Source organism: Achromobacter sp. GD03932 (assembly GCF_029839485.1).
GTDB classification, from domain to species: Bacteria; Pseudomonadota; Gammaproteobacteria; order Burkholderiales; family Burkholderiaceae_B; genus Achromobacter; species Achromobacter bronchisepticus_A.
Window position 1 is genome coordinate 56,479 of sequence record NZ_JAOCAT010000023.1, and the last position, 54,983, is coordinate 111,461.

Below are 54,983 nucleotides of genomic sequence, written 5' to 3' on the forward strand. Positions count from 1 at the left end.
TCCACTTGGGATCGGCCAGGTCTTCGTAGCGGAAGGCTTCCAGCTTCAGGTCCTTTTCCACGTACAGCACGCGGTCGCGCAGCGACAGGGCGTACCACTTGCCGTCGGCGCCGCGCAGGTTGGCGGGGATGACGGATTCCAGGGTTTGCGACTTGACCGACTGGGTCACGCCGCCATCGACCAGGTCCAGCAGGTTGCCGATGTCCACGGTCATCAGCACGTCGGCGGGCGACTTGGCGCCTTCCGCCTTGACGCGCTCCAGCAGGCCGTCCTTGACGAAGACCGTGTTGACCTTGATGCCGCTTTCCTTGGTGAAGGCGTCCAGCAGCGGCTGGATCAGCTTGGGTTCCCGGGTGGTGTAGAGGCTGACTTCCTCGGCGGCGTTGGCCGACACGGCGAAGGCGGCGGCGCCGGCCAGCGCCAGGGCGCGCAGCAGCGAGTTCAATTGGGGACGTTTGGTCATGACGAGGTGGTCCGGCTAGGGCTGCAGAGGGATTCCCGAGGCTTCAGGCCTTCCCGCTGCGCAAAACTGTCTGCTAACGAAAATGATTATCAAATGAGAACGCGACGATAACAGGAAGCAAAGCGGCGTTCAACTGGTCGTAAGTCAGGCAGGCTGCAAGCTTGATCCCCATCAATACGGCATAAGGGTATTACGGAATAATGAGAGCAGTTATCATCGAGACCCTGTAGAATAGGGTCAACCCTAATGCCGGCCGCGTCTTTTGTGCGGTGCGGAATGACCCAGCGGCGCAAGCCGGGCGCGTAGCCCGGGGCGGTCGCCCTTATTTGATACGACATGGCTGCTTTCAACACTGAGCGCGTACTAAGCGTGCACCACTGGAACGACACCCTGTTTTCCTTTACCACGACGCGTGACTCGGCCTTGCGGTTCCACAATGGCCACTTCGTGATGATCGGACTGGAAGTTGAAGGCAAGCCCTTGCTGCGGGCCTACAGCATCGCCAGCGCCAACTATGAAGAGAACCTCGAGTTCCTCAGCATCAAGGTGCAGAACGGCCCGCTCACGTCGCGCCTGCAGCATCTGAAAGAAGGCGACACCATCCTGGTCAGCCGCAAGCCCGTGGGCACGCTGGTCGTGGACGACCTGAAGCCGGGCAAGCACCTGTTCCTGTTCGGCACGGGCACGGGCCTGGCGCCTTTCATGAGCATCATCAAGGATCCGGACGTCTACGAACGCTTCGACAAGGTCATCCTGGTGCATGGCGTGCGTTGGGTCAGCGAGCTGGCCTACGCCGACTTCATCGAAAAGGAATTGCCGAACAACGAATTCTTCGGCGACGTGGTGCGCGAGAAGCTCGTGTATTACCCGACGGTCACGCGCGAACCGTTCCGCAACCAAGGCCGCATCACCGAACTGATGGAAAACGGCAAGCTGTGCGCCGACATCGGCATTCCCCAGATCAATCCGGAAACCGACCGCGCCATGATCTGCGGCAGCCCCCATATGTTGGCCGACATCAGCGCCATGCTGGACAAGCGCGGCTTCACGGTATCGCCGGGCGTGGGCCAGCCGGGCGACTACGTGGTCGAGCGCGCATTCGTGGACAAATAAGTCCCGCCGCTGGCGCCAAACCCCAAACCCATCGCAGCGATGCGATGGGTTTTTTGTTTTCCGAGGCCGTAGGACGTCATTTTCAAGCGCAGCCCCGCAACGAGAAGCACGCGGCGCTGATGGGGCGCGACAATACAAGGTTCAAGGCGCGGATCGCGGAATCCGCCATGCGCCAATCGATTGCAAACAACGACAAGGAGCGAGAAATGGATCTGGGCATTACCGGCAGGACCGCGCTGGTGGGCGGCGCAAGCAAAGGCCTGGGCTACGGCTGCGCGCTGGCCTTGGTGCGCGAGGGCGTCAACGTGGTGATCGTTGCGCGCGGCGCCGACGCCCTTGAGGCCGCGCGGCAGCAACTGCTGCAGACGCGGCCGGACGGCAAGACCTTCGTCAAGGCCGTGGCTGCCGATATCACCACCGCGCAAGGCCGCGAGGCCGTGTTCGCCGCGCATCGCGACTACGACATCGTGGTCACGAACGCGGGCGGGCCGCCGCCCGGGGACTTCCGCGATTGGGGCAGGGAGCAGTGGCTGAACGCGGTCGACGCCAACATGCTCACGCCGATCGAGTTGATCAAGGCCACGGTGGACAGCATGGCCGAGCGCGGCTTCGGGCGCATCGTCAACATCACGTCAAGCGCGGTCAAGGCGCCAATCGACATCCTGGGCCTGTCCAATGGCGCGCGCAGCGGCTTGACCGGTTTCGTGGCGGGCGTGGCGCGCAGCGACATCGCGGCCCGCGGCGTCACGATCAACAATCTGCTGCCGGGCGCTTTCGCCACCGATCGCTTGAGCTCGGCCCTGGCGGCATCGGCAGCCAAAACGGGGCAGGACGCGCAAGCCGTGCGCGCCCAGCGCCAGGCAGCGATTCCGGCTGGCCGCTTTGGCAACGCGGAGGAGTTCGGCGCCATCTGCGCCTTCCTGTGCAGCGTCCATGCGGGCTACATCACCGGCCAGAATGTGCTGGCGGACGGCGGCGCCTATCCCGGCACGTTCTGAGCGGCCAGCGGTGACGTGTCGAGCAGATCTGTTCGCGGGCTAGACGGTGTGAATGACCGCCCCTCGGCAGCGGCGTGCCCAACTGGCGACGGGCGGCGGCGCGAGCGCGCACCGCCGCCCGCAGGCGCCCCGGCCTATTCAGGCTGAATGCCTGCCTTCTTGATGATCTCGCCCCACTTCTTCGACTCGGCCTGCTGGAACTGCGCCAGTTCTTCCGGCGTGGAGCTTGCCGCATCCGTGCCCGTCTGCGCATAGAACTGCTTGGCGGGAGCGCTTGCCGTGGCCTTGACCAGCAATTCATTCAGGCGCTTGACGACATCCGGCGGCGTGCCGGCAGGCGCATACGCGGCGAACCAGTAGCCCATTTCGTAGCCCGGGACACCGGCTTCGGCGATGGTGGGCACGTCCGGCGCCAGCGGCGAGCGCGCCTGGCCGGTCACGCCCAACGCGCGCAGCTTGCCCGACTTGACCTGCGGCAGGCCGGTGGCGGTGTCGGTGATCATCATATCGATCTGGCCGCCCAGGAGGTCGGTGACCGCCAGCGGGTTGCTCTTGTACGGCACGTGCAGTAGCTGCACGCCCGCCATCTGCTGCAGCAGTTCGCCGGCGATGCGGCTGCTGGAGCTGCCGCTGCCGAAGCTCAGCTTGCCGGGCGCTTGCTTGGCCTGGGCCAGGAAGTCGCCGACCGTCTTGGCCGGCGAACTGGGATTGACCACCATGATCTGGCCGCCTTTGCCCAGCAGGGTCAGCGGCGCGTAGTCCTTGACCGGATCGTAGGTCAGCGTCTTGTAGAGGTGTTCATTGGCGGCGTGCGTGGTGTTGGTGGTGATCAGCACGGTGTAGCCGTCAGGAGCGGCGCGGGCGCCGGCGGCGGCGCCTATCATCGCGCTGGCCCCGGGCTTGTTCTCGATCACCACGGCCTGGCCGGTCTGTTCGGTGACGCCCTGGCCGATGGCGCGGCCGATCTGGTCGGTGGCGCTGCCGGCCGCGAACGGCACGATGAAGGTGATGGGTTTGGCGGGGAACTGGGCCATGGCGCTCAAGGGCAGGGCGGCGGCCAGCAGCAAGGCCAGCCGGCCTTTGGAAGCAATGCGCATGTGTGTCTCCTGTGGATTTTTATAGGAATCGAAATCAGGCGGCCGCGGGGCGGTCACCGGGTATGTCAGGCAGCCGGGCGGCCAGCGCCGGGCTGACCTCGACCGTCATGTCCAGCAATCTGAATGACAGGCTCTTGCCGTGCGTATCCAGGTTGAGGGCATCGTTGACGCCGCCGTCCAGCACGCCTTCCAGCACGAAGTTCATGGCGTGCAGCGTGGGCAGCATGTAGCGGGTGACGCGGCTGGGGCGGCGGTAGGCGAACCAGGCGGCGACGCGGGCTTCGGTAGCCTGTGCCGCCAGCACGTCGTAGCATTCCGGGTCCCAGGCGATCAGGCTCAGGTTGGAGATGTCGCCCTTGTCGCCGGAACGGCTGTGCGCCAGGCGATATAGGGGGACTGAGATCAGCGGCGGATTCATTGCGGGGCTTCTTCCAGGAAGGTCCAGCCGCTGGGCACGGCGTCGCGCGGCAGGGTGCAGGACAGCATGTTCAGGCGCGGGCGCAGCGCGGTGCGCACGCCGCCGCCGCCGGCCGGGCCGCAGGTATAAAGCGCGGTCACTTCGCGCAGCACGCTTTCCGCCAGCTTGCGGTCCAGATGTTCGGCCGCGATGCGCAGGCGCACGTCGCGCGCATGGCCGGGGGGCAGGGCCGACAGCATGCTGCCGGCGTCGTCGCCCAGGATGCTGATGGCGCCGATGAGGTCGGCGCGCAGCCGCAGGGCCGGGTCCAGGCGCTTGCGCACGATATCGGCGGCCAAGCGGGCGCGCGCCTCGGCCTGCACCCCGGCGTAGGAGATCTCGGCCTCGGCCAGCCAGCCGCCGCGGTAGCAGACGTTGACCTTGAGTTCCGCCGGACGCGCGTGGCCGGTGATGCCACGCACCGACACCCGATCGCCGCCCAGGTCGACCACCTCGGCGCGGCTCAGGTCGGCGACGACGTCCGGCGTCAGGTAGCGCGCTGGATCGTGCACCTCGTACAGCAGTTGTTCCTTGACCGTGCGGGCGTCGACCATGCCGCCAGTACCGTCTGCCTTGCCGATCACGAATTCGCCGTCCGCATCGATCTCGGCGATGGGAAAGCCCGCGGCATGCACGTCCGGCACGTCCTTCAGGCCCGGCACGCAGAAGTAGCCGCCGGTAACCTGCAGGCCGCATTCCAGCATGTGGCCGGCCATGGTGGCGCGGCCCAGCCGCGGCCAATCGTCCATGGACCAGCCGAAATGGGCCAGCGCCGGACCCAACGTGAGCGATGGGTCCGACACGCGGCCCGCGACCACGATCTGCGCGCCGGCCCGCAGCGCCTCTGCGATCTCGGCGGCGCCGAGGTAGGCGGTGGCGCTGACCACGTCCATTCCGTCCAGCGCGCCACCAAGGCGTAGTCGCAGCAGTTCGCGTTGCGCATCGCCGGACAGCGCGTCGCCGTGCACCACCGCGATGCGCGGCGCGGGCAGGCCTTGCTGCCGGGCCAGCGCGGCAATGCGCCGGGCCGCGGCGCGCGGGTTCGCCGCGCCGAAGTTGCCGACGATGCGGATGCCGTGGCGCAGGCAATCGGCCAGCACCGGGCCGACCAGTTCGTCCAGCAAGGGTTCGTAGCCGCGCTCCGGATCTTCGTTGCGGGCCAACTGGGCCAGCGCCAGCGTGCGCTCGGCCAGCGTTTCATAAATCAGCACGCCGCCGCGGGCGATCAGCGTACGCACCACGGCGGCGGCGCCGTCGCTGCGGTCGCCGGAGAACCCGGAGGCGCAGCCTATGTGGAGGGGGGCTAGGGACATACGGAATCAGGGCAGGGGTCTAGGTGTCTGAGCCCACTATAGGCATGCGCGGCTCATCAGTAAAATAGAAAGATCGGATCAATTCATAGAGAAAACCCATGAATCTGTCTGCTCGCCAATTGCGCGCGTTCGTGGCCCTGGCCGAAGAAAAACACTTCACCCGGGCCGCCCAGCGCTGCCACCTGACGCAGCCGGCCTTCAGCGCCCTGATCCGCCAACTGGAGGACAGCGCGGGCTTGCGCCTGTTCGACCGCAACACGCGCCATGTGGAACTGACGGTCGAAGGGCAGGTGCTGGACGCGACCGCGCGCAGGCTGCTGGCCGACATGGACCTGGTCATGGAGGACCTGCGCGACCATGCCGCCAGGCGCCGTGGGCGGGTGGCGCTGGCGGCCTTGCCTTCGCTAGCCGCGGGTTGGCTGCCGGGGCTGTTGGCGCGCTTTCGCGAAGCCTATCCAGGTATCACGGTGGACCTGCGCGATGCGCTGCTGGATCCCTGCCTGGATCTGGTGCAGGCAGGGCAGGTCGACTTCGCCGTGGCTTCGCGGCGGCCAGACATGAACGATCTGGACAGCGAGTTCCTGCATGCCGACCGCTACTTCCTCGTATGCCGCGCCGACCATCCGCTGGCGGACGCGGGCCGCGCCCGGCTGCGCGACATCCTGCGCTATCCCATGATCCAGCTCGCGCGCGGCAGCAGCGTGCGCAAGCATCTGGACGCCGCCCTGGGCGCAGACGCGCCCGCGCCGGTGTTCGAGGTCGAACACCTGGCCACGGCAACGGGGCTGGTGCGCGCGGGGCTGGGCATCTCGGTGGTGCCGGCGATGACGCTGTTCCACTTCGGCGGCGCCGACCTGCGCATCGTGCCGCTGGCCGGCAAGGCCTTGACCCGGCCTCTCTACCTGGTGCGGCGCAAGGGCCGCACGCTATCGGTCGCAGCGCAGGCCTTGTATGACCTGCTGCGGGAGCATCGGGGGGATATCGATAGCCCGGGATGCCATGGAGTTGGCTAGTCATGGCGGCAATCTCGGAAAGATCTTGCTCAGCCTGCGCGAGCAACGAATCGTCCCGGATGTTCAGTCGGTTGCGCAGCGCGAAACCGCCGGGGTAGCAGTACGGATCCTATCCGGTGCCGTACTTGTCCAATGTCAGGCAGGCTTGCGATAGGCGCGCAACACGGCTTCGCGGGAAGGCAGTTCGCGCTGCGCGTGGGCGGGCGTGACTGGGTAACCTTCCAGGCGCAGGCTGGCTGCGTAGTTGGAGCGGCGCACCTTTGCCCAGTAGTCCAGCTTGGCTTGGAGGCTGGTGTTTTTCAAGGGAAACGCCTCATTTGAGAAACTGCGTGGGTATCCAGACGATTATGCCGAAGCGCGCATTGGACTTGGCTGGCCCAGCCTTGCGGGAAGCATCATATATGTTCCGTCTTGCAGCCACCCTACGGCATTCAGCCACTTTCGCAAAAGTCTATTGCTGGATAAACTTCGATAGTTGTAGTTTCTATCCGACTTTCGAAGGATTCCGCCCATGAGCAAGCAAATCATCCATACCGACACCGCGCCCGCCGCGGTAGGCCCTTACTCGCAAGCGGTTGCCGTAAGCGGCACCAAGACTGTCTATCTCTCGGGCCAGATCGGCCTGGAGCCGGGCACTGGCGATCTGGTCTCCGAGAACTTCGATGCGCAGGTGCGTCAGGCTTTCGCCAACATGCAGGAAGTCATCAAGGCTGCCGGCGGCACGCTGGACAATGTGGTCAAGCTGACGCTGTTCCTGACCGACCTGGGCAAGTTCACGGCCGCCAACGCCATCATGGCCGAGATCATTCCCCAGCCGTTCCCGGCGCGCTCGACCATCGGCGTGGCCAGCCTGCCCAAGGGCGCGCAGTTCGAGGTCGAAGCCATTCTGGTCCTGTAAGGCCCGTCCGGACTTTTCAATCCAGGGGTTCGTTTCTCCATGCCGGCCGCAGCCGCGGCTTCCAAGCGATCCGGCGCCGACAACAAAGGCGCCGGCAAAGCGATGACGGATACGGAGCGCAAGCTTCGTAACCTGGGTTTGGTGCTGCCCGAGGACTTCGTGCTGCACCTGCCGCTGCGCTACGAGGACGAAACCCGCATCATGCCGATCAGCGCCCTGCGGCCCGGTTTTGCCGGGCAGGTCGAGGGCGAGATCACCAAGTCCGAGGTTCTCTACCGGCCCCGGCGCCAGCTGACCGCAACCCTGGCGGACGACAGCGGCGAACTGCAATTGCGCTGGCTGAATTTCTACCCCAGCCAGCAGAAGCAAGTCACGGTGGGCAAGCGCCTGCGTGCGCGCGGCGAGGTCCGTGGCGGCCTGTTCGGGCGCGAGATGGTGCATCCGCGCATGACCAATGCCGACGCGCCGCTGCCCACGGCGCTGACGCCCGTCTATCCCAGCACCGAAGGGCTGCCGCAACTGACGTTGCGCCGTGCCATCGCGCAGGCGCTGGACCGCGCCGACCTGTCCGACACCTTGCCCGACGAGGCGCGGGCGCGTTACGACCTGCCGCCGTTCGAACCGGCCATCCGCGCGCTGCATACGCCAGCGCAGGGCGAGTCCGAGCAGGCCTTGCTGGATCGCGTCCATCCCGCCTGGCGGCGCATCAAGTTCGATGAACTGCTGGCGCAGCAGCTGTCGCTGGCGGCCGCGCGCGCTGCGCGCCGCGTCAAGGAAGCGGAATCGTTGCCCGTGCGCAATGAGGCTGGGGGCCTGGTCGCCAGATTGTACGAAGCCTTGCCGTTCAAACTGACCGGCGCGCAAGAGCGCGTGGTTCAGGAAATTTCCGCAGACCTGGCCAAGCCGTATCCGATGCACCGCTTGCTGCAAGGCGACGTGGGCAGCGGCAAGACGGTCGTGGCGGCCATCGCCGCCGCCCAGGCCATCGCCAGCGGCGCGCAGGTCGCGCTGATGGCGCCCACCGAAATCCTGGCGGAGCAGCACTTCCGCAAACTGGTGTCCTGGCTGCAGCCGCTGGGCGTGAACGTGGCCTGGCTGAGCGGCAGCCTCGCCGCCAAGGCGCGCCGCGAAGCCGTGGCGGCCGCGGCTGACGGCAGCGTGCAATTGATCGTGGGCACGCAGGCGCTGATCCAGGACAACGTCGAATTCCATCGCCTGGGCCTGTCCATCGTCGACGAGCAGCACCGCTTTGGCGTCGGGCAGCGCCTGGCGCTGACCCGCAAGGGTGAAACCGTGCGCGGGCGCAATGTGCCGCACCAGCTCAACATGAGCGCGACGCCGATTCCGCGCACGTTGGCCATGACCTTTTTCGCCGACCTGGACGTGTCCGTCATCGACGAGCTGCCGCCTGGGCGCAGCCCCGTGCTGACCAAGCTTGTGTCGGACGCAAGGCGCGAGGAAGTCATCGCCCACATTGCCCAGGCCGCGCGCGGCGGGCAGCAGGCCTACTGGGTTTGCCCGCTGGTCGAGGAAAGCGAGGCCCTGGAACTCCAGACCGCCGTGGACACCTACGAAGGCATGCGCGCCGATTTGCCGGACCTGCGCATCGGACTGGTGCATGGCCGGTTGCCGCAAGCCGAAAAGGCCGCCGTGATGCAAGCGTTCCGAGATGGCGAAGTCGACCTGCTGGTCGCCACCACCGTGATCGAGGTGGGCGTGGACGTGCCGAACGCCTCGCTCATGGTGATTGAGCACGCCGAGCGTTTCGGCCTGGCGCAGCTGCATCAGCTGCGCGGCCGGGTAGGGCGCGGCACCGCCGAATCGGTATGCGTGCTGCTCTATCAGACGCCGTTGTCGCAAGTGGCGCGCGAACGCCTGCGGGCCATGTTCGAGACCTCGGATGGCTTTGAAATCGCCCGCCGCGACCTGGAACAACGCGGCCCGGGAGAGTTCCTGGGCACGCGCCAGTCCGGCATGGCCTTGCTGCGCTTCGCCGACCTGGAAACGGACGCGGCCATCGCCGAAGACGCACGCGATGCGGCGGTCTGGCTGCGCGCCGAGCATCCGGCCGCGGTCGAGGCGCACCTGGCGCGCTGGATGCGCGGGCGCGAGGATTTCCTGCGCACTTGACCATGCAGCCAGCCGCCAATCTCAATCTAGCAAGCGCCAGCCACAAGGCTGGGGCATAACCCCCGGGGGCGTAGTCCACCATGACTCTCACCGAACTCAAGTACATCGTCGCCGTTGCGCGCGAACGGCATTTCGGCCGGGCGGCCGAGGCCTGTTTCGTCAGCCAGCCCACGCTCTCGGTAGCGATACGCAAGCTGGAAGACGAATTGGGCGTGACGCTGTTCGAGCGCGGCGGCGCCGAGGTCGGCGTCACCCCCATCGGCCAGCGCATCGTGGCGCAGGCGCAGAAGGTGCTGGAAGAAAGCGCCAGCATCAAGGAGATCGCGCGCCAGGGACACGACCCGTTGGCCGGCCCCTTGCGCGTCGGCGTCATTCACACCATCGGTCCGTACCTGTTGCCGCGGCTGGTGCCGGAGCAGATCCGCCGCACTCCGCAGATGCCGCTGTTGCTGCAAGAGAATTTCACGGTGCGGCTGGTTGAACTGCTGCGCCAGGGCGAGATCGATTGCGCCATCATGGCTTTGCCGCTGCCCGAGGCCGGCCTGGTCATGCAACCCTTGTACGACGAGCCCTTTGTGGTGGCCGTGCCCAATGACCACGAGCTGGCCCGGCGCCAGGCGATCGACGCCCAGGACCTGAAGCAGCAGACCATGCTGCTGCTGGGCAGCGGCCATTGCTTCCGCGACCAGGTGCTGGAAGTCTGTCCCGAGCTGTCGCGCTTTTCGGCGGCCAGCGATGGCATCCAGCGCACCTTCGAAGGCTCGTCGCTGGAGACCATCCGCCACATGGTCGCGGCCGGCATTGGCGTGACCGTGTTGCCCGTGACCGCGGTGCCGGAACAGCCCCCATCCAACAGCCTGCTGCGCTATCTGCCATTTGACGGCCATGTGCCAGAGCGCCGCGTGGTGCTGGCCTGGCGTCGCAGCTTCCCGCGGCTGGCCGCCATCGAGGCGCTGGCGCAGGCGGTCTATGCCTGCGAGCTGCCCGGCGTGAAGATGCTGACCGACGAGGTGGCGGCGGTGCAGGATTGATTTCCGGACCGCTGTCCGGCGGCTGCGCGCGCGGTTTGCGCCGCGTCAAAAGGTCGCAGGACTGATTGATGAAAGCGGCGGATATTGCGGCATTTCGCCGCATTTGCAGTGTTATCCTTGTTTCGCACATACATCCCTAGGAGCTAGCAATGGCCAAGTCCCCCAAGAAGACCTCCAGCGTTCCGCGCATCAACATCGGCATCTCGGACAAGGACCGCGCCGCCGTCGCCGGCGAACTGTCCAAGCTGCTGGCCGACTCGTACACGCTGTACCTGATGACGCACAACTTCCACTGGAACGTCACGGGGCCCATGTTCAACACGCTGCACCTGATGTTCATGACCCAGTACACGGAAGAGTGGAACGCACTGGACAGCATCGCCGAGCGCATCCGCGCGCTTGGTCACTATGCGCCGGGCACCTACCGCGAATTCAGCAAGCTGTCCTCGATCTCCGAGCCGGACTCGGTGCCCGAGGCCCTGGAAATGGTGCGCCTGCTGGTGACCGCCAACGAATCGGTCGCCAAGACCGCTCGCGCCGCCTTCGAGAAGGCCGATGCCGCCAACGACCAGCCCACGGCCGACCTGCTGACGCAGCGCCTGGACGTGCACGAAAAGAACGCCTGGATGCTGCGCAGCCTGCTGCAGTGATCGCGACGGCCGCCGCATGAAAAACGGAGCCTCGCGGCTCCGTTTTTTTTCAGTAGCAGGACTGAGTTCAGGGTTGGTGCGATAGCGGCCGCGCCGGGATGGGCGCGATCCGCTCGGGCGGCGGCGTCACCCGCCACACCGCGCGCCGGCGCAGCGCGCCCAGCAGCTTCAGGCCCTGCGGCCAGTCGTCCAGGCCGCTCTCGGCGTTGATGTGGCCAGCGCCCGGCACGACCACCAGCCGGCTGCCCCAATCGCGCGCAAAGGCGCGGGCGCGTTCCAGTTGGCAATAGGGATCGTTGTCGCTGGCCACCACCACGCTTTGGAAGGGCAGGGAATGGCGCGGCACCGGCCCGAAGTTTCTCAGGCAGGCGGGAGCATTGTCGCGCTCCACGTCGGCGGGCGCCACCAGCAGGGCGCCAGCGACCTTGGCGCGCAGCGGCACCGGCAGGGCGGCGCTGATCAGGCAACCCAGGCTGTGCGCGACCAGGAGGACGGGACTGCGGGCCTCGTTCACCTCGGTGGCCAGCGCCGCGATCCATTCGCCGGGAGTCGGATGTTCCCAGTCGCGCTGCTCGACGCGGCGCGCATGCGGCAGCAGGGCCATCCAGCGCGATTGCCAGTGTTGCGGTCCGGAGTTTTTCCATCCGGGAACGATGATCGGTTGGAGTCTCATGGCGGCCATGATGCCGGGCGGCCTTAGTAACGCAAACGAATAAATCGTCTTTTGCATATACGCCAGCGGGCATAAGGGCAGCCCGCGAACAATGCCGCAGCGCAATAATCGGACGGGTGTCAACGTGGTCCGAAACTGGCCTGAGAAGGGCTATTTTTCAGTGTATGCTTGCCGTGCAATCGCAATGCAACCGGGCGTGACCAGGGCCGAAACCCCTGCAAAGGGCAGTCCAGCAGGCATGCATGGCCTGGAGATGATCCGGCGTCCGACCCGGTGCAAAAACTAACGATTACAAATCATTAGAGGAGTCCACACATGAAGCCAGTATTTCGTCTGACCCCGGTCATTGCAGCGCTGGGCGTCGCAGCCGGTCTGGCGTTTGCCTCGGGAGCGCAAGCGCAAACCATCAAGATCGGCGTGGTCGGCCCCACCACCGGCGCGGTCACGCAGTATGGCGATATGGTCCGTGAAGGGGTCGATACCGCGGTCGAGCGCATCAACGCCGCCGGCGGCATCAACGGCAAGAAGCTGGAAACGGTCGTGATCGACGACGGCTGCGAACCCAAGCAAGGCCCGGTCGCCGCCAACCGCGTGGTCAACAGCAAGATCGGTTTCGTCGTGGGCCACGTGTGCTCGGGCGCCACCATCGCCGCCGCCGACATCTACAACAACGAAGGCGTGGTCATGGTCACGCCGTCGGCCACGTCGCCGGCGCTGACCGACGGCAAGAACTACGAGTTCATCTTCCGCACCATCGGCCGCGACGACCAGCAAGGTCCTGCCGCCGCCAAGTTCATCCTGGAAAAGATCAAGCCCAAGAAGGTCGCCGTGCTGCATGACAAGCAGTCCTACGGCCAGGGCATCGCCACCGCGGTCAAGAACGACCTGGAGAAAGGCGGCGTGGCCGTCGCCGTGTTCGAAGGCATCAACGCCGGCGACAGCGACTACTCGGCCGTCATCACCAAGCTGAAGAGCCAGGGCGTGGACTTCGTCTACTACGGCGGCTACCACCCTGAAATGGGCCTGCTGCTGCGCCAGGCGGCCGAACAGGGCGTGAAGGCCAAGTGGATGGGTCCGGAAGGCACGGGCAACCCCGACATCAACGCCATCGCCGGCGACGCCGTCGAAGGCATGCTGTTGACGCTGCCGGCCGACTTCACCCAGAACGCCGCCAACGCCGACATCGTCAAGGCCTTCGAAGCCAAGAAGCGCAACGCCAGCGGCGCCTTCCAGATGACCGCCTACACGGCCACCCAGGTCATCGCGGACGGCATCAAGGGCGCGGGCAGCGACGACCCGACCAAGGTCGCCAAGTACCTGCACGCCAACTCCTTCGATACGCCGATCGGCAAGGTGTCCTGGAACAAGCAGGGCGACCTGACGAACTTCCAGTTCGACGTGTTCACCTGGCACAAGGACGGTTCCAAGACCGTCTACAAGTAAGTCCATGCGCGGGCCGCCGGCCCGCGACGCCGGCGGAGCCACTAGCGGTTCCGCAGGAAACCGGGCCGGAAGCGACAGTCTTCCGGCCCGGTTTTTTTGTTCCTCCGACGAACCGGGAACCGGCGCGGCGCGTTCCGGTCGAACGCGCGCCCGCCGCATTTGCGTAGAATGCGGCGCCATCGACCTCACTTTTTCTGTCTGGACACCATGACCAAGGCCTTGTTAGTCGAAGACGATCCGAAACTATCGCGCCTGATTGCGCAGTTCCTGGAGCAGCACGGTTTCCATGTTGCCCAGGCCTACCGCGGCGATCACGCGGTGGAGGCATTCCGCAGGCATGACCCGGCCATCACCATCCTGGACCTGATGCTGCCTGGCCGCGATGGCCTGCAGGTGTGCCGCGATCTGCGCGCGTTCTCGTCCGCGCCCATCCTGATGCTGACGGCCCGCGAGGACGACCTGGACCAGATCCTGGGCCTGGAGTCCGGCGCGGACGACTATGTCATCAAGCCCGTGGAGCCCCGTGTGCTGCTGGCGCGGGTGCGCGCGTTGCTGCGCCGGCATAGTCAGCTGGACGAGCCGCCGGAGCGCCTGGAGTTCGGCCCTCTGGTGATAGATCGTCGTACGCGCGCCGTGGTCCATGCCGGTTCCGAAGTGGACCTGACCACGATGGAGTTCGAGATGCTCTGGGCGCTGGCCAGCCAGGCCGGCCAGGTGCTGACCCGCGACGACCTGCTCAACGCGGTGCGCGGCATCGAATTCAACGGCCTGGACCGCAGCGTGGACGTCTGCGTCAGCAAGCTGCGGCGCAAGCTGGATGACGACCCGCGCGATCCGGCGCGCATCAAGACCGTGTGGGGCAAGGGCTATCTGTTCTCGCCCAAGGCGCACGAGGGCGGTGATGCTTAAGTTTGTCCTGCGGCTGTTCGTGGTGCTGGCGGTGGGCTTCGTCATTTCCAACGAAGTGGTGGACCGGTCCGCCAACTACTTCTTCGAACCCGTCAGCGATGCCTACACGCGCGAAGCGGTGCGTGGCCAGATCCACAGCCTGGTGCAGGAACTGGGCCGCGTACTGCCCGCCGAGCGCGAGGCGCACGTGCGCGACGCGCTGGCGCCGCACTACGGCCTGGCCCTCAGGGTGGTCGACGCCGACAGCTATGGCGCCACCGAGGACGAACGCGCCATGGTGGAGTCCGGCAGCTTCTTCGTGCGCGACAAGCAGCAGACCTTCGTGGCGGCGATTCCCGGTCCGGGCAGGCAATGGCTGGAGGTCAAGCTGCCACCGGAACCATCCATCGCCCCCTGGCTGATGGCCGCGGTGTATTCCGCCCTGGGCCTGTTGCTGTGCGCCTTCATGCTGGTGTGGGCGCTGCCCATCTGGCGCGACCTGGAAGCGCTGAAGACCGCCGCCTTGCGCATGGGGCAGGGCGACCTGCAAGCGCGGGCGCGCCTGTCGCGCCATTCCAGCATCCGCAACCTGGGCGATACCTTCAATCAGATGTCCGACCGCATCAGCGCCTTGGTAGGCAACCAGCGCGACCTGACCAATGCCGTGTCGCACGAGTTGCGCACGCCGATCGCGCGTCTGTCGTTCGAACTGGACATGATGGACCGCGAGGACGACCCCGCCGCGCGCAGGCGATTGGTCGAGGAAATGAAGAGCGACGTGGCCGAGCTGGACGCCATGGCCTCGGAATTGCTGATGTACGCCCGCCTGGAGCACAAGGGCGACGGCGTGGCGCTGCAACCGCAGGACGCGCGCGGCTGGCTGGATTCGGTGGTGCAGCATGCCGGCTTCGAGGCCGGCGTGTCGGGCGTGCGCTGCGAAGTGGCGCTGTGCCAGGTGCCCGAGGTGCACCTGCACCAACGCTACATGACGCGTGCCTTGCTCAACCTGCTGCAGAACGCCATCCGGCATGCTGGCAGGCAGGTCCAGGTCAGCTTGATCAGTCCGGGCGCGCGCGAGTACGTGCTGATCGTGGACGACGACGGCCCCGGCATCCCGCCAGCCGACCGCGAGCGCATTTTCGAACCCTTCATCCGCCTGGACGAAAGCCGCGACCGCGGGACGGGCGGAGTCGGGCTGGGCCTGGCCATCGTGAGCCGGGTGGCTCGCTGGCACAACGGGACCGTGCAGGCGAGCGACAGCCCCCTGGGCGGCGTGCGTTTCGTGATTGCCTGGAAGACCGCCTGAAGGCTGACGGCCGCGGCGCGGCACAACGTAAACAAACTTCACAATCCGCCGCCGCAATCTTCACAAACTCCATACAAAGCGGGAAAGATCGCGGGCAGGCGCCTGGATAGCATGACGGCAGTTCTCTTCAGAGGTCTTGCCGCTAGCCATGTTTTCCCTCAGCCGCCTGGTTGCCGTAGGTATGTTGCTGGTCGCCGCGGGCGGTTGCCAGGGCGTGCCTCCCGAAGCGCCGCCTCCGATCGCCCAGGGCGACTACAAGGCGGTGGTGGGTTATCTGGCCCAGCGCATCCCCTATGACATGGACGCTTCCGGCGTGCCGGGCCTGTCGATCGCCATCGTCGACGACCAGCGCGTGGTGTGGAGCACGGGCTTCGGCTACGCGGACCCGCTGCGCCATCGCAGCGCCACCAGCGACACGCTGTATCGCGTAGGGACCATCACCAAGATCGTCACGGCCGCGGGCGTGCTGCGCGCAGCCGACGACGGACGCCTGGCGCTGGACCAGCCCGCCTCGCAGGCGCTGCCCGATTGGGACATCCAACCGCGCCGCGGCGCCATGCAATGGCTGGGCACGCATCCCTTCACCGCCCGCAATCTGCTGGCGGTGCACCCTGGATCGTTGGAAGACACCATGGGACGCGCACGCGCGGACATGGCCTACGCCCTGTTGGGCGACATGGTCGCGCACGTGGCGAGCGAACCGTTCGACACCTACGTGCGCCGCACCATCCTGCAGCCGCTCAACATGGCGCGCGCCGGGTTCCATCCCGACCCGCGCATGCTCGAATTGCGCGCCTCGGGCTACCGTCGCGGCGCGCCCTGGACCGAGGCGCCCCAGCCCAACGAAGCGGCCGACGGCCTGTGGCTCAGCACCTCGGAGATGGCGCGCTTCTCCAGCATGTTGTTCGCCGACGGCGTCTACGAAGGGCGCCGGATACTCAATGCCGACTCGGCCCGCGCCGTGCTCGACATGGAAACGGTGGAAGGCGGCTTGGCGCTGGAGTGCCGTCTGGCCTTGTCCTGGCTGGCAGCGCCCTGTGGCGACGATATCGCCGGCACGCCATTGCGCCTGCATAGCGGCGCCACCGAAGCCTTCCATTCGCGCCTGGTGCTGGCGCCGCGCGACAAGCTCGCAGTGCTGGTCATGAGCAATTCCGACACGAGCGAGCCGTTGGTGGCCTCGGTGTCGACGATGGCGATGGCGCTGATGCGCCAGGCCAAGCAGGGCGCAATCGCCCAATAGATCGGGCCGTTCCCGGCTCCCCGGTTTTATCCCCCCTCAACCTCGTTTCTTGGAAGCTGTTATGAAGCGAAAAATCCGTTCCACCCTGTTTAAACGCGGCGCCGGCGTCGCGTGTCTGCTGGCTTTAGTCCCGGGACTGTCCCTGGCCGATGACGCTGCGAACAGTTCCGTCTACGGCCAGCGCGGGGCCAGCTCGCGCGGGTTGACGGTGGCGACCGGGGAGGGGCCGGCGGACGAATGGCTGTTCTACGGCACGCTGGGCGCAGGCTACGCGCCGCGCTACAGCGGCAGCGACGAGTACTCCGCGACGCCGATCTTCGGCGCAGGCGTGCGCAGTCCGGGCGGCTTCTTCCTCGGTACCGACCGCGGCCTCGGCTGGGAGACGCACGCGCTGAACAGCACATTCAGCTTCTATCTGCAGCCCAGCGCGGCGCGCAAGGACCACAAGAAGGGCTACCAGGGCTCGGACAAGTTGCGCGGCATGGGCGACATCAAGAGCCGTGCGCAGATCGGCATGGATGCCGAAACCACGCTGGGCCCGGTGACCCTGTCGGCCACGATCGCGCATGCCTTCAAGAAGGGCGATGACCGGGACGTGGGCAGCGCCTACACGATGTTCAACCTGGGAGCCAGCACCACCGTGTACGAAGGCAGCGCTGGAGCGATCTCGCTGGCCTTGTCCGGCACCTTCGGCGACGGCAACTACATGCGCACCTGGTATGGCGTGAGCGGCAAGCAGTCGGCGAACTCGGGCTATCGCAAGTACACGCCCAAGGGCGGCCTGGAAAGCGTGGGCCTGGGCGCGACGTGGACCGTGCCGCTCTCCAAGTCCTGGTCGTGGACCACGGCGGCGGAAGCGCGGCGCCTGTATGGCGACGCGGCGGACAGTCCCATCGTGCGGGACCGTGCGCAGTACTCCATCGGCACCATGATGACGTACTCGTATTGATCGGGGGAAAAGCCCGTTCCCGGACGGGAGCGGGCTAGGCGGAAGCGGGCGGGCATTGCCGCCGGCTTCCGGCCAGGGATGGTTTACAGGCCTTGCACGCGGCGGCCGCTGTCGGCCTCGAACCAATGCAGCGGATGGCGGCCGTCCGGGCCCAGGTTGACGCGGTCGCCGACCTTGGCCGAGGACTCGGACAGCTGGCGCGTGGTGCAACGCACGACCAGCATGTTCTTGCCGCAGCGGCTGTGGACCAGCTGTTCGGAGCCCAGCGTTTCGACCATTTCGACTTCGGCCGGCACGCCCTGGGTGTTCAGCAGCATGTGCTCGGGACGCATGCCCATGATGATCTTGCGGCCGCGCACCTGGGAGGGCACCTGCAGCGGCGAGATATCCAGCGCGACGCCGTCCAGTGTCTGCACCGTGCCGTCGCCGGCCACGTTCACTTCCATCAGGTTCATCGGCGGCGAACCGATGAAGCCGGCGACGAAGGTCGAGGCGGGCTTTTCGAATACTTCCATCGGCGTGCCGATCTGTTCAGGCACGCCCTGGTACATGACGATCATGCGGTGGGCCAGCGTCATGGCTTCGACCTGGTCGTGGGTCACGTACAGGCTGGTGGTGCCCAGGCGGCGATGCAGCTTCATGATTTCCAGGCGCATCGCCACCCGCAGCTTGGCGTCCAGGTTCGACAGCGGTTCGTCGAACAGGAACACCTTGGGTTCGCGCACGATGGCGCGGCCCATGGCCACGCGCTGGCGTTGTCCGCCGGACAACGCGCGCGGGCGGCGGTCCAGCAGGTGGCCGAGTTCCAGGATCTGCGCGGCCACATCCACGCGCTTCTTGATCTCGTCCTTGGAGAACTTGCGGATCTTCAAGCCGTAGGCCATGTTCTCGAACACGGTCATGTGCGGGTAGAGCGCGTAGTTCTGGAACACCATCGCGATGTCGCGCTCGGCGGGTTCCAGGTTGTTGACGACCTTGTCGTCGATGAGGATTTCGCCGCTGGTGACGGTTTCCAGGCCGGCGACCATGCGCATCAGCGTGGATTTGCCGCAGCCCGAGGGGCCGACGATGACGATGAATTCACCGTCCTTGACGTCCATGTCGATGCCATGGATGACCGGCACATTGCCGGCGTAGGTTTTCTTGACGTTACGAAAGCTGAGAGTAGCCATGAGTTATTCGTGTTCGGAGTCGTGTTCGGGTGGGCGAGGGCGGGCAGGGGGCACCTTTTCATCGCCGAGCCGTCTCAAGATGAAAACGCCCCCCTGGGGGGCAGCAAGCCGAAGGCGCGGCGTGGGGGTCATTTTTCAGTGTCGACCAGACCCTTGACGAACCATTTCTGCATCAGGATGACGACCAGCGCCGGCGGGATCATCGCGAGCATGGCGGTGGCCATGGTGATGTTCCATTCGGTCACGCTGTCGCCGCCGCTGATCATCCGCTTGATGCCGATGACGACGGGGTACATGTCTTCCTGCGTGGTCACGAGCAGCGGCCACAGGTATTGGTTCCAGCCGTAGATGAACTGGATCACGAACAGCGCGGCGATGCTGGTCTTGGACAAGGGCAGCAGCACGTCGCGGAAGAAGCGCACCGGACCCGCGCCGTCGATGCGCGCGGCCTCGATCAGCTCGTCAGGCACCGTCAGGAAGAACTGGCGGAACAGGAAGGTCGCGGTCGCCGAGGCGATCAGCGGCAGGGTCAGGCCGGCGTAGCTGTTGAGCAGGCCGAGGTCGGCCACGACCTTGTAGGTGGGCGCGATGCGGACTTCGACGGGCAGCATCAGCGTGACGAAGATCATCCAGAAGAAGAACATGCGGCCGGGGAAGCGGAAGTACACCACCGCGAAGGCCGACAGCAGCGAGATGGCGATCTTGCCGATGGAAATCGCCAGCGCCATGATCAGGCTGACGTACATCATGCGGCCCACGGGCGCACCCGACGAACCGCCGGACGAGCCGCCGAACAGCGCCTGCATGTAGTTGTCGACGAAATGCTTGCCGGGGATGAGGGACATCGGCGCGGACGCCACTTCCTGCGCGGTCTGGGTCGACGCGACGAAAGTGACATAGAGCGGAAATGCCACCATCGCCACGCCGCAAAGCAGGATGACGTGGGCCAGAATATCCAGCCAGGGACGGCGTTCAACCATTGTTTATAGCCTCGGACAAAATCAATACTGCACTTTGCGGTCGACGTAGCGGAACTGCACGACCGTCAAGGCAATCACAATGAACATCAGCACCACCGACTGCGCCGCGGACGAACCGAGGTCCAGGCCGCGGAAGCCGTCGCTGTACACCTTGTAGACCAGGATGGAGGTCGACGTGCCCGGACCGCCCTGCGTGGTCGTGTCCACCACGGCGAAGGTGTCGAAGAAGGCATAGATGATGTTGACCACCAGCAGGAAGAACGTGGTGGGCGAGAGCAGCGGGAACACGATGCTCCAGAAGCGGCGCGACGGGCTGGCGCCGTCGATCGCGGCGGCTTCGATGAGCGAGCGCGGAATCGATTGCAGGCCGGCCAGGAAGAACAGGAAGTTGTACGACACCTGCTTCCATACCGCGGCGATCAGCACCAGGGTCATGGCCTGGTTGCCGTCCAGGCGCGGATTCCAGTCGACGCCGGCATGGCGCAGGGCCACGGCCAGGATGCCGACGGAAGGCGAAAACAGGAACAGCCACAGCACGCCGACGACGGCGGGCGCCACGGCATAGGGCCAGATCAGCAGTGTCTTGTAGAGCCCGGCGCCGCGGATGACGCGATCTGCCATGACGGCCAGCAGCAAGGACACGCCCAGCCCGACCACCGCCACGAGGATCGAGAACACGGCGGTGACGCGGAAGGAATCCAGGTAGGCCTGTTGCGAGAACAGTTCCATGAAGTTGTCCAGCCCGACGAACTCGGAGGACAAGCCGAATGCATCTTCCAGCCGCAGCGATTGCCACATGGCCTGGCCGGCCGGCAGGAAGAAGAAGACCACGGTAATGATGATCTGCGGCAGGAGCAGCAGATAGGGCAAGGTCTTGTGCCCGAATACAACACGTTTTTCCATAGGGGGAACCCAAGGTACAGAAAAGCGGCGGTTGGAGTAACCGCCGCCTGAAACCGCCTTCGTAAAATGCGACAGGCTTAAAGCCCTAAAACCCCCAGGGCCTTAAGCCTTGTACTGCCTAGTGCAAAACAGCCCAAGTCCTTGTTACGGCATGGAAAATACCGATTGACAGGACTGGGCTGGCGTCGCGGAAGGGCGTTACTTTACACTCTTCTCGAATTTTTCCAGCAGTTCGTTGCCTCGCTTGACGATGTTGTCGGCGCCGTCCTTGGCGCTGACCTTGCCCGAAACGATGCGTTCGATTTCGGCGTCTTCGATTTCACGGATCTGCGGCAGGAAGCCCAGGCGCAGGCCGCGCGATTGCGCGGTGGTTTCGACGTTCAGCTGCTTGACGCCGACTTCGGTGCCCGGGTTCTTGTCGTAGAAGCCGTCCTTCTTGGTCAGCTCGTAAGCGGCCTTGGTGACAGGCACGTAGCCGGTCTGCTGGTGCCAGCGGGCGGCGATTTCCGGGCTGGCCAGGAACTTGAAGAACGCGGTCACGCCCTTGTAGGTTTCCGGCTTCTTGTTGGCGAAGACCCACAGCGAAGCGCCGCCGATGATGGTGTTCTGCGGCGCGCCTTGCACGTCGGCGTAGTAGGGCAGGGTCGAGGTGCCGAATTCGAACTTGGCGTTCTTGGCGATGTTGGCGCGCAGGCCGGACGAGCCGGTGATCATGGCGCACTTGCCGCTGATGAACAGCGAGTTCGGCTCATCGCCGCGGCCGCCGTACATGAAGATGCCTTCCTTGCCCAGCTTGGCCAGGTTTTCCAGGTGGCGCACGTGCAGCGGGGTGTTGATGGCGATGCGGGCGTCCAGGCCGCCGAAACCGTTGTCCTTGGTGGCGTACGGCACGTTATGCCAGGCCGAGAACGTTTCCAGCTGGACCCACGACGGCCAGGAGGTGGTGTAGCCGCATTCCTGGCCGGCGGCCTTCAGCTTCTGGCCGGCGGCAGCCAGCTCTTCCCAGGTCTTGGGCGGCTTGTCGGCGTCCAGGCCGGCCTTCTTGAAGGCGTCCTTGTTGTAGTAGAACACCACGGTCGAGCTGTTGAAGGGCATCGACACCAGCTTGCCGTCGGCCGACGAGTAGTAGCCGGCCACGGCGCCGATGAATTCCTTCGGATCGATCGGGTTGCCGACTTCTTCCGACATCTGCTGGACCGGCTTGATGGCGCCCTTGGCGTACATCATGGTGGCGGTGCCGACTTCGAACACCTGGAGGATGTCCGGGGCGTTGCCGGCGCGGAACGCGGCGATGCCGGCGTTCATGGATTCACCGTAGTTGCCCTTGTAGACTGCCTTGACTTGGTAGTCGGGGTTCTTTTTGTTGAATTCGTCGACCAGGCCGTTCACGCGGTCGCCCAGCGCGCCTTCCATCGAGTGCCAGAATTGGATCTCGGTGGCGGCATGCGCGGAGGCGCCTGCGAAAGCCGTCATGATGGCGGCAAAGGTTAAGGCAATACGGTGGGATCGCATAGAGAGGTTCCTCCAGTTGGGCGTGACGCGACCGGGTTGTCCGGGCGCAGAAAACACGACACCTTATGAATTGTTTGTGACAAAACCGTGACTTTCACATCACTCCAAACGCCTGTCAAATTGCGCGTTTTAGGCGCGAACGAACATTTTTCTTTTTTTTCCCAACGAGAACTCCCGTTTACAATCGGCTCCTATGAAAAACGAACTTTCGATTGCGTTCATCGGTGGCGGCAATATGGCCGCTGCGCTGGCCTCCGGCCTGGCCGGCAAAGTATGCGCCGCCGGCAACATACATGTCATTGACATAAACCAGGATTCGCATGCCGCCTGGCAGGCTCGCGGCATGACCACCGCGACGGCTCCGGGCGAGGCCCTGGCGCGGTGCCGGGTCTGGGTGTTCGCTGTCAAGCCACAGAACATGAAGGACGTTGTGGCTTCCACGCGTCAATGGTTGCGTGAAGACACTTTGGTGGTAAGCGTGGCGGCCGGCATCCGCGCCGATACGCTGGCCGCCTGGCTAGGCACGCCCGAAGCGCCGTTCAAGCGCCTGGTGCGCTGCATGCCGAACACGCCGGCCCTGGTGGGCGCCGGCATCACCGGCCTGGCGGCCCTGGATGGGGTGGACGCAGCCGACCGTGACCTGGCGGCCCGATTGCTGTCCAGCGTGGGCGAAGTGGTGTGGGTCGCCGACGACGCCGCGCTCGATGGCGTGACCGCGTTGTCGGGCAGTGGCCCGGCGTATGTGTTCCTGTTCCTGGAAGCGCTGGTGGCCGGCGGGCAGAAGGTCGGCCTGACGGCCGAGCAAGCCAAGCAATTGGCGTTGGGCACGCTGGCTGGGGCGACGCGCCTTGCCGCCGAGTCTTCTGAACCGCTGGCCACGCTGCGCGAACGTGTGACGTCCAAGGGCGGCACCACGGCCGCGGCGCTCAATGCGTTCGGCGCGGCCGGGTTTGCCGGCATCGTCGAAGACGCCATGGCGGCCGCCGCCCAACGCTCGCGCGAGCTGGCGGAGGAGTTCGGCAAATGACGGCCGCGGACGGGAGCGCGGGCTCCCGGCGCTTTGCGCTCATGAGCCGGCCGCAATTCGCCATCGCCGTGCTGTGCATGCTGGTGGTGGTGGTCGGTTCGAACATCCTGGTGCAGGTGCCGCTGAATGACTGGCTGACCTGGGGCGGGCTGTCCTATCCGGTCGCCTTCCTGGTCACGGACGTGCTGAATCGCCGTTTCGGCCCGGCGGCCGCGCGCCGAGTGGTCTGGTTCGGTTTTGCCGCCGCCCTGGTCGTGTCGGTATGGGTGGCCTCGCCGCGCATCGCGCTGGCTTCGGGCCTGGCCTATATCTGCGCGCAACTGGTCGACATCCAGGTGTTCGACCGATTGCGCGACCAGCGCTGGTGGCGCGCGCCCTTGGTGTCGGGCGTGCTTGGCGCCATCCTGGACACGGCCGTGTTCTTCAGCGTGGCTTTCGCGGCTACCGGCGCGCCCTGGATGACCTGGATGATGGGCGACCTGGCGATCAAGCTCGCGGTCAATATCAGCATGCTGGCGCCTTTCCGGGCGCTGATGTGGAATCTGGCCAAGCCGGCCAATGCCTGAGCATGCGGCGGGGCGCCTGTGGTCTTCAGGCCGCCCCGGGCTTTAATCCAGTGAATAACTACGCACGTTAATTATTATTCGTAAGTCCTGCGTAAGCACTGTATTTAAATGCGTCTTTAAACAGCGTATTAATCGGCGGCTATATATATCCCAAAGCACAATTTCGGATGGCGCGCCAGATGATAAATACGATTTTCTTGCGGATTCTCCAACGATTTCATGGGTTTGCCCCGGCTATCCGTCACGATTAAAGGTGCGCGCCAAAATATTGGGGATTACACGCAGTGACAGTATGGCGGCTTGCTTCCAGAATACCGGCCACACCGTGTTTTTGCCCAAGAAGCCGGCGACGGGCGACGAGGATTAACGGATTACCCAACCGATAAACCGCGTCGGACAGAGCCGCTCAAAACCTCGCTGGAGAACTCCGCATGAAGTTTCTGAATCGCCTTACCCCGGTAGCCATGGCGCTTGGGGCACTTGCCTTGGCTGGCGCCGCGCACGCCGCCGACACGATCAAGATCGGCATTCCCCAGCCCATGACCGGCCCCAATACGCAATACGGCGACCAGATCCAGGCCGGCGCATTGACCGCGATCGAGACCATCAACGCCAAGGGCGGCGTCAAGGGCAAGAAGCTCGAACCCATCCTCATCGATGACGGCTGCGAACCCAAGCAGGCCGTGCCGGCCGCCAACCGCGTGGTCAACTCCGGCGCCAAGTTCGCCGTGGCCCATGCGTGCTCGGGCGTGACCGTGGCCGCCGTCAAGGTCTACGAGGAAGAGGGCATCGTCGGCATCACCCCGGGCGCGACCTCGCCGCTGGTCACCGACACGATCAAGCCGCATTACTTCTTCCGCACCATCGGCCGCGACGACCAGCAAGGTCCGTACGCCGCCAACTACATCGCCAAGACCCTGAAGCCGAAGAAGGTCGCCGTGCTGCATGACAAGCAGACCTACGGTTCGGGCGTGGCCACCCAGGTCCGCGATTCGCTGGGCAAGGAAGGCGTGAACGTCGCCATGTTCGAAGGCATCAACGTCGGCGACAGCGATTACTCGGCCATCATCACCAAGCTCAAGTCGGCTGGCGTGGACCTCGTCTATTTCGGCGGCTACCACCCCGAGCTGGGTCTGTTGCTGCGCCAATCGCGTGAACAAGGCCTGAAGGTCCAGTTCATGGGTCCGGAAGGCACCGCCAACCAGGATCTGGTGGCGATCGCCGGCCCGGCCATCGACGGCCTGCTGGTCACGCTGCCGGCCGACTTCACCAAGCTGCCCGGCAACGAGAGCATCGTGAAGGCCTTCAAGGACGCCAAGCGCGATCCGGACGGCGCCTTCCAGATGCCGGCGTACGCCGCCGTGCAGATCCTGGCCGACAGCATCAACGCGGTGGGCGAAGACCCCGCCAAGGTGGCCGACTACATGCACAAGACCACTTTCAACACCGGCATCGGCAAGGTCGAGTACGACGCCAAGGGCGACCTGAAGAACTTCGAGTTCGCCGTCTATAAATGGGATAAGGACGGCAAGAAGACCCAGCTGTAAACTCGCGATCCCGCCGGCGTCGCCGGCGTGTAGGGCCTGTCGTCCTCGTTCTGCCGTAATCCGCGTAGCGATGCGCCAAAAGCGCTGTGCGGCCGGCGGGCGCAGATGCCAGGCCCTTATAAAATACGCCCAGGTTTCCGGCTCCGGGTCTCTCCACCGGGGCCGGAACCATTTGGAGCAAGAGAAATAATGTCTGACCTCATACCCCAACTTACCCAGCAATTCTTCAACGGATTGTCTCTGGGCGCGATCTATGCGTTGATTGCCATCGGCTACACAATGGTCTACGGCATCATCGGTATGATCAACTTCGCTCACGGCGAAATCTATATGATCGGCGCCTATGTCGGCCTGGTCACCTTGACGGCCATCGGCACCAATAGCGGCTTGCCGATACCGTTCATCATCGCGGCCATGCTGGTCGTGGCCATCGTGGTCACGGGCATCTACGGCTTCAGCGTCGAGCGCGTCGCCTACCGGCCGGTGCGCGGCAGTCCCCGCCTGGTGGCGCTGATCTCGGCCATCGGCATGTCGATCTTCCTGCAGAACTGGGTGGCCCTGGGCCAGGGCGCGCGCGACATGGCCGTGCCATCGCTGGTGTCGGGCGCCGTGCAGTTCCACATGGGCTCCGACTTCGACGTGACGGTGCCGTATTCGCGCATCATGATCATCGTGGTCACGGTGGTGCTGATGATCGGGCTGACGCTGTTCATCAAGTATTCCCGCATGGGCCGCGCCTCGCGCGCCTGCTCGCAGGACATGCACATGGCGAACCTGCTGGGCATCGACACCAACCGCGTGATCTCGTTCACCTTCGTGATGGGTGCGATCCTGGCGGCGGTGGGCGGCGTGCTGATCGCCATCACCATCGGCAAGCTCAATCCCTTCATCGGCTTCCTGGCCGGCATCAAGGCCTTTACCGCGGCAGTGCTGGGCGGCATCGGCAGCATCCCCGGCGCCATGCTGGGCGGCGTGCTGCTCGGGCTGGCCGAGACCTTCGCGGCTGCCTACATCTCCTCACAGTACAAGGACATCGTGGCGTTTTCGCTGCTGATCCTGATCCTGCTGTTCCGTCCCACCGGGCTGTTGGGCAAACCTGAGGTGGAAAAAGTCTGATGTCGAACAACAATCTGAAAAACGCCACGATGGCGGCCGTGCTGACGGCTGTCATCGTCACCCCCGTCTTCGGCCTGCAGTTGATCCGCCAGGGCGCCCGCACCACGATGGAATCGAACTGGTCGCTGGTGGCGATTGCCGCCGCGATCGTGTTCGTGTTCCAGCTGCTGCGCCCCTGGATCGCCAAGCCGTTCCAGAAGCTCAAGACGAGCCTGCCGACCTTGCCGGCGGCGCCTGTCAAGACCCACAAGCCGCTCGCGTTGTTGCTGTTGGCGATAGCGGTGGTGTGGCCGTTCTTCGCCGGACGCAGTTCGGTGGACATCGCCACGCTGGTGCTGATCTACGTGATGCTGGGCCTGGGCCTGAACATCGTCGTGGGTTTCGCCGGCCTGCTGGATCTGGGCTTCGTGGGCTTCTACGCCGTCGGCGCCTATACCTACGCCTTGCTGTACCACTGGGGCGGCTGGAGCTTCTGGGAAGCGCTGCCGTTCTCGGGCGCCATGGCCGCGCTGTTCGGCTTCATCCTGGGCTTTCCGGTATTGCGATTGCGCGGCGACTACCTCGCCATCGTGACGCTGGGCTTCGGTGAAATGATCCGCCTCTTGCTGATCAACCTGAACACGCTGACCGGCGGTCCGGACGGCATCTCGGGCATCCCCAAGCCGACGGTGTTCGGCCTGGAAATGACGCGCCGCGCCAGCACGGAAGGCGGCACCACGTTCCATGAATTCATGGGCTGGAACTTCCAGAACCAGGACATGGTGGTGTACCTGTACCTGATGGCGCTGTTGCTGGCGCTGGTCACGCTGTTCGTGTCGACGCGGCTGATCCGCATGCCGGTCGGCCGGGCCTGGGAAGCGCTGCGCGAGGACGAGATCGCCTGCCGTTCGCTGGGATTGAATCCCACGCGGATCAAGCTGTCCGCGTTCACGCTGGGCGCCATGTTCGCCGGTTTCGGCGGCGCGTTCTTCGCGGCGCGCCAGGGCATGGTGAATCCGGAGTCCTTCACCTTCATCGAATCCGCGCTGATCCTGGCCATCGTGGTGCTGGGCGGCATGGGCTCGCAGGTGGGCGTGATCCTGGCCGCGGTGCTGCTGACGGTGTTGCCGGAAGTGGCGCGCGAGTTCGCCGAGTACCGGATGCTGATGTTCGGCCTGGTGATGGTATTGATGATGATGTGGCGTCCGCAGGGGTTGTTGCCCATGAAGCGTCCCCATGTGGAGTTGGCTAAATGAGCGAGGCATTGCTGAAAGTATCCGGACTCACCATGCGGTTCGGCGGCCTGCTGGCCGTGGACAGCGTGGCGTTCGAAGTCAAATCCGACGAGGTGTTCGCCATCATCGGCCCCAATGGGGCAGGCAAGACCACCGTGTTCAACTGCGTGGGCGGCTTCTATGCGCCGACGGCGGGCGACATCACCATGGACGGCAAGGCCATCACCGGTTTGCCCAGCCACAAGGTGGCGCGCCACGGGCTGGTGCGCACCTTCCAGAACGTGCGCCTGTTCAAGCAGCTGACCGTGCTGGAGAACCTGCTGGTCGCGCAGCACACGCAGGTGGAGTCGCGGCTCTTGCCGGGCCTGCTCAAGCTCAAGTCCTATCGCCAATCCGAGACCGACGCGCTGGCGCGCGCCGCGCAATGGCTGGATTTCATGGGTTTGCGCGAGTTCGCCAACCGCGAGGCGGGCAACCTGGCCTACGGCCACCAGCGCCGCCTGGAGATCGCGCGCTGCATGATCACCAAGCCGCGTCTGCTGATGCTGGACGAACCGGCGGCGGGCCTGAATCCTCAGGAAAAGCGCGATCTGCAGTCGCTGATCGACCAGTTGCGGCGCGAGTTCGGCGTCGCGGTGCTGCTGATCGAGCACGACATGAGCCTGATCATGGGCATCTCCGACCGCATCCTGGTCATGGAGCACGGCAAGCCCATCACTACCGGCACCCCCGAGCAGGTGCGCAACGACGAGCGCGTCATCAAGGCGTACCTGGGGGAAGAGTAATGCTTAAGCTGGATAACATTCATACCTACTACGGCGCCATCCAGGCGTTGAACGGGGTGTCGGTGGAGGTCAACAAGGGCGAGATCGTCACGCTGATCGGCGCCAACGGCGCGGGCAAGACGACGCTGCTGATGACCGTCTGCGGCAACCCCCGCGCCAAGGAAGGCACGATCACGTTCGAGGGCGAGGACATCACCCACAAGGACACGCACCACATCATGCGCAATGGCATCGCCATTTCGCCGGAGGGGCGGCGGGTCTTCAAGGACCTGACCGTGGCCGAGAACCTGATGATGGGCGGCTTCTTCGCCAAGCGCGAGGAGATCCAGGCGGGCATCGACCATGTGTACGGGCTGTTTCCGCGCTTGAAAGAGCGCGCCAGCCAGCGCGCCGGCCTGATGTCGGGCGGCGAGCAGCAGATGCTGGCGATCGGCCGCGCGCTGATGACGCGTCCGCGCCTGTTGCTCCTGGACGAGCCGACGCTGGGCCTGGCCCCGCTGGTGATCGCCCAGATCTTCGACATCATCCGCGAGATCCGCGAGCAGGGCGTGACGGTGTTTCTGGTCGAACAGAACGCCAACAAGGCGCTGGGCGTGGCCGACCGCGGCTATGTGCTGGAAAACGGGCGCGTGGTGTTGCAGGACACCGGCGCCAATCTGCTGGTCAACGATCAGGTGCGCAAGGCGTATCTGGGCGGCTGATTGCGATTCCCCGCGAAGGGAAATTGGGGCGCATCGGAAGATGCGCCTTTTTTTTCGCCTGCTTGGCGCGGGGAAGGAGTAGCGGGCTCAGGCCGCCAGCAGTTGTTCCGCCTGGTAGTGCGCGATTGCGGCTCTCGCCAGCGCGTCGATGGAGTCGGTCAGCGTCACGCCCAGGCTGGGGCGCAGCGCATGCGGCACGGCCAGCGGCAGTTCGGTGCAGCCGAGCACCACGGCGTCCGCGCCGCGCGCCTTGAGGCGGGCGATGCATTCGGCGGCCGGCGCGTAGGCGTCCTCCAGGCGGTTGGCCTTGACCGCGCGGATCGAGCCCATGCAGTAACGCTCGACTTCGTCGTCGTCGGGCACGATGCACTCGTAGCCTTGCGCTTCCAGATGCCGCTGGTAGAGGCCCAGCTTGAGCGTGGCCGCGGTGCCCATCAGGCCGATGCGGCCGGCGGGCAGGCCCAGGCGGCGCAGGTCGTCGATGACGGCCTGGATGATGTGCAGCACGGGCAGGTCGGTGGACGCGGCGATCTGGTCGTACCAGAGGTGGGCCGTGTTGCACGGAATGGCGATGAGCTGCGCGCCGGCGTTCTGCAAAAAGCGCACGCCTTCCTGCATGTAGGGCAGGGGATTCTCGCCGCCGGCCATGTAGGCGCTGGAACGGTCGGGAATGCGGGGGTCGTTGCGCAGCAGCGTGGGGATGTGCTGCTGGTCGATCGCGGCGGGCGTCAATGCCGCCAGGCGCAGGGCAAAGGCGGCGCCCGCCATGGGGCCCATGCCGCCCAATACACCCAGGTAACAACCCTGGGAATAGCTGTTCACGTTATTTACTCCGAGGTAATGCCGTCCCGGGCGTCAAGACCTGGCCCGGGCGTTCGGCGCTGGTTCGTTCCCCGTCCCAGACCTGCCTGCCATTGACCCAAACTGCTTGGATGCCCTGGCTTGCCTGAATGGGAGCTGAAAAAGTGGCCACATCTGTCACCGTGGCGGGATCGAACAGCACCAGATCAGCATGATACCCCTCCCGCAACAGGCCGCGCTCGGCGATGCCGTATTGGTCCGCGGCGAGGCCGGTCATTTTGTGGATGGCCGTTTCCAGCGTCAGCAGGCGCTGTTCGCGCACCATGGCGCGCAGCACGTTGGTGAAGGTGCCCCATTGGCGGGGGTGCGGATGCGGATCGAAGGGCAGGCCGTCCGAGCCCACCATGGTCAGCGGATGCGAGAAAATGCGGCCGACGTCGGCCGGGTCCATCAGGAAGTAGATGGCGCCGGCAGGCGCGAGCCGTGCGACAGCGGCTTCGTCGTCCAAGCCCAGTTCCGCCATGACTTCGCTGAAGTCGCGGCCGGTGGCTTCGGGGTAGCCCTTGGACCAGGTGATCATGGTGCGGCTGGCCAGCCGCGCGCGGTCCAGCCGCAGCATGGTGGAGGTGGCGGGGTAGGGATGGCAATCCAGGCACACCGCCTGGGTGGCGGCGGCGCGGCTGATCAGGTCCAGGGTTTCGCGGCTGCGGCCGTGGTTGCGCTCGCCGGCCAGCTTGTGGTGCGAGAACACCACGCGGCAGTCGAGTTCGCGGCCGATCAGCAGCGCTTCTTCCATGGCCGGCACGATGTGGTCTGCCTCGTCGCGCAGATGGGTGGCGTAGACGCCGGGACGGCCGCGCAGCGGCGCGCAGACGTCGATGATCTCGTCGGTGGGCGCGGCGCTGGCCGGCGGATAGAAGGTGCCGGTGGATACGCCGAAGGCGCCCGCGTCCAGCGCCTCTTGCAGCAGCGCGCGCATCGCGGCGCGTTCGTCCGCGTCGGCGGCGCGCGAGGTGTCGTCCATCACCGCCACGCGCAACGTGGTGTGGCCGACCAGCGGGGCCACGTTGACAGCGGCGGGCGTGGCGCGCAGCGCGTCCATCCAGGCGCGGAAGCTGCTGAAACGGAACAGTTCGGCCGGACCCAGCAGGTCCAGCGGCTGCGGGATGGCGGTCCCGGCCAAGGGGGCCAGGCTGATGCCGCAATTGCCGGTGACCACGGTGGTGATGCCCTGCGAGACCTTGGGCAGCATGTCCGGATGCGCCAGCAGGTAGCCGTCGTCGTGGGTGTGGGAGTCGATGAATCCGGGCGTCAGGGCCAGGCCGCCGGCGTCGATGACCGGCACGCCAGCGGGGTGGGCGAAGTTGCCCACCGCCGCGATGCGGCCGTCATGCACCGCCAGGTCGCCCTGTCGGGCGGGTCCGCCGGTGCCGTCGACGAGGGTGGCGCCCGCCACGATGAAGTCTGCTTGCAGCATGCGCGCGCTCATGTTCAGTCGAGTTTCTCGATGCCGGCACCGTCGATGATCCGTTGCCACTTGGCGGTCTCGCGGTCGATCAGCTGCTTGAAGTCGGCGGGCGAGCCGCTGGCCGGTTCGGCGCCCAGCGTGGCCAGGCCCGTGCGGACTTCAGGCGCCTGCAGCGCCTTCTGGATGGCGGCGTTCAGGGTTGCCACCACTTCCGGCGGCGTGCCCTTGGGCGCCACCACGCCGCCCCAGGCCACGGTTTCGTAGCCCTTCAGGCCAGCTTCGTCCAGCGTGGGCACGTCGGGCATCAGGGCCAGGCGCTTCAGGCTGCTTACGCCGATGGCGCGGACCTTGCCGCTCTTGACCAGCGGGGTCGCTTCCGAGGTGTTGACGAACAGGTAGTCCAGGCGGCCGCCCAGCAGGTCCTGGATGGCGGCGGGGCCGCCGTTGTACGGGATGAACATGACGTTGACCTTTGCCATGCTCTTGAAGAGTTCGCCACCCATGTGGCCGGTGGTGCCCACGCCCGAAGCGCCGTAGGACAGGCGGCCGGGTTCCTTGCGGGCGCGGTCGATCAGGTCCTGCACGCTCTTGATCGGCGAGTCGGCCGGCACGATCAGCGCGTTGTACAGGTCGAACAGATGGGCCACGGGCGTCAGGTCCGCGTCCACGTCGTAGGGCAGGCGCTTGAACAGGGAACGGTTCACGGCCAGCGTGTTGATGTTGCCGTAGCCGACGGTGTAGCCGTCGGGCGCAGCGCGCTTGACCAGGGCGATGCCGATGTTGCCGGCGGCGCCGGGGCGGTTCTCGACCACCACGGTGGCCCCGGTGTCGCGCGCCAGCTGGGTCGTGATCAGGCGCGACAGCACGTCGGGCGAGCCGCCGGCGGCCGACGGCACCACGAAGGTGATGGGCTTGTCCGGATAGGCGCCGGCGGTGGCGCCGGCCGACATGGCGGCGCCGAGCGCCAGCGCGGAAAGGCCGCGGAAGAGTTTGCTGCGCATGGTGGATTCCCCTTGATTTTGTGGTGTTGAGGCCGGCAGGTTACACCCCGCATCCGCGCGCGCCCTCATCGAAAAATGTCGAAAACCTATAATCGGGCGTTATCGGTTTGGTGCTGATTTGCCAGGGGAAGAAATGGATGAGCATGCCTACGCGGACGAGGTCGGACCCACCGCCGGACGGCCTTTGAACCTGCGCCAGATCGAGGTGTTCCGCGCCATCATGATGGCTGGATCGATCAGCGGCGCGGGCCGCATGCTGCATGTCTCGCAACCGGCCGTCAGCCGCGTGCTGGCGCTGACCGAGAGCCGCTTGGGCTACAAGCTGTTCGAGCGCGTGAAGAGCCGGCTGTCGCCGACGGCCGAGGCGCGCCGGCTATACGCGGAAGTGGAGCAGGTCTACGGCGGCATCCAGCGCGTGAACGACCTGGCTGCCAGCCTGGGCCAGTCGGGCGCGGGCATGCTGAAGATCGTCGCCAGCGCCAGTTTCGGGCAGCGCCTCATTCCGATGGCGTTGGATCGCTTCCGCGGCCGCAATGCGGACGCGCGCGTCGACTATCGCAGCGTGACCTTTGACGAGCTGGCTGCGTATTTTCTATCGGGCCAGGCGGACATCGGCATCTCCATGCAGCCCCCCGATCATCCCAATCTGCGGTCCGTGCGCCTGGCGCGGGTGCCTATCGTCTGCGCGCTGCCTGCCGGCCACCCGTTGGCGGCGCGCGAGGTGGTGCGGCCGGAGGATTTCTCCACCGCGGCCTGGATCGGCTATCCCCGCGGCACGCCGCTCGCGCGTGCGCTCAAGCCCTTCTTCGGCGAGGGGCCGGCCTGCGCGGCGGCGGTGGAGGTGCATTCGCCCGTGACCGCCTGTTCTTTCGTGCAACAGGGCTTGGGGCCGGCGCTGGTGGACGCCTGGTGCGTGACGCCGGATCAGGCCGCGCACATGGTCTTGCGCCCGATATTGCCGCAGGCCAGCGTGGATATCTGGGCCACGCATTCGAATCTGAGCGCGCCGCCCTTGCTGGCGCGGCGCTTTCTGGCGGCAGTGAAGAAGACGCTGGAAGAGGGCGCGCCGCGCGAACTGGCGCCCGGCGCTTCCAGCTGAGGGCTTCCAGCTGAGGGCTTGCGGCTGGCGGCGCAAGCCCCGCCGAGGCCTTACAGGCCTTCGGCCTTGAGCGCGGCCTGGACGCCCTTGTCGGCTTCCATGCGCTTGAAGAACGCGGCCAGGTTGTCCAGGCCCGACAGCTTCACTTCCTTGGCGTGCGCCCAGCGCAGCACCACGTACAGGTAAGCGTCGGCGATGGAAGGCTTGTCGCCCGTCAGGTAGGACTTGCCGGCGAGCTGCCCGTCCAGTTGCGCGAACAGCTTGGTCAGCAGCGCGGAAGCCGAGGCGGCCAGCTCCTTCTGCGCGCCTTCGTCGCCGACGAAACGCGACGCGCCGAAGATCATCGAGAAGGTCTTGTGGATGTCCGAGTTGATAAAGCCGAGCCAGCGGCGCACTTCGGCGCGCGAGCGCGGCGAGCCGTCGCCCAGCAGCTGCAGTTCCGGCGCGTGTTCAGCCAGGTATTCGAGGATCGCCGCGTTCTGCGTGACGGTCCAGCCGTCGTGCGCCAGGGCGGGCACGGCGCCCAGCGGGTTGACCTTCAGGAACTCCGGACCCTTGAGCTCGTCGCGGCTCAGCTTGTGCGTTTCATAGGGTTTGCCGATCCATTCCAGAACGATGTGGGAAGCGAGCGAGCACGCGCCGGGCATGTAGTACAGTTTCATCAGATGGGGTCTCCTGAGAGCAAGGACGGGGATCTCCGTTCCTGGCCGATATGGTACGCCACCCGTTGCCGGAGATGCCCATGCCGTCACGTCCCGCCGCAATCGCGCGCGCGCTGTTCCTGTCGTTCTCCTCGTGCTTGGCGCTGCCCGCGTCCGCGCAGCCGGGGCCCGAACCCGCATCGGTCCCGGCCCGCGTCACGGCCGTGGTGGGCGGGCTCATTCATCCCTGGGCCATGGCTTTTCTGCCCGAAGGCGGCGTGCTCATTACCGAGCGTCCCGGCAACCTCAGGCTGCTGCGCATCCCGGGCGGCTTGTCCAAGCCGCTGGCCGGCGTGCCCAAGGTCGCGGCGCAGGGCCAGGGCGGCCTGCTGGACGTGGCGCTGTCGCCGGACTTCGCGCGGGACCGCTATGTCTACCTGTCCTATGCCGAGGCCGACGGTTCGAAGAGCGGCACCGCCGTGGGCCGCGGCAAGCTGTCCGCCGACGGTACTGCGCTGGAGGATTTCCGCGTGCTGTTCCGCCAGCAACCGAAGCTGTCGTCGGGCCTGCATTACGGATCGCGGCTGGTGTTCGACGGCAAGGGCTATCTGTACATCTCGCTGGGCGAGAACAACCAGCGGCCCACGGCGCAGGACCTGGACAAGCTGCAAGGCAAGGTGGTGCGGTTGAAGGCCGACGGCTCGGTGCCGCCCGACAATCCCTTCGTCGGCCAGGCCGGCGCGCGGCCCGAGATCTGGTCCTACGGGCATCGCAATCCGCAGGGCATGGCGCTCAATCCCTGGAGCGGCCAGCTCTGGGAGAACGAACACGGGCCGCGCGGCGGAGACGAGATCAATCTGGTCAAGCGCGGCAAGAACTACGGCTGGCCGCTGGCTACCCACGGCATCAACTATTCGGGCCAGCCCATCCCCGAAGCCAAGGGCGCCGACCTGCCCGGCATGGAGCCGCCGCTCTACTGGTGGCCGAAGTCGCCGGCCATCAGCGGCATGGCTTTCTATAGCGCCGACCGCTTTCCCGCCTGGCGCAATTCCGTGTTCATCGGCGCGCTGGCCAACCAGAATCTCATCCGCCTGACCTTGGACGGCGACCGCGTGGTGGCGCAGGAGTGGCTGCTGACGGATCGCAAGCAGCGGATACGCGACGTGCGGCAAGGACCGGACGGTTATGTGTACGTGTTGACGGACGCCTCGCCGGGAGAGTTGCTGCGCCTGGCGCCGGCCGAACAGGGGGAGTGAACGCCATGAAACCGTATGAGCTGATCGGATCCGCGGGCTGCGGATCCGCCATCGTCGAGATGGCGCTGGTGCTGGCCAACGTGCCGCACACCTTGACGGACCTGCCGTACCTCAAGCCCGGCGCCGAACGCGACAGGCTGCTGCAATTGAATCCGTTGGGGCAGGTGCCCACGCTGGTCCTGCCGGACGGCGAAGTCATGACCGAGAGCGCGGCCATGATCCTGCATCTGAACGACGTGGCGCCCCACGCCGGCCTGGCGCCCGCGCCCGATAAGCCTGAGCGCGCCCGATTCCTGAATTTGCTGATCCGGCTGGTGGCGGCGATCTATCCCACGTTCACCTATGGCGATGATCCGCCGCAATGGACCACGGCAGGCCCCGCCGCCGAGCTGTTGAGGCAGCGCGTGCACACGCGGCGGGCGGAGATCTGGCTGGAACTGGAACGTCAGGCTGGCGCCCCGCACATGCTGGGCCGGCGCTTTTCGGCGCTGGACCTGTACGTGACGGTCATGACGCATTGGCGTCCCGGGCCGGCGTGGTTCGCATCCGAGTGTCCGGCGCTGACCGCCGTGGCGTGCGAGGCGGCGCTGGAACCCAACGTGGCCCGCGTGCTGCAGCGGCATTTTCCGCCGCCCACGGAGTAGCTCGGCGTCAGGCCTTGGCCGGCTTGCGGGTCCTGGACTTGGCCCGCGCTTCGCGCAAGGCAATGTAGACGCCGCTGCCGGCGATGAAGAGCGCGCCCAGATAGGCATAGGCGTCCGGGGTCTCTTGCCAGAAGATCCAGCCCAGGATGGTGGCCCAGATCAGCCCGGTATAGTCGAAGGGCGCAACCACCGAGGCGGGACCGATGCGGAATCCCTGGGTGATCAGCGCCAGGCCCAGGGTGCTGAACAGCGCGACGGCGCCGAAGTACGGCAGATCCTCCATCGCGGGCTGCTCCCATACCAGGGGCAGGGCGACCGCGCTACAGACCAGTTGGCCCAGCACGATGTAGAGCGTGGTCGTCAGCATGCCTTCGTTGCGGTTGATGCCGCGCGCCGTGATCATCATCACCCCATAAAGCAAGGCGGTAACCAGCGGCAGCAAGGTGGCCGCCTGGAAGGTTGCGGCCCCCGGCCGCACCACGATCAGCACGCCGGCAAAACCGGCCAGCACGGCCAGCCAGCGCTTGCCGTCCACCCGTTCTTTCAGGACCAGCACCGACAGCGCCGTCACGAACAGCGGCGCGGCGAACGCGATGGCGGTGGCCTCGGCCAGCGGCAGCGTGCGCAGGCCCAGATAGAAGCAATAGGCCGAGACGACGTTGATGGCGCCGCGCGTCAGGTGCAGGCCGGGGTGCGCGGTGCGCAAGACCCGGCGTCCGCCCAGCCACAGCGCCAGCGAGGCGACGAAAGGCAGAGCGATGAGCGCCCGCAGGAACAGGATCTGCAGCGGGTTGTAGTTGGCGCCGAGCCATTTGGCGTTGGCGTCGCTCAAGGTCAGGAAGAAAATGCCGCCCACCACGCAGGCGATGCCTGCTGCGGCGGATTGGGCCTGGGCGGCGGGAAGTACGGAAGAGGTGGACATCTACAGCCTGGGAGGGCGGCGGTTCCGGCCGCCCGAAAGGGAAGGAAGGGGGGGAGGGTTCAGCCTTGGGCGCGATAGGCCGCCAGCGCGACCATTGCCCATGACGCCAGGAAGGCGACGCCGCCGAAAGGCGTGACGGCGCCCAGCCAATGCGTGCCGGTCAGGGACAGCACATACAGGCTGCCGCAGAACAGCACGATGCCGACGAACATCACCACGCCAGCCGCGGACAGCAGGGACGAACCGTAGCGGGCGCCCAGCAGCGCGACGACGAACAGGCCCAGCGCATGGACCAGGTGGTACAGCACGCCGGTCTGCCAGACGGACAGCAATTCCGGCGTCAGCATGCGCTTGAGGCCATGGGCGCCAAAGGCTCCCGCGCCCACCGCCACCATGAGATTCAACGCCGCGAGTATCGTCAGCTGCCGGTCCGTCATCGCCAGTCCTTATAAGTGTCTGAGCTATTGTGTTACAGCCGCCTATGATATGCCCAAATCCAGCCTCCACCCCGGGGGTGTCGCTTTCGGGGACGGATCTTGTGGCGGGAATTCCAAATGGAATATCATGAATTCAATTTGGAAATTCCAGGAGGCCCGCAGCCGCGGCCTCCAGACTTGCAGGAGCCAGGCCATGAGCGTAGCCGCCCTTCAAAAGAACCCCGCCAAGCGTCCGCCGCGCCATGCGGCGGCGCGCGCCAAGCAGTTGTTCCGCAGCCTGGTCGACAGCCCCCTGGTGGACATGGCGCGCGACGTGCGCCGCGGCCTGCCCGCGCAGATGGTCGACGACGCCGCCGACTACCTGCAGGTGCCCAAGTCTGAAATCATGGCCATCACCGAGGTCAAGGCGGCGTCGCTGTCGCGCTGGAGCCGCGAAGGCCTGATGCTGCCGCTGGGCGAATCGGACCGCCTGGCCCGCGTCGCGCGGGTGGCGCGGGTGGCGCGCCAGGTGCTGGGCAGCGACGAAGAAGCGGTCGCCTGGCTGAACACGCCGGTGCCCGCGCTGGGCAACGTCAAGCCGCTGTCCCTGCTGACATCCGACGCCAGCAGCCGCATCGTCGAGGACACGCTGGCGCGCGCCGCGGCGGGCGTCTACGCATGACGGACGACAGCATTTCGATCTGGCGTATCGGGACTACCGCAGGCAAGTACCGCGCCGACGATTTGAGCGGGGCGGGCGCCGCGGCCGTGGGCGGGCGCTACAACAGCCCGGGTACGGCGGTGGTCTATGCCTCGGCCAGCGTGGCGCTGGCGGCGCTGGAAACGGTGGTGCACTTTGCGGCCCGCGCATCCGAGCAGGCCAACCGCTATCTGATCGAACTGGCGGTGCCGCGCGCCGTCCACGAAGCCCGCCAGGCGCTGAGCCTGACGCAGTTGCACGAGGATTATCCGTTCTGGGACGCCGTGCCTTTCGCCGAAGCCTCGCAGGCCGTGGGCGACAACTGGGTGCAGTCCGGCGTGTCGGCGCTGCTTGAACTGCCCAGCGCCATCGTGCCTTATCGGGGTGTGCCGGACTGCAATTTCCTGATCAATCCGGCGCACCCGGACGCCGAGCACATCGTGGTGGTGCGGCGCGAACGCTTCATCTACGATCCGCGCCTGCGCCCCGTCTAGTTCAGTCCGTCAGCACCGCGCGGCCCACGACCTTGCCGGCCCGCAGCGATGCCAGCACGCTGTCGGCTTCGGCCAGCGCGTGGCGATGCACGGGCATGGGCGGAACCTTGCCGGCCCGCACCAGCTCCATCAGTTCCTGCAGTTCGGTCAGGTTGCCGACGTAGCTGCCGATGATGGACAGAGCCTTCATGGGGATCAGCGCGATGGGCCAGGACGATGCGCCGCCGAACAGGCCCACGATGATCAGCTTGCCGCCCTTGGTCAGGAAGTCGAAGGCGAGCGAGGTGGTCGCGGGCGCGCCGACCAGGTCGATGGCCGCCTGGACAGGCTTGCCGCCGGCCGCCTTGATGATCTGCTGCGCGGCATCGGGCGCGGCGCCGTCGATGGCGGCGAGCGCGCCGGCTTCCAGCGCGGCCTGGCGCTTGGCCGGGTCGATGTCGACGACGATGGCGCCGGCGCCGCCCAGGGCCTTGATCAGCGTCAGGCTCATCAGGCCCAGGCCGCCCGCGCCGAAGATGACCACGGGATGCGAACGGTAGACGTCCGGGCCGATCTTCTTCAGCGCGGAATAGGTGGTGAGCCCCGAGCAGGCATAGGGCGCGATCTGCGCGGGATCGAGGTCGCCGATGTCGATCAGGTAGCGCGGATGCGGCACCAGGATGTGGTCGGCATAGCCGCCGGCGCGGTGCACGCCCAGGCAGGCGGGCGCGGAGCAGTGGTTCTCCATGCCGGCCAGGCACGGTGTGCACTTGCCGCAGCCGATCCAGGGATAGACGAGGTAGTTGCGGTCGGCCGAGAGTCCCTGGGCGTCGGGGCCGGCGGCGACGACGGCGCCCACGGTTTCGTGGCCCATGGTCAGCGGCAGCGACACGCCGCGGTCCTTCAGCGACAGCGTGCGGCCCTGGCCCAGGTCGTAACCGCCTTCCCACAAGTGGATATCGCTGTGGCATACGCCAGCCGCGCGGACCTTCAGCAGCACCTGCGACCCTTGCGGCGTGGGCGTGGGCTGGTTCATTTCCTGCAAGGGCTCGCGGAAGTTCACGACGCAATAGCACTTCATGGGATGTCTCCTCCTGGGTGGTTTCTACGGCCGGCCCGCGAGGCGGGCGCGGCGTGGCAAGGCTATTTCTTCACGGTCGGGCATTCACTGTCCGCCAGGGACACGAAGACCTTTTCGCCCGGCACCGTGGACAGGATGCGGTAGAAGTCGCCGGGGTACTTGGATTCGGCGGGTTTCTTCACTTCGACCAGATACAGATCCATGATGACGCGGCCGTCTTCGGGGCGCACCCGGGCATTCTTGATCAGTTTGGTGGTGATGGGCAACTCGCGCATCTTCTGGTTGACGGTCGCGCCGTCGAAGGTGCCGGCGGCCTGGGCGGCTTGCAGATAGTGCGTCGTGGCAACGTAGCTCAGCGCCTGCACGATGGACGGCGCGCGCGTCACGCCCATCTTCTTTTGCCAGCGCTGGGTCCAGGCCCGGGTGTCCTCGTCCGCGTCCCAATAGAAACCGGTCGGGAAAGTCAGCCCTTGCGCCACGGGCAGGCCCATCGCCTGGACGTCGTTGATGAAGGTCAGGAAAGTCAGCATGCGCTGCTTGCCGCCGGTCAGTCCGAACTCCTGGGCCTGCTTGATCAGGTTGACCAGATCGCCGCCGGCGCTGGCCAGGCCCACCACGTCAGCCTTGGACGATTGGGCCTGCACCAGGAACGAAGCGAAATCCAGCGCGCCCAGCGGATGCCGGGTGCTGCCCAGCACCTTGCCGCCGGCCTTGTCCACGAAGCGCGAGGCGTTGGCTTCCAGCGATTTGCCGAAGACGTAATCGGTGGTGATGAAGTACCAGGACTTGCCGCCGCTTTCGACCACGCTCTTGACCACGGCATTGGCCAGGGCATAGGTGTCGGGCGCCCATTGGGTGCTGAGATTGCTGCACTGCTTGCCGCTGAAGTCCCCGGCGAAGCCGCCGCTGATGAGGGCGGTTCCGCCTTTTTCGCGCGCCACGCCCTGCGCGGCCAACCCTGCGGAGCTGGCGCCGCCGTCCACCACGGCCACCAGGCCTTGCGTGTCGAACCAGCGGCGAACCAGGGCCGAGGCCACGTCCGCCTTGTTCTGGTTGTCGGCGCCTATGACTTCGACGGTCTTGCCGGCGACCTTGCCGCCAAAGTCCTCGACCGCCATGCGCACGGCCATCTCGGAGCCCAGCCCGCCCAGGTCGGAATAGATGCCCGAACGGTCGTTGGACACGCCCAGGCGCACCACGTCGTTTTGGGCTTGGGCCGCGCAGGCGGCCAGCGAGGCGGCCAGCGCCGCCAACAGGGGTTTGATACGCATCTGCTTGCCTCCCGGCCCGATGAGGGCCGAATTATTGGTGTCTCGTTGGGATGCTGTGTATCTGCTTGCGGGGCGCCAGTTCTCCATCTGGCCGAAAATTATTTCACATTGGTGAAAGAAAATTCTTGTGCAAGAATTTAGGTTCGCACATATGAAAAGTCAACATAGTGGATTTCCCAAGTCGAAGCGCGGGCGCGCCGGCTGGAGGGACGCCGCGCGAGGGGTAGACGCATGGAAGTGAAGCTCGTCGCAAGAACGCTGGAACTGATCGAACTGTTTGCCCAGGAGCGGCGGCCGATGCCGCTGACCGAGCTGGCGCAGGGCCTGGGCGCGCCCATGTCCAGCTGCCTGGCATTGGTGCGCACGCTGGTGGCGCGGGGCTATCTGTACGAGGTCCGGCGGCGCGCCGGCTACTACCCCACGCCCAAGCTGCATGCCTTGTGCGGGTCGATCCAATCGGGCGATCCCTGGATGGAGCGGGTGCGTCCGCAGCTCGCGGCGCTGCGCGATGCGGCCAATGAAACGGTGATGCTGGGCAAGATCCAGGACGGCGCGGTGCTGTTCCTGGACATGGCGGAATCCACCCACCCGGTGCACTACGCGACCCGGCCCGGGGTGCGGCGGCCTTTGCACACCAGCGCCGTGGCCAAGGCCATTCTTGCGCGCCTGGGGCCGGCCGAGCGCGAGAGCATCCTGGCGGACGCCGGGTACGAACGCTATACGGATCGCACGCTGGTCACGCGCCAGGCGCTGCTGGACGAAGTGGAGCGGACGGCGGCCAGGGGCTGGGCCGAAAACGCCGGCGAAAGCGTGGCCGACCTGACCGGGCTGGCGGTGGCGCTGGACCTGGGCGGGGAATGGTACGCGCTGTGCATGGCGGGACCCACTTCGCGCGTTGCCGAGAGGCGCGCAGAGAACCTGCGCTTGTTGACCGAGACGGCGGAAGCGATCCGTCTCGGCCGGGAAGCTTAGGGCCTGTGCATGGGGCTCAGGAACCGCGGCGCATCAGCGTGGACTTGCCGAACAGGCTTTCGATGAGGTCCACCGCCAGCTCCGCGGTCTTGTTGCGCACGTCGAAGGCAGGGTTCAGTTCCACCACGTCCAGCGACCGCATCAGGCCGGTGTCGGCGATCATTTCCATGCACAGCTGCGCCTCGCGGTAGGTGGGGCCGCCGGGGACGGTGGTGCCCACGCCGGGGGCGATTTCCGGGTCGAGGAAATCCACGTCGAAGCTCACGTGCAGATGGGTATCGGCGTCCAGCCCGGACAGGGCCGCTTCCATGGTGGCGCGCATACCCATTTCGTCCAGGTAGCGCATGTCGAAGACTTCCAGCCCGGCCTCATGCACCAGGCGCTTTTCGCCCTGGTCCACGCTGCGGATGCCGATCTGCCGCACCCAGCCCGGCTCGATGTCGGGCGTCTGGCCGGACAGGCCCGTGATCTGCGCCGGGCCGTAGCCGCACAGGCAGGCCACCGGCATGCCGTGGATGTTGCCGGTGGGGGTGAGCGCGTTGGTATTGAAGTCGGCATGGGCGTCCAGCCACAACACGCGCAGCTTCTTGCCAGCCGTGCGGCAATGGCGCGCGACCGCGCTGATCGAGCCTATGCCCAGGCAGTGGTCGCCGCCCAGTAGGATGGGCAGGCGGCCCTGGCTCAATTCCTCATGGACGGCGTCGTGCACCGCGCGGTTCCAGGCGGCGACTTCGTCCAGGTGGCGATAGCCGTCCACCGGCGGCAGCCAGGGATTGGCCGGGCCGTAGAGGTTGCCGCGGTCGGTCACCTGGAAACCCTGGGCCTCGATGACCGGGCCCAGATCCGCCACGCGCAGGGCTTCAGGCCCCATGGACGCGCCGCGCGCGCCGGCGCCGATGTCGGTGGGCGCGCCGATCAGGGTGATGTGGTGGGGCAGGTTGGCGGTGTTCTGCAAATCGCGGACTCCGGTAGGGGGCATCAAGTGGCGGATAATACCGCGCTCAATTGGTCGCAGGCCCAGTCGATCTGTTCGCGCGTCACGATCAGCGGCGGCGACAGGCGCAGCGTGTGGCCGTGCGTATCCTTGACCAGCATCCCGCGTGCCTGCAGGCGTTCGCACCACAGGCGCGCGCCGCCGGCGTCGGGCTCCAGTTCCACAGCCAGCATCAGGCCGCGTCCGCGCACTTCGCGCACGGGACCCGGCAGGGTGCGCAGGCGGTCCAGGAAGTAGGAACCCATGGCGGCCGCGTTTTCTATCATGCCTTCCTCGATCAGCACGCGCAGCGCGGCGCGCGCGATGGCGCAGGCCAGCGGGTTGCCGCCGAAGGTGCTGCCGTGCTGCCGTGCTGGCCGGGCTGGAACACGCCCAGCACGTCGGCGTTGGACAGCACCGCCGACACGGGGTAGAAACCGCCCGACAGCGCCTTGCCGATCAAGGTGACGTCCGCTTCGATGCCTTCATGCTCTTCTGCCAGCAGCTTGCCGGTGCGGCCCAGGCCGGTCTGGATCTCGTCCAGGATCAGCGTGATGCCGCGCTCGGTGCAGCGCTGGCGCACCCGCGCGAAATAGCCCGCAGGCGGCAGGACCACCCCGGCTTCACCCTGTATCGGTTCCACCAGGAATGCCACGGTGTTGGGCGTGATGGCGGCGTCGAAGGCCTCGTAGTCGCCGAAAGGAACGATCTTGAATCCCGGCGCGAACGGCCCATAGTGGCCATAGGCGTCAGGGTCGGTAGAGAAGCCCACGATACCAAGCGTGCGGCCATGGAAGTTGTTGGCGCAGACGATGATCTCGGCCTGGTTCTCCGGCACGCCGCGCACTTCGTAGCCCCATTTGCGCACGGCCTTGATGGCGGTTTCCACGGCTTCCGCGCCGCTGTTCATGGGCAGGATCTTGTGCGCTCCGGTCAGGCGCGCCAGGTCTTCGTAGAACGGCGCCATCTGGTCGTGGCGGAAGGCGCGCGAGGTCAGCGTGAGCTTTTGCGCCTGCTCGGCCATGGCGGCCAGGATGGCGGGATGGCAATGCCCCTGGTTGACGGCGGAGTAGGCCGACAGGCAATCCAGGTACTTGCGGCCGTCCACGTCGTAGAGCCAGACGCCGCTGCCGCGCGCGATGACCACGTCAAGCGGATGGTAGTTGTGTGCGCCGAGCTGGTCTTCCACGCGGTCGCGGTGGCTGGCGGCGGACTGCGCGCCCGGCTGGGTGTTCAATACCGCGCTCATGAGCGTCTCCCGAGGAGGTATTGCAGCCATCTTAGCGCCGCAATCCGGTCCGCGGCATTGCCATTGCGTGACAAAGGCCATTGCCGGGCGATGCCGCGGGCTGCTGCACAATAGCGGCTGCGCGGGGCGATGCCCTGTTTTCCTACCTGGATGGTCCTCATGTTGTTGCACAAACTGCTACTGAAATTCACCCGCTGCGCGGCCACGGCCGGGTTGGCGCTGGCCTGCGCCTCCGCCGTCATGGCGCAGGACAAGCCGCTGCGCATCGGCGTGATCCCCAGCGTGGCCAATGCCGCCACCGAGATCGCCATCGCCCAGGCCCAAAAGGAAGGCCTGGAGGTCAAGCTGGTGGAATTCAACGACTGGGTGTTGCCCAACATCGCGGTCGCCGACGGTTCGGTGGACGCGAACTTCTTCCAGCATGAACCCTTCCTGGAACTCTTCAACCAGCGCCGCGGCGCTGACCTCAAGCCCATCGCCTACGGCTATTCCACCACCATCGGCCTGTTTTCCAAGAAGCTGAAGAAGGGCGACGCGATGCCCGAGGGCGCGACCATTGCGGTTCCCAACGACCCGGTCAACACCGGCCGGGCGCTGTTGTTGCTGGAATCCATCGGCCTGATCAAGCTCAAGCCCGGCGTGGCGCACCAGGCCGCGCTGGAGGACGTGGTGTCGAACCCCAAGAAGCTGAAGTTCGTGCCGATCGAAGGCTCCCAGTCCGCGCGCACCTTCGACGACGTGACCGCGTCCGTCACCTACACCACCTTCGCCAAGCAGGCCGGCTTGAACGAGAAGGACGGCCTGGCCTTTGACAACACCGATCCGGCCAATGTGCGGCGCTATGCCATCCGCTGGGTGGCCACGCCGGCCGGCGCGCAGGATCCGCGCCTGCTGAAGTTCATTTCGATCTACCAGAACTCGGCCGAAGTGAAGGCCAAGCTGCGCAGCCTTTATGGCGACCTGATCGACTTTCCCTGGTAGCGCGGCGCGGCGAGCCGAGGGGGGGCGGGCGTTGACGATTCTTGGCAGTTCGGCTCAGAGATAGCTCGTATACTGGCCCCAATTTTCCTCCCGCCCGGAGATCAGGCGCCGCCATGGCTGCTCCGCAGGGCGCGCCCTCTACTTTCGAGCCCCAAGCCATGCGTATTCCATCGCCCGACGATGCCGCCCATGCCCAGGTCCTGCCCGTCGATGACGGCCGCATCCTGGCTGCGGCCAGCGCGATCCTCGCGGCGGGGCCGCAGGCCGGTTTTTTCGATACGCTGATCAACCGCGCGGTCGCGGACATGGGCGTGGACTACGCCTGGGTGCGGCTGCATGACGCCGGCGGCGGGACGGAGCTGATCGCCAGCGTCAGTTGCGGCGCGGGCCTGGCGGCCGATCCCGCGGGCGCGGGCGACGCCTTGCATGCGCGGCTGGCGGATCAGACCTCGCAGGCGTGTCTGCGAGACTTGCGGCAAGACCATCCCTGGCTGCTCGAGGCCGGCGTGCGGGCCTGCGTGGCCCGTACGCTCTTCGACGGGAATGGAGTCGCCTGCGGCCACATCGCCTTTCTCTTCAGGCGCGAGCTGGCCGATGCGTCAGCCCACGCCAACGCGCAAGCCATACTGGCCAGCTTCGCGCAGCACGCCGTGCTGGGCGCGGCCGCGCGCGAAAGCGAGCTGGCGCGCCAAAACGAAGTCATTGCGCAGTTCGGCGCGCTGTTCCGGTCGGCGCCGGTGCTGATCAACGCCTTCGACCAGGACGGCCGCTGCACGCTGTGGAACGACGCCTGTGTGCGGCGCTTCGGCTGGTCCGAAGCCGAGATCAAGCTGAGCTCGAACCCGTTTGCGCTGTTTTACCCCGATCCGGCGGTACGGGATCGCGCGATGGACAGCGTCGTCGCGCGGCCCGAACGCTCGTTCCGCGAATGGCAGCCGCGCACACGCGACGGCGAGCAACTGTCGGTGCTTTGGTCCAACGTCAAGTTGCCCGACGGCAAGGTCGTGAACCTGGGCATGGACATCACTGAAAGCCGGCGCGCGGAAGCCGCGCTGGAGCGCATGGCCCGGGTGGACAGCCTGACCGGCTGCTGGAACCGCGCCGAAATCCTCAAGCGCATGGAAGAACGCCTGGCCGACGGCCGCCGTGGCGCGGGCGGGCCGACCACCGCGCTGATGCTGGACCTGGATTACTTCAAGCAGGTCAACGACCGCTATGGGCACTTGGGGGGTGACGTGGCGCTGAGGCACTTCTGCGATCAACTGCGCGCCTGTCTGCGCGAGGGCGATTCGGCAGGAAGGCTGGGCGGCGAGGAATTCCTGGTGCTGCTGGCGGACGCCGACGCGGCGGTGGCGCGCGCGATCTGCGAGCGCCTGCGCGCCAGCCTGAGGCAGCATCCGGCGGATATCGACGGGGCGGTGGTGACGCTGTCGGTCAGCGGCGGCATCGCGGGCTTTCTACCTGGCGACGCCACCGCGTCGGACGTGCTGCGCCGTGCGGATTTCGCGCTATATCAGGCCAAGCGGTCGGGTAGGGATTGCGCGGTGGAGTACCGGAGCTGAGGGGCGCTCAGGCAGCCGCCTGGCCGCCCGCCGCGCGCCGGCCGTTCAGGCGCCAATGCAGGCCTAGCGCCGCGGCGGCCAGGGCGCAGGCCGCGGCCAAGCCCAGCGCTTCGAACCCCGCGTGGGTGTAGATGGTGCCGGCGATCGCGGTGCCGACGCTTGCGCCCAGATAGGTGGTGCAGGTATTCAGCCCCAGCACCGCGCCGCGTTCTTCGGGCCGGGCGCGCGACAGCAGCAGCACCAGCAGGTTCAGGCTCAGTTGCGAGGCCGCGCCCCAGAGGGTGGCGATGGCAAGCACCGCGCTCAACGCATGCGCGGCCGGCAGCAGCCCCAGATACACCAGCGCGATCACGCCCAACGCCATCGGCAGGGCGCGGCGCGGCCCCAGCCGCTCGATCAGCGGCGCGCCAGCTACCCCGGCCAGCAGGAACCCTGCGCCGTAGGCGAAAGCGATGAAGCCTACCTGTCCCGCGGATAGCCCCAGCAGGCCGCGCACATGATCGGCCAGGAAGGCATACACGCCATAGAAGGCCGACGAGAACGCCAGGCAGCCCAGCAGCAAAGCGGGCACGTCGCGATAGGACAACGGCGCCAGCAGGCGCGACAGGCGCAGCGGCGCGGGATTCTCGGCGCGGCGCTCCGGCAGCTGGCGCAGCCCGAGCACGGCGATGGCGGCGCAGAGCGCCAGCGTGGCGTAGGTGGCGCGCCAACCCACGGCGTCGGAGATGAGCGCGGACAGCGGCACGCCCGCCACCAGCGACACGGACCAACCCGCGATGACGCGGCCCAGGGTGCGCGCCTCCTGGCCGGGCGGCGCGATCAGCGCGGCCGATCCATAGGCCGCGGGCAGGATGACCCCCGCCGCAGCGCCTGCCAGGGCTTGCGCCAGCGTCAGCACGATCCAGTGCGGCGCGCAGGCGGACAAGATCAGCGCGGCGATCAGCACCGCCATCGCGCCCAGCAGCGAGCGGCGCACGCCGATGCGGTCGATGCGGGCGGCCAAAAAGAAGGCGCTGGCGGCGGTGGCCGCGCCATACGCGGAAATGGCGGTGCTGATGGTCAGCGGGGAAGTGGAAAAAGAGCGCGCCACGTCGCTCAGGATGGGGCTGAGCGCCAGACCGTTGGAGCCTACGACGCTGACGGCGAACATCAGGGCGGGGACGGAAGAGGCGGGGCGGGCGCTGCGGGTGCTACGGTTCTGCATCGCGAAATTTTATTGGAATAAAATAAGGGTTAACGCTTATATTTCCTTATTCCATAAAAGTTCGAATGCCGTTCGGCAGAACCCAATTCCAATGCCTGATCTTGACGACCGCGACCGAAAGCTATTAACGCTGCTGGCCGACGATGCCTCCCCCAGCTACGCCGAACTGGGCAAAATGCTGAACCTCTCCGCCCCGGCCGTGCATGAAAGGGTCAAGCGTCTGAAGCGCGACGGCCTGATAAAAGGCATCGCCGCCAAGCTGGATGGCGCGCGCATCGGCCGGCCGCTGCTGGCCTTCGTGCACGTGGACACCAACAACTGGACCATTACGCAGCAGGTGCTGGGGCTGGCCGAGCTGACCGAGGTGGAGGAGATCCACACCATCACCGGCAAGAGCGCCATGCTGCTGAAAGTGCGCGTGCGCGACACGCAGGCGCTGGAGGCGCTGCTGGCCCGCATCCATCAGATCGACGGCATCACCAACACCACCAGCGACATCGCCTTGACCAGCTATCTGGAGCGCGGGCCCTTGCCGGACAACGGCTGAACCGCGCCGCTCAAGCCGCGCGCAGCCGCAGGCGCGTGATCTCGGAGGGCGCGCCCAGGCGCTTGGGCGGTCCCCAATAGCCCGTGCCGCGGCTGATGTAGATCCACATCTTGCCCAGGCGATGCAGGCCGGCCGTATAGGGCTGCTGGAACCGCACGAAGAAACCCCAGGGGAAGAATTGTCCGCCATGCGTATGGCCGGACAATTGCAGGGTATAGCCCAGCGGCTCGGCCGCCGCCGCGCTGCGCGGCTGGTGCGCCAGCAGTATCCGGGGCATGGCATCGGCGGGCGCGCCCGCCAGCGCCGCCTTGGGGCTGCTGCGCTGCTGCGGATCGAACGAGCCCGCGCTGTAGTCGGTGATGCCCGCCACCACCACGGGCAGGCCGGCGGGGTGGATGACCACGTGTTCATTCATCAGCACGCGCAGCCCCATGCGGCGGAACTCGGCGATCCAGGGCGTGGCGCCCGAATAGTATTCATGGTTGCCAGTCACCAGATAAACCCCGTGGGTCGCGCGCAGCTGACCCAGCGGGCTGGCCTGGGCGGAAAGCTGCTCGACGCTGCCGTCGACCACATCGCCAGTGATCGCAATCATGTCCGGCAGCTGTTCATTGACGGCGTCGACGATGGCCTGCACGTAGCGTTTCTTGATGGTCGGGCCGACGTGGATGTCGCTGATCTGCACGATGGTGAAACCGTCCAGGTCGGGCGCGAGCCCGGCGATGGGCACGTCCACATCGACCACGCGCGCCCGCTTGCGGGCGTTGTACAGGCCGGCCAAGGTCGCGGCGAGAGCCAGTAGGGGCACGGTCCAGGCGCTGGCCCGGCGCAGCGCGGTCCAAGGCAGACCGGCGCCGATGAGCAGATCCGCCAGCCCCGCCGCCAGCAGCAGCGCGTCGCGCAGTACCGTCAGCACGAACAGGGACGAGAACAGGCCCATCGCGAACAGCCCGACCCAGGCGATGCGGTCGCCCCAGGGCGGGTGCACGGAAGAACGCCCCAGCATCCCCAGCGGAATCAGGATGCAGGACAGCAGCAAGACAAGGATGGCGGCGGCGGAACCCGCTCCGCCCAGTTGGGCGTCGGGGATCAGGCGGGCGCCCACGTAGACGTGAGCCAGGGCGCCCAGGGTCAGGAAGCGCAGGAAGAATGAGGATTGGCGTAGGGACACGGCGACTCTGGGGCGCGTCGGGCGGAAAGCCGCGGCGCGCGTGGCAAGGGAACCGTCATTCTATGCCGCGTGCGGATTCTCCCGCACGAGCAAATCCGGCCCCATCTCCCGCACATGGTTGATGCCCAGCATCGCCATGTTGCGGTCGACCTCGGCGCGCAGCAGGCCGATTGCATGCGCCACGCCGGCTTCGCCGCCGACCGCCGCAGCGTAGTTGAAGGGTCGTCCGACGAAGACGAAGCTTGCGCCCAGCGCCAGCGCCTTGAGCACGTCGCTGCCGCGGCGCACGCCGCTATCCATCATCACGGTCATGTTGCCGGCGGCGGCGACCACGCCGGGCAGGGCGCGCAGCGGCGAGACCGCGCCGTCCAGTTGCCGGCCGCCATGGTTCGACACGATGATGCCGTCGGCGCCATGCTGCCGCGCCAGCGCCGCGTCCTGCGGGTGCAGGATGCCCTTGATGATGAGCGTGCCCGGCCACTGGCGGCGGATGCGCGCCACATGTTCCCAACTGAGGTGGTCGCGCGCGCTGAAGTCGCGCAGCACCGACGATGACACGATCGGCGCGCCGCGCGTCGCGAAGGAGTTTTCGAAATGCGGCATGCCATGGGCCAGCAGCGTGCGCATGAACGTGCCGGCCAGCCAGCGCGGCCGCGTCAGGCCGTCCCAGGCCAGGCGCAGGCTGGGCTTGAGCGGCGTGGAGAAGCCGGTGCGCACGTTGTTTTCGCGGTTTGCCGACACGGGGATGTCCACCGTCAGCACCAGCGTTTCGTAGCCGGCGTGGCGGGCGCGCTCGACCAGCGCGTCGATGCGCTGCGGATCCCCCGGCAGATAGGCCTGGAACCAGGTGCCGGGCGCTGCGCGGATGACGTCTTCCAGCGGAATCAGCGAGGTGCCGCTGAGGATGGCGGGTATGCCTTGCTCACGCGCGGCACGCGCCAGCACGATGTCGCCGCGGTAGGCCGACAGCGCGCTGATGCCCATCGGGGCAATGCCGAAGGGCGAGGCATAGCGGCGGCCAAAGAGCTCGGTTTGCTGCGTGCGGCGCGACACGTCCACCAGCACGCGCGGGGAAAACGCGTACTGCGCAAAGGCGTTGCGGTTGCCGCGCAGGGACTGGTTGTCTTCGGCCGCGCCCGCGACATAGCCGAAGATCGGCCGCGGCAGGCGGCGTTTCGCGGCCGCCTCGAAGTCGTCCAGCGACAGCATGCGCGCCAGCGCGCGCGGCAAGGGGCGGTCGGCCGAGGCGGCGCGGGGACTGGCAGTGGTCGAGAGCAGGGATGTCATGGCGGGCCGGCAAAAGCCCGTAATCTAGCAACGCCGATTCATCGCATAAAGCGAATAAAACCAGACATCCAATTTCGATTTAAGCGAAGAGCTGCCCGGAAACTACGCGGGCAGCGCCATCAGTTCGCCCATGCGCACCGGACCCAGCACGGAGGGCGTATCCGCCCAGCGGATCTGGTTGGGGCCGAACAGCACGATAGCGGTGGAGCCCAGCTTGAAGCGGCCCATTTCCGCGCCTTTGGCCAGATGGATCGGGGCGCGCGCCGCGTCATCGTAGCGGGTGGCTTTGACACGCCGCTTGTGCGGCGTGACCAGGCCGGCCCACACCGTCTCGATGGAGGCGACGATCATCGCGCCCACCAGCACCACCGCCATCGGGCCGTGCTCGGTGTCGAAGATGCACACCACGCGCTCGTTGCGCGCGAACAGGCGCGGCACGTTGCGGGCGGTCAGCGGATTGACTGAGAACAGGCGGCCGGGCACGTGGACCATTTCGCGCAGGGTGCCTGCGACCGGCATGTGCACGCGGTGGTAATCCTTGGGCGACAGATAGATGGTGGCGAATTCGCCGCCCTGGAACGGGGCTGCGCGCTCGGTATCGCCGCCCAGCAGGTCGGCCAGGCCGTAGCTGTGGCCCTTGGCCTGGAAGATCCGGCCATGTTCGATCGCGCCCATCTGGCTGATGGCGCCGTCGGCGGGACACACCACCGAGCCCGGCTCGTCGTCCAGCGGCCGCGCGTCTTCCTTCAATGCCCGCGTGAAGAAATCGTTGAAGCAATCGTAGGCCAGCGGGTCTTCCTGCAGCGCTTCGCGCATGTCCACGCCATAGCGGCGGACGAAGCGCGAGATCATCCAGTTCTTGACCGCGGGTTCCCGGCAGTCGGATGCGTACCCGAAGAGCCGCGACACCAGATGGTGAGGGGCGAGATACTGGCTGGCGAGGAATAGTTGGTCTTTGATCGGCATCTAGGAGCGCTGAGAAATTACCCCGCGGCCGGCCGCGGCATGGGCCGGCCCGCAGTGGGCCCGCCTTCAAGCCCGGGACTGGCCGCGTCAAAAAACGTCGTCCCGCGTTGCAGCGGGACGACGTGGTGATGAGCAGAGGGGTGAATTCTACCGCTTTCAGGCGCACTTCAGGCATATGAATGCGTGCATGCGACGCCAGGCGCAAGCGCGCGGCATTGCAGGCACGCCAGCCCCTACAGCTCCAGCACGATGCGCTTGCCCTGGGCGCGGGAGCAGCAGGCCATCATGCGGTTGCCGGCCTCGCGCTCGGCGCGGGTCAGCACCACGTCGCGGTGATCGACCGCGCCGCCCAGCACGCGCACCTCGCAGGAGCCGCAGAGTCCTTCCTCGCAGTCGCTCTGCACGTCGATATTGGCGCCGCGCAGCGCGCTCAGCAGGGTCTGGTCGGCAGGCACCTGCACGACGATGCCGGAGTCCTTCAACTCGGCCTCGAAGGCGTGTTCCTTGGACGGGTCCAGCGTGGCGAGCGTGGAATGGAAGTGCTCCACGCGCAGACTGTCCTCGGGCCAGGCGGCGCAGGCGGCCTGCAGGGCATCCAGCATGCGCTCCGGGCCGCAGGCGTAGATCTGGACGCCGGTCTCGGGGCGGGACAGCAGGGCGCCGAAGTCGTTGCGGCTGCCTTCGTCGCTGACGTGCAGACGCAGGCGCGCGCCGTGCAGTTGCTGCAGTTCGTCCAGCATGGCCATGCTGGCGCGCGAGCGGCCGCTGTAGTGCAGTTCGTAATCCTGGCCCAGTTCGCGCGCGCGGCGCGCCATGGCGCTGATGGGCGTGATGCCTATGCCGCCGGCGATGAGGATCAGGCGTTTGGCGCTTTCGTCCATGCGGAAATGGTTGCGCGGGCCGCGTGCGCGGACGATGCTGCCCGCGCGCAGGTGCTGGTGGATCCAGGCGGAACCGCCGCGGCCCGCGGTTTCCTTGAGCACGGCGATCTCCAGCGCATGCGCGGCGGCCGGATCGCCGCAGAGCGAATATTGGCGCGAGAGGCCGGTGTCGCCGCATTCGAGGTCGATGTGCGAGCCGGGCGTCCAGCGCGGCAGCGGCTTGCCATCGGGCGATTCGAGCCGGATGCGCGCGATGCCGTCGGCCGCGGCCGTGACCTCGGTCACGACCAGCTTGCGGCTGATGGCGTGGGTGGAAGGCTCGCCGATGCGAACCGGCTGCACCTGATCCAGCAGGGCGGCGTCGCGGCGCTCGGGGTTGTCGGCCGGATTCCATTCCACCCACAGATGCTCCGGGCCGCGGAACGAGGTGTTCGGCACGTAGGTGAACTGCTGTTCGGCCAGGCGCATGTGCGGCAGGCGGCGCGTCAGCTCTTCCAGGAAGATCTGCATCTCCATGCGCGCCAGGTTCTTGCCCATGCATTGGTGCGCGCCGTAGCCGAAGGTCAGCTGGTCGCTGGCGTTGTCGCGGCGGATGTCGAAGAAGTCGGCGTCGGCGAAATGGCGCTCGTCGTGGTTGGCCGACGACGACACGATCAGGAGTTTGGCGCCCGCGGGAATCGCCACGCCGGCGATCTCGGTGTCGCGCGTGGCCAGGCGACGCCAGGCCGCGACCGAGCCGTTGTGGCGCAGGCATTCCTCGACCGCGTTGGGCAGCAGGCCGGGGTCCTCGCATAGTTCGCGCCAGGCGTCGGGGTGCTGCAGCAGCAGCTTGATGGCGTTGGCCGAGGCGTTGGCGGTGGTCTCATGCGCCGCGACGATGCCCGCCATCATCATCGAGTGCAGGTAGGAGTCGGTGACGACCTCGGGGTGGTCCTTCTGCTTGCGGATGCCGTACTGCATCCAGCCCGGGGCGTCGGGATCCTGGCGCATCTTGTCCAGGATCTTGCCCGCCAGCTGCCAGAAGTTCCCCACCGCATGCGCCACTTCCACCTGTTCTTCCGGCTTGGGCCGTCCCCAGGTGTTGACGGTGTGCGCGATGGAGTACTTGCGCAGCAGATCCATGTCTTCCTCGGGTACGCCCAGGAAGTGCAGGGCAACCGTCAAGGGCACTTCCCACAGCATCTGGTCGACCAGGTCGGCGCGGCCGTCGTTGATGAAGCGGTCCACGTATTCGCGCGTCAGGCGCCGCACCATGGGTTCGTGGTGCTTGAGCTCGTCCGGCGTGAACGGGTCCATCAGCACGCGGCGGCGCGGCATGTGGGCCGGCTCGTCCTCGTTGACCAGGGTGCGGTTCATCGCGTAGCCGTAGCTGGCCAGCACGGCGTTGGCCTCGGGGCCAGTGGGCGTGATCTTTTCCAGCGCGATCGAGGGGCTGTAGGTGTGGTTGTCGCGGAACACGGCCTTGATGTCGTCGTAGCGGGTGACCACCCAATAGCCCAGCTTGGGGCTGTAGAACACGGGTTCCTGTTCGCGCGCCCAGCGCACGTACTCGGGCGGATCCTGCTGATAGCCGTCGCCAAAAGGATCGAATTCCGCGGCGCGAGGGCTGACCGGACAGGCCTGGGCGCGCGCCAGCGCGGCGTGGTCTATCGGACAGCCGCCGGTATTGGCGGGCGCGGTGGTTGCAGGGGTGGTTGGGTGGCCCATGTCGTCGCTCCGGATTACAATTGCGTAAATCATATACGCATTGCGTAATTATTCAATTGGGGTAATCTCCGGGCTGCATCCGCAGCCGCTAGGCAGATCCCTTATCGCGCCATGACCCCGCGCCCATGACCCAGACTCCCGAACCTTCCTCCGTTCCCGTTCAGACTACCGACGCGCCCCGTCCGCGTGAACGGCGCCAGCGCGTGCAGGCCGCCGAAACCGGCATGGCGGTGCTGAAGGGGTTGGGCCGGCTGGGCGGCCGCGCCAGCCTGACGCTGCTGGCGGCGCACGTGGACGAAAGCCCCGCCAAGGTGCACCGCTACCTGGTCAGCCTGATGGAAGCAGGGCTGGTGGCGCAGGATGCCGCCACTCAACAGTACTGCCTGGGACTGGAAGCGATGCTGCTGGGCCTGGCCGCGCTGCGCCAGGCCGATCCCATCCGCCTGGCCGAGCCCAGCCTGGTGCGCCTGCGCGAAGGCCTTGAAGTGACCTGCTTCATCGCGGTCATGGGCAACAAGGGGC

Annotated in this window: 53 protein-coding genes and 1 pseudogene (2 of these 54 only partly in view); 29 read left to right on the plus strand and 25 right to left on the minus strand. The window is 66.5% G+C overall.

The features are described 5' to 3' along the window. Positions 1 to 463, minus strand: the beginning of a protein-coding gene (locus N5C88_RS20920) for a Fe(3+) ABC transporter substrate-binding protein (protein ID WP_059375838.1). Its footprint begins 581 nt before the window's first position; the window shows 463 of its 1,044 coding nt (coding positions 1-463); it begins with the start codon at positions 461 to 463; its stop codon lies off the left edge, out of view. A 336-nt stretch (positions 464 to 799) separates the two neighbouring features. Here N5C88_RS20920 and N5C88_RS20925 point away from each other — a divergent pair, with 336 nt between their 5' ends. Continuing rightward, the gene (locus N5C88_RS20925) at positions 800 to 1,576 is read left to right on the plus strand and encodes a ferredoxin--NADP reductase (RefSeq protein WP_059375840.1); all 777 of its coding nucleotides are present in this window, start codon (positions 800 to 802) and stop codon (positions 1,574 to 1,576) included. Positions 1,577 to 1,782: 206 nt separating this feature from the next. After that, positions 1,783 to 2,574, plus strand: coding sequence for an SDR family oxidoreductase (locus N5C88_RS20930; protein ID WP_280016172.1), 792 nt, complete (start codon positions 1,783 to 1,785; stop codon positions 2,572 to 2,574). A 134-nt stretch (positions 2,575 to 2,708) separates the two neighbouring features. Here N5C88_RS20930 and N5C88_RS20935 read toward each other — a convergent pair whose 3' ends face one another. From N5C88_RS20935 to N5C88_RS20945, 3 genes are read right to left on the minus strand one after another with little or no spacing between them, the layout of a single operon-like run. Further along, positions 2,709 to 3,671 carry a tripartite tricarboxylate transporter substrate binding protein gene (locus N5C88_RS20935; RefSeq protein ID WP_059375846.1) on the minus strand — a complete coding sequence of 321 codons (963 nt, stop codon included), beginning with the start codon at positions 3,669 to 3,671 and terminating at the stop codon, positions 2,709 to 2,711. 34 nt (positions 3,672 to 3,705) lie between these two features. Next, positions 3,706 to 4,089 carry a hypothetical protein gene (locus N5C88_RS20940; RefSeq protein WP_118932475.1) on the minus strand — a complete coding sequence of 128 codons (384 nt, stop codon included), beginning with the start codon at positions 4,087 to 4,089 and terminating at the stop codon, positions 3,706 to 3,708. Beyond that, positions 4,086 to 5,441 (minus strand): DUF1446 domain-containing protein, encoded by a 1,356-nt coding sequence (locus N5C88_RS20945; protein WP_280016150.1) that lies wholly within the window; start codon positions 5,439 to 5,441, stop codon positions 4,086 to 4,088. The genes N5C88_RS20940 and N5C88_RS20945 overlap by 4 nt, the downstream gene beginning before the upstream one ends. A gap of 98 nt (positions 5,442 to 5,539) precedes the next feature. On the opposite strand from N5C88_RS20945, the gene N5C88_RS20950 reads away from it, so the two are divergent. Then, positions 5,540 to 6,454, plus strand: coding sequence for a LysR family transcriptional regulator (locus N5C88_RS20950; RefSeq protein ID WP_280016152.1), 915 nt, complete (start codon positions 5,540 to 5,542; stop codon positions 6,452 to 6,454). A 135-nt stretch (positions 6,455 to 6,589) separates the two neighbouring features. Here N5C88_RS20950 and N5C88_RS20955 read toward each other — a convergent pair whose 3' ends face one another. Next, positions 6,590 to 6,757, minus strand: coding sequence for a YhfG family protein (locus tag N5C88_RS20955; RefSeq protein WP_118932472.1), 168 nt, complete (start codon positions 6,755 to 6,757; stop codon positions 6,590 to 6,592). A 208-nt stretch (positions 6,758 to 6,965) separates the two neighbouring features. Between N5C88_RS20955 and N5C88_RS20960 the strand changes: the two genes are divergently transcribed. The 4 genes from N5C88_RS20960 to N5C88_RS20975 all read left to right on the plus strand — a co-directional run bounded on the left by N5C88_RS20960 (position 6,966) and on the right by N5C88_RS20975 (position 11,163). Next, on the plus strand, positions 6,966 to 7,352 hold the full coding sequence (locus N5C88_RS20960; RefSeq protein ID WP_013393965.1) for a Rid family detoxifying hydrolase: 387 nt from the start codon (positions 6,966 to 6,968) through the stop codon (positions 7,350 to 7,352). 39 nt (positions 7,353 to 7,391) lie between these two features. Next, complete coding sequence (gene recG, locus N5C88_RS20965; RefSeq protein ID WP_059375855.1) at positions 7,392 to 9,482, plus strand: ATP-dependent DNA helicase RecG; 2,091 nt, start codon at positions 7,392 to 7,394, stop codon at positions 9,480 to 9,482. Positions 9,483 to 9,562: 80 nt separating this feature from the next. Then, on the plus strand, positions 9,563 to 10,513 hold the full coding sequence (locus tag N5C88_RS20970) for a LysR substrate-binding domain-containing protein (RefSeq protein WP_054454135.1): 951 nt from the start codon (positions 9,563 to 9,565) through the stop codon (positions 10,511 to 10,513). 149 nt (positions 10,514 to 10,662) lie between these two features. Then, a complete protein-coding gene (locus N5C88_RS20975) occupies positions 10,663 to 11,163 on the plus strand; it encodes a Dps family protein (protein ID WP_059375859.1) in 501 nt (166 codons plus the stop codon). Positions 11,164 to 11,230: 67 nt separating this feature from the next. Here N5C88_RS20975 and N5C88_RS20980 read toward each other — a convergent pair whose 3' ends face one another. After that, positions 11,231 to 11,836 carry an alpha/beta hydrolase gene (locus tag N5C88_RS20980; protein ID WP_059376180.1) on the minus strand — a complete coding sequence of 202 codons (606 nt, stop codon included), beginning with the start codon at positions 11,834 to 11,836 and terminating at the stop codon, positions 11,231 to 11,233. A gap of 315 nt (positions 11,837 to 12,151) precedes the next feature. On the opposite strand from N5C88_RS20980, the gene N5C88_RS20985 reads away from it, so the two are divergent. The 5 genes from N5C88_RS20985 (at position 12,152) to N5C88_RS21005 (ending at position 17,665) form a co-directional block, all read left to right on the plus strand. After that, complete coding sequence (locus tag N5C88_RS20985; protein WP_059375861.1) at positions 12,152 to 13,279, plus strand: branched-chain amino acid ABC transporter substrate-binding protein; 1,128 nt, start codon at positions 12,152 to 12,154, stop codon at positions 13,277 to 13,279. 207 nt (positions 13,280 to 13,486) lie between these two features. Then, positions 13,487 to 14,188, plus strand: coding sequence for a response regulator (locus tag N5C88_RS20990; protein ID WP_082400978.1), 702 nt, complete (start codon positions 13,487 to 13,489; stop codon positions 14,186 to 14,188). Then, positions 14,181 to 15,473 (plus strand): ATP-binding protein, encoded by a 1,293-nt coding sequence (locus tag N5C88_RS20995; protein WP_280016154.1) that lies wholly within the window; start codon positions 14,181 to 14,183, stop codon positions 15,471 to 15,473. Before N5C88_RS20990 ends, N5C88_RS20995 begins: the two co-directional genes overlap by 8 nt. Positions 15,474 to 15,621: 148 nt before the next feature. After that, complete coding sequence (locus N5C88_RS21000) at positions 15,622 to 16,716, plus strand: serine hydrolase (RefSeq protein ID WP_280016156.1); 1,095 nt, start codon at positions 15,622 to 15,624, stop codon at positions 16,714 to 16,716. 61 nt (positions 16,717 to 16,777) lie between these two features. Then, a complete protein-coding gene (locus N5C88_RS21005) occupies positions 16,778 to 17,665 on the plus strand; it encodes a MipA/OmpV family protein (RefSeq protein WP_059375869.1) in 888 nt (295 codons plus the stop codon). An 83-nt stretch (positions 17,666 to 17,748) separates the two neighbouring features. On the opposite strand, the gene N5C88_RS21010 is transcribed toward N5C88_RS21005, so the two are convergent. The 4 genes from N5C88_RS21010 to ugpB form a co-directional block, all read right to left on the minus strand. After that, entirely contained in the window at positions 17,749 to 18,837 is a 1,089-nt protein-coding gene (locus N5C88_RS21010) for a sn-glycerol-3-phosphate import ATP-binding protein UgpC (RefSeq protein WP_059375873.1), read from the minus strand. 128 nt (positions 18,838 to 18,965) lie between these two features. After that, positions 18,966 to 19,817, minus strand: a complete 852-nt coding sequence (gene ugpE / locus N5C88_RS21015; RefSeq protein ID WP_013393954.1) for a sn-glycerol-3-phosphate ABC transporter permease UgpE — start codon at positions 19,815 to 19,817, stop codon at positions 18,966 to 18,968. Between the two features lie 21 nt (positions 19,818 to 19,838). After that, entirely contained in the window at positions 19,839 to 20,720 is an 882-nt protein-coding gene (gene ugpA / locus N5C88_RS21020; RefSeq protein WP_059375876.1) for a sn-glycerol-3-phosphate ABC transporter permease UgpA, read from the minus strand. Between the two features lie 198 nt (positions 20,721 to 20,918). Then, a complete protein-coding gene (ugpB, locus tag N5C88_RS21025) occupies positions 20,919 to 22,232 on the minus strand; it encodes a sn-glycerol-3-phosphate ABC transporter substrate-binding protein UgpB (protein ID WP_059375879.1) in 1,314 nt (437 codons plus the stop codon). A 193-nt stretch (positions 22,233 to 22,425) separates the two neighbouring features. Here ugpB and proC point away from each other — a divergent pair, with 193 nt between their 5' ends. The 7 genes from proC (at position 22,426) to N5C88_RS21060 (ending at position 29,188) form a co-directional block, all read left to right on the plus strand. Beyond that, positions 22,426 to 23,259 (plus strand): pyrroline-5-carboxylate reductase, encoded by an 834-nt coding sequence (gene proC, locus N5C88_RS21030; RefSeq protein WP_280016157.1) that lies wholly within the window; start codon positions 22,426 to 22,428, stop codon positions 23,257 to 23,259. A gap of 41 nt (positions 23,260 to 23,300) precedes the next feature. After that, complete coding sequence (locus tag N5C88_RS21035) at positions 23,301 to 23,825, plus strand: queuosine precursor transporter (protein ID WP_088140781.1); 525 nt, start codon at positions 23,301 to 23,303, stop codon at positions 23,823 to 23,825. 431 nt (positions 23,826 to 24,256) lie between these two features. Next, positions 24,257 to 25,372, plus strand: coding sequence for a high-affinity branched-chain amino acid ABC transporter substrate-binding protein (locus N5C88_RS21040; RefSeq protein ID WP_059375890.1), 1,116 nt, complete (start codon positions 24,257 to 24,259; stop codon positions 25,370 to 25,372). Positions 25,373 to 25,561: 189 nt separating this feature from the next. Further along, a complete protein-coding gene (gene livH, locus N5C88_RS21045) occupies positions 25,562 to 26,488 on the plus strand; it encodes a high-affinity branched-chain amino acid ABC transporter permease LivH (RefSeq protein ID WP_054454161.1) in 927 nt (308 codons plus the stop codon). After that, positions 26,488 to 27,723: a high-affinity branched-chain amino acid ABC transporter permease LivM gene (locus N5C88_RS21050; RefSeq protein WP_059375894.1), complete on the plus strand. Its 1,236-nt coding sequence runs from the start codon at positions 26,488 to 26,490 to the stop codon at positions 27,721 to 27,723. Before livH ends, N5C88_RS21050 begins: the two co-directional genes overlap by 1 nt. Next, a complete protein-coding gene (gene livG, locus N5C88_RS21055) occupies positions 27,720 to 28,487 on the plus strand; it encodes a high-affinity branched-chain amino acid ABC transporter ATP-binding protein LivG (protein ID WP_013393946.1) in 768 nt (255 codons plus the stop codon). Before N5C88_RS21050 ends, livG begins: the two co-directional genes overlap by 4 nt. Further along, a complete protein-coding gene (locus N5C88_RS21060; protein WP_013393945.1) occupies positions 28,487 to 29,188 on the plus strand; it encodes an ABC transporter ATP-binding protein in 702 nt (233 codons plus the stop codon). Before livG ends, N5C88_RS21060 begins: the two co-directional genes overlap by 1 nt. A gap of 87 nt (positions 29,189 to 29,275) precedes the next feature. Here the strand turns inward: N5C88_RS21060 and N5C88_RS21065 are convergent, their stop codons facing one another. The 3 genes from N5C88_RS21065 to N5C88_RS21075 are packed head-to-tail and all read right to left on the minus strand — an operon-like array spanning position 29,276 to position 32,458. Continuing rightward, positions 29,276 to 30,010, minus strand: a complete 735-nt coding sequence (locus tag N5C88_RS21065) for an amino acid racemase (RefSeq protein WP_118932467.1) — start codon at positions 30,008 to 30,010, stop codon at positions 29,276 to 29,278. Between the two features lies 1 nt (position 30,011). Next, a complete protein-coding gene (locus tag N5C88_RS21070) occupies positions 30,012 to 31,478 on the minus strand; it encodes a D-aminoacylase (RefSeq protein ID WP_280016159.1) in 1,467 nt (488 codons plus the stop codon). Between the two features lie 2 nt (positions 31,479 to 31,480). Continuing rightward, positions 31,481 to 32,458, minus strand: coding sequence for a tripartite tricarboxylate transporter substrate binding protein (locus tag N5C88_RS21075; protein ID WP_059375902.1), 978 nt, complete (start codon positions 32,456 to 32,458; stop codon positions 31,481 to 31,483). A 133-nt stretch (positions 32,459 to 32,591) separates the two neighbouring features. On the opposite strand from N5C88_RS21075, the gene N5C88_RS21080 reads away from it, so the two are divergent. Beyond that, the gene (locus N5C88_RS21080; RefSeq protein ID WP_118932465.1) at positions 32,592 to 33,557 is read left to right on the plus strand and encodes a LysR substrate-binding domain-containing protein; all 966 of its coding nucleotides are present in this window, start codon (positions 32,592 to 32,594) and stop codon (positions 33,555 to 33,557) included. A 50-nt stretch (positions 33,558 to 33,607) separates the two neighbouring features. On the opposite strand, the gene N5C88_RS21085 is transcribed toward N5C88_RS21080, so the two are convergent. Further along, on the minus strand, positions 33,608 to 34,219 hold the full coding sequence (locus tag N5C88_RS21085) for a glutathione binding-like protein (protein ID WP_059375907.1): 612 nt from the start codon (positions 34,217 to 34,219) through the stop codon (positions 33,608 to 33,610). Between the two features lie 80 nt (positions 34,220 to 34,299). Between N5C88_RS21085 and N5C88_RS21090 the strand changes: the two genes are divergently transcribed. Both N5C88_RS21090 and N5C88_RS21095 read left to right on the plus strand, forming a co-directional pair. Then, positions 34,300 to 35,454 (plus strand): PQQ-dependent sugar dehydrogenase, encoded by a 1,155-nt coding sequence (locus N5C88_RS21090; RefSeq protein ID WP_280016160.1) that lies wholly within the window; start codon positions 34,300 to 34,302, stop codon positions 35,452 to 35,454. Between the two features lie 5 nt (positions 35,455 to 35,459). After that, complete coding sequence (locus N5C88_RS21095) at positions 35,460 to 36,098, plus strand: glutathione S-transferase (protein ID WP_059376186.1); 639 nt, start codon at positions 35,460 to 35,462, stop codon at positions 36,096 to 36,098. Positions 36,099 to 36,105: 7 nt separating this feature from the next. On the opposite strand, the gene N5C88_RS21100 is transcribed toward N5C88_RS21095, so the two are convergent. Further along, positions 36,106 to 37,020 carry a DMT family transporter gene (locus N5C88_RS21100; RefSeq protein ID WP_118932462.1) on the minus strand — a complete coding sequence of 305 codons (915 nt, stop codon included), beginning with the start codon at positions 37,018 to 37,020 and terminating at the stop codon, positions 36,106 to 36,108. A 59-nt stretch (positions 37,021 to 37,079) separates the two neighbouring features. Then, complete coding sequence (locus N5C88_RS21105; protein WP_059375913.1) at positions 37,080 to 37,457, minus strand: DUF423 domain-containing protein; 378 nt, start codon at positions 37,455 to 37,457, stop codon at positions 37,080 to 37,082. 193 nt (positions 37,458 to 37,650) lie between these two features. Here N5C88_RS21105 and N5C88_RS21110 point away from each other — a divergent pair, with 193 nt between their 5' ends. Together N5C88_RS21110 and N5C88_RS21115 are read left to right on the plus strand one after the other, a co-directional pair. Beyond that, positions 37,651 to 38,118, plus strand: coding sequence for an antitoxin Xre/MbcA/ParS toxin-binding domain-containing protein (locus tag N5C88_RS21110; RefSeq protein ID WP_251880007.1), 468 nt, complete (start codon positions 37,651 to 37,653; stop codon positions 38,116 to 38,118). Continuing rightward, positions 38,115 to 38,630, plus strand: coding sequence for an RES family NAD+ phosphorylase (locus N5C88_RS21115; protein ID WP_059375918.1), 516 nt, complete (start codon positions 38,115 to 38,117; stop codon positions 38,628 to 38,630). The genes N5C88_RS21110 and N5C88_RS21115 overlap by 4 nt, the downstream gene beginning before the upstream one ends. A 1-nt stretch (position 38,631) precedes the next feature. Here the strand turns inward: N5C88_RS21115 and N5C88_RS21120 are convergent, their stop codons facing one another. Next, on the minus strand, positions 38,632 to 39,690 hold the full coding sequence (locus N5C88_RS21120) for an alcohol dehydrogenase (RefSeq protein ID WP_280016161.1): 1,059 nt from the start codon (positions 39,688 to 39,690) through the stop codon (positions 38,632 to 38,634). A gap of 62 nt (positions 39,691 to 39,752) precedes the next feature. After that, positions 39,753 to 40,961 carry an ABC transporter substrate-binding protein gene (locus tag N5C88_RS21125; RefSeq protein ID WP_059375924.1) on the minus strand — a complete coding sequence of 403 codons (1,209 nt, stop codon included), beginning with the start codon at positions 40,959 to 40,961 and terminating at the stop codon, positions 39,753 to 39,755. A gap of 231 nt (positions 40,962 to 41,192) precedes the next feature. On the opposite strand from N5C88_RS21125, the gene N5C88_RS21130 reads away from it, so the two are divergent. Further along, positions 41,193 to 41,933, plus strand: a complete 741-nt coding sequence (locus N5C88_RS21130) for an IclR family transcriptional regulator (RefSeq protein WP_118932459.1) — start codon at positions 41,193 to 41,195, stop codon at positions 41,931 to 41,933. A gap of 16 nt (positions 41,934 to 41,949) precedes the next feature. Here N5C88_RS21130 and rocF read toward each other — a convergent pair whose 3' ends face one another. Both rocF and rocD read right to left on the minus strand, forming a co-directional pair. Next, entirely contained in the window at positions 41,950 to 42,912 is a 963-nt protein-coding gene (rocF, locus tag N5C88_RS21135; RefSeq protein WP_118932458.1) for an arginase, read from the minus strand. After that, positions 42,912 to 44,155: pseudogene (gene rocD / locus N5C88_RS21145) on the minus strand (ornithine--oxo-acid transaminase). Before rocD ends, rocF begins: the two are co-directional and overlap by 1 nt. 159 nt (positions 44,156 to 44,314) lie before the next feature. Between rocD and N5C88_RS21150 the strand changes: the two are divergent. Together N5C88_RS21150 and N5C88_RS21155 are read left to right on the plus strand one after the other, a co-directional pair. Next, complete coding sequence (locus tag N5C88_RS21150; RefSeq protein ID WP_280016163.1) at positions 44,315 to 45,136, plus strand: MetQ/NlpA family ABC transporter substrate-binding protein; 822 nt, start codon at positions 44,315 to 44,317, stop codon at positions 45,134 to 45,136. Positions 45,137 to 45,249: 113 nt separating this feature from the next. Further along, entirely contained in the window at positions 45,250 to 46,698 is a 1,449-nt protein-coding gene (locus N5C88_RS21155) for a diguanylate cyclase (protein WP_280016164.1), read from the plus strand. 7 nt (positions 46,699 to 46,705) lie between these two features. Here the strand turns inward: N5C88_RS21155 and N5C88_RS21160 are convergent, their stop codons facing one another. Further along, entirely contained in the window at positions 46,706 to 47,902 is a 1,197-nt protein-coding gene (locus N5C88_RS21160) for an MFS transporter (protein WP_059375938.1), read from the minus strand. Between the two features lie 91 nt (positions 47,903 to 47,993). Between N5C88_RS21160 and N5C88_RS21165 the strand changes: the two genes are divergently transcribed. Then, a complete protein-coding gene (locus tag N5C88_RS21165; protein ID WP_054454198.1) occupies positions 47,994 to 48,449 on the plus strand; it encodes an Lrp/AsnC family transcriptional regulator in 456 nt (151 codons plus the stop codon). 10 nt (positions 48,450 to 48,459) lie between these two features. Here N5C88_RS21165 and N5C88_RS21170 read toward each other — a convergent pair whose 3' ends face one another. From N5C88_RS21170 to N5C88_RS21185, 4 genes are all read right to left on the minus strand, one after another. After that, positions 48,460 to 49,620: a metallophosphoesterase gene (locus N5C88_RS21170; RefSeq protein ID WP_280016165.1), complete on the minus strand. Its 1,161-nt coding sequence runs from the start codon at positions 49,618 to 49,620 to the stop codon at positions 48,460 to 48,462. A gap of 60 nt (positions 49,621 to 49,680) precedes the next feature. Further along, positions 49,681 to 50,907, minus strand: coding sequence for an alpha-hydroxy acid oxidase (locus tag N5C88_RS21175; protein ID WP_059375943.1), 1,227 nt, complete (start codon positions 50,905 to 50,907; stop codon positions 49,681 to 49,683). Positions 50,908 to 51,009: 102 nt separating this feature from the next. Beyond that, positions 51,010 to 51,873 (minus strand): archaetidylserine decarboxylase, encoded by an 864-nt coding sequence (gene asd / locus N5C88_RS21180; RefSeq protein WP_059375944.1) that lies wholly within the window; start codon positions 51,871 to 51,873, stop codon positions 51,010 to 51,012. A 233-nt stretch (positions 51,874 to 52,106) separates the two neighbouring features. After that, positions 52,107 to 54,461, minus strand: a complete 2,355-nt coding sequence (locus N5C88_RS21185; RefSeq protein WP_280016166.1) for a cytochrome P450/oxidoreductase — start codon at positions 54,459 to 54,461, stop codon at positions 52,107 to 52,109. Positions 54,462 to 54,586: 125 nt separating this feature from the next. Here N5C88_RS21185 and N5C88_RS21190 point away from each other — a divergent pair, with 125 nt between their 5' ends. Continuing rightward, positions 54,587 to 54,983: the beginning of an IclR family transcriptional regulator gene (locus tag N5C88_RS21190; RefSeq protein ID WP_059375946.1), read on the plus strand. The gene runs 455 nt beyond the window's last position; the window shows 397 of its 852 coding nt (coding positions 1-397); its start codon is at positions 54,587 to 54,589; its stop codon lies beyond the right edge, outside the window.

What these genes read in the sequence shown, in the direction of transcription:
- N5C88_RS20990 (WP_082400978.1), top strand. Translation starts at nt 13,487, where the DNA reads ATGACCAAGGCCTTGTTAGTCGAAGACGATCCGAAACTATCGCGCCTG.
- N5C88_RS21080 (WP_118932465.1), top strand. Translation starts at nt 32,592, where the DNA reads ATGGATGAGCATGCCTACGCGGACGAGGTCGGACCCACCGCCGGACGG.
- N5C88_RS21155 (WP_280016164.1), top strand. Translation starts at nt 45,250, where the DNA reads ATGGCTGCTCCGCAGGGCGCGCCCTCTACTTTCGAGCCCCAAGCCATG.
- N5C88_RS20980 (WP_059376180.1), bottom strand. Translation starts at nt 11,836, where the DNA reads ATGAGACTCCAACCGATCATCGTTCCCGGATGGAAAAACTCCGGACCG.
- N5C88_RS21050 (WP_059375894.1), top strand. Translation starts at nt 26,488, where the DNA reads ATGTCGAACAACAATCTGAAAAACGCCACGATGGCGGCCGTGCTGACG.
- N5C88_RS20985 (WP_059375861.1), top strand. Translation starts at nt 12,152, where the DNA reads ATGAAGCCAGTATTTCGTCTGACCCCGGTCATTGCAGCGCTGGGCGTC.
- recG (WP_059375855.1), top strand. Translation starts at nt 7,392, where the DNA reads ATGCCGGCCGCAGCCGCGGCTTCCAAGCGATCCGGCGCCGACAACAAA.
- N5C88_RS21130 (WP_118932459.1), top strand. Translation starts at nt 41,193, where the DNA reads ATGGAAGTGAAGCTCGTCGCAAGAACGCTGGAACTGATCGAACTGTTT.
- N5C88_RS21150 (WP_280016163.1), top strand. Translation starts at nt 44,315, where the DNA reads ATGTTGTTGCACAAACTGCTACTGAAATTCACCCGCTGCGCGGCCACG.
- N5C88_RS21005 (WP_059375869.1), top strand. Translation starts at nt 16,778, where the DNA reads ATGAAGCGAAAAATCCGTTCCACCCTGTTTAAACGCGGCGCCGGCGTC.
- ugpB (WP_059375879.1), bottom strand. Translation starts at nt 22,232, where the DNA reads ATGCGATCCCACCGTATTGCCTTAACCTTTGCCGCCATCATGACGGCT.
- ugpA (WP_059375876.1), bottom strand. Translation starts at nt 20,720, where the DNA reads ATGGAAAAACGTGTTGTATTCGGGCACAAGACCTTGCCCTATCTGCTG.
- N5C88_RS21185 (WP_280016166.1), bottom strand. Translation starts at nt 54,461, where the DNA reads ATGGGCCACCCAACCACCCCTGCAACCACCGCGCCCGCCAATACCGGC.
- N5C88_RS20970 (WP_054454135.1), top strand. Translation starts at nt 9,563, where the DNA reads ATGACTCTCACCGAACTCAAGTACATCGTCGCCGTTGCGCGCGAACGG.
- N5C88_RS21125 (WP_059375924.1), bottom strand. Translation starts at nt 40,961, where the DNA reads ATGCGTATCAAACCCCTGTTGGCGGCGCTGGCCGCCTCGCTGGCCGCC.
- N5C88_RS21000 (WP_280016156.1), top strand. Translation starts at nt 15,622, where the DNA reads ATGTTTTCCCTCAGCCGCCTGGTTGCCGTAGGTATGTTGCTGGTCGCC.
- proC (WP_280016157.1), top strand. Translation starts at nt 22,426, where the DNA reads ATGAAAAACGAACTTTCGATTGCGTTCATCGGTGGCGGCAATATGGCC.
- N5C88_RS21035 (WP_088140781.1), top strand. Translation starts at nt 23,301, where the DNA reads ATGAGCCGGCCGCAATTCGCCATCGCCGTGCTGTGCATGCTGGTGGTG.
- N5C88_RS21120 (WP_280016161.1), bottom strand. Translation starts at nt 39,690, where the DNA reads ATGAAGTGCTATTGCGTCGTGAACTTCCGCGAGCCCTTGCAGGAAATG.
- N5C88_RS20935 (WP_059375846.1), bottom strand. Translation starts at nt 3,671, where the DNA reads ATGCGCATTGCTTCCAAAGGCCGGCTGGCCTTGCTGCTGGCCGCCGCC.
- asd (WP_059375944.1), bottom strand. Translation starts at nt 51,873, where the DNA reads ATGCCGATCAAAGACCAACTATTCCTCGCCAGCCAGTATCTCGCCCCT.
- rocF (WP_118932458.1), bottom strand. Translation starts at nt 42,912, where the DNA reads ATGCCCCCTACCGGAGTCCGCGATTTGCAGAACACCGCCAACCTGCCC.
- N5C88_RS20995 (WP_280016154.1), top strand. Translation starts at nt 14,181, where the DNA reads ATGCTTAAGTTTGTCCTGCGGCTGTTCGTGGTGCTGGCGGTGGGCTTC.
- N5C88_RS20925 (WP_059375840.1), top strand. Translation starts at nt 800, where the DNA reads ATGGCTGCTTTCAACACTGAGCGCGTACTAAGCGTGCACCACTGGAAC.
- N5C88_RS21085 (WP_059375907.1), bottom strand. Translation starts at nt 34,219, where the DNA reads ATGAAACTGTACTACATGCCCGGCGCGTGCTCGCTCGCTTCCCACATC.
- N5C88_RS21060 (WP_013393945.1), top strand. Translation starts at nt 28,487, where the DNA reads ATGCTTAAGCTGGATAACATTCATACCTACTACGGCGCCATCCAGGCG.
- N5C88_RS20930 (WP_280016172.1), top strand. Translation starts at nt 1,783, where the DNA reads ATGGATCTGGGCATTACCGGCAGGACCGCGCTGGTGGGCGGCGCAAGC.
- N5C88_RS21100 (WP_118932462.1), bottom strand. Translation starts at nt 37,020, where the DNA reads ATGTCCACCTCTTCCGTACTTCCCGCCGCCCAGGCCCAATCCGCCGCA.
- N5C88_RS20945 (WP_280016150.1), bottom strand. Translation starts at nt 5,441, where the DNA reads ATGTCCCTAGCCCCCCTCCACATAGGCTGCGCCTCCGGGTTCTCCGGC.
- N5C88_RS21105 (WP_059375913.1), bottom strand. Translation starts at nt 37,457, where the DNA reads ATGACGGACCGGCAGCTGACGATACTCGCGGCGTTGAATCTCATGGTG.
- livH (WP_054454161.1), top strand. Translation starts at nt 25,562, where the DNA reads ATGTCTGACCTCATACCCCAACTTACCCAGCAATTCTTCAACGGATTG.
- N5C88_RS21165 (WP_054454198.1), top strand. Translation starts at nt 47,994, where the DNA reads ATGCCTGATCTTGACGACCGCGACCGAAAGCTATTAACGCTGCTGGCC.
- N5C88_RS21090 (WP_280016160.1), top strand. Translation starts at nt 34,300, where the DNA reads ATGCCGTCACGTCCCGCCGCAATCGCGCGCGCGCTGTTCCTGTCGTTC.
- N5C88_RS21075 (WP_059375902.1), bottom strand. Translation starts at nt 32,458, where the DNA reads ATGCGCAGCAAACTCTTCCGCGGCCTTTCCGCGCTGGCGCTCGGCGCC.
- N5C88_RS21010 (WP_059375873.1), bottom strand. Translation starts at nt 18,837, where the DNA reads ATGGCTACTCTCAGCTTTCGTAACGTCAAGAAAACCTACGCCGGCAAT.
- N5C88_RS21095 (WP_059376186.1), top strand. Translation starts at nt 35,460, where the DNA reads ATGAAACCGTATGAGCTGATCGGATCCGCGGGCTGCGGATCCGCCATC.
- N5C88_RS20975 (WP_059375859.1), top strand. Translation starts at nt 10,663, where the DNA reads ATGGCCAAGTCCCCCAAGAAGACCTCCAGCGTTCCGCGCATCAACATC.
- N5C88_RS20950 (WP_280016152.1), top strand. Translation starts at nt 5,540, where the DNA reads ATGAATCTGTCTGCTCGCCAATTGCGCGCGTTCGTGGCCCTGGCCGAA.
- N5C88_RS21070 (WP_280016159.1), bottom strand. Translation starts at nt 31,478, where the DNA reads ATGAGCGCGCGCATGCTGCAAGCAGACTTCATCGTGGCGGGCGCCACC.
- N5C88_RS20960 (WP_013393965.1), top strand. Translation starts at nt 6,966, where the DNA reads ATGAGCAAGCAAATCATCCATACCGACACCGCGCCCGCCGCGGTAGGC.
- livG (WP_013393946.1), top strand. Translation starts at nt 27,720, where the DNA reads ATGAGCGAGGCATTGCTGAAAGTATCCGGACTCACCATGCGGTTCGGC.
- ugpE (WP_013393954.1), bottom strand. Translation starts at nt 19,817, where the DNA reads ATGGTTGAACGCCGTCCCTGGCTGGATATTCTGGCCCACGTCATCCTG.
- N5C88_RS21175 (WP_059375943.1), bottom strand. Translation starts at nt 50,907, where the DNA reads ATGACATCCCTGCTCTCGACCACTGCCAGTCCCCGCGCCGCCTCGGCC.
- N5C88_RS21160 (WP_059375938.1), bottom strand. Translation starts at nt 47,902, where the DNA reads ATGCAGAACCGTAGCACCCGCAGCGCCCGCCCCGCCTCTTCCGTCCCC.
- N5C88_RS20940 (WP_118932475.1), bottom strand. Translation starts at nt 4,089, where the DNA reads ATGAATCCGCCGCTGATCTCAGTCCCCCTATATCGCCTGGCGCACAGC.
- N5C88_RS21115 (WP_059375918.1), top strand. Translation starts at nt 38,115, where the DNA reads ATGACGGACGACAGCATTTCGATCTGGCGTATCGGGACTACCGCAGGC.
- N5C88_RS21040 (WP_059375890.1), top strand. Translation starts at nt 24,257, where the DNA reads ATGAAGTTTCTGAATCGCCTTACCCCGGTAGCCATGGCGCTTGGGGCA.
- N5C88_RS21110 (WP_251880007.1), top strand. Translation starts at nt 37,651, where the DNA reads ATGAGCGTAGCCGCCCTTCAAAAGAACCCCGCCAAGCGTCCGCCGCGC.